The organism is Burkholderia sp. D-99, from assembly GCF_011605345.1.
Lineage (GTDB): Bacteria > Pseudomonadota > Gammaproteobacteria > Burkholderiales > Burkholderiaceae > Burkholderia.
Window position 1 is genome coordinate 114940 of record NZ_JAAOXM010000018.1, and the last position, 40787, is coordinate 155726.

Genomic DNA, 40787 nt, shown 5'->3' on the forward strand with positions numbered 1-40787 from the left:
CGATCAGCTTTTTAAGCTCCAGATCGCTCTCGGTCGACAGCACGTCGAGCGTGAACGCGTACGCGCGCCCGATACGCGAGCGGCCGACTGCCCGCTGGACAGTCAGGACGTTGGCCCCCAATGGCGTATCGAGCTTCAGCAACCGGTCCTGCTGAAGCAATCCGCCGCGCAATGCGGCAATTGTGTTCTGCATGTTCATGAACGGCCTTTTCTTCTTTTGGCGCGCCCTCGGATGGCGCGAGCGATCAACTTCGCCCGCGGGATTTTACAGACAAAATTTCGCGCGCTCCTGAACCTGACCTGATTTAAAAGAGCGTGATCCGATTGGTCCGCGAGCCGTGCATGGAAACGCCAATCACGCCGGCCGGCCGCCTCCCGCCCCGATGAAATCGATTGCAATCAGGGCCAATTCGACTTCCGGCACGGCGCGGTTGCGAGTAGTGTCTACGAGCCCGTATTGCGGTCCGCCGCGCCCGGCGCTCACCACACACGACACTGAACACTGGAGATCTGCGATGAAACGTTCGAAGTTCCTGCTGTCGGGCCTGCTGCTCGCGTCGGCCCTCGGCTTCACGGCGGTCGCCGCGCACGCGGACGACCTGCTCGACTCGGTCAAGAAGGCCGGCGTGTTGCGCGTCGGCCTCGAAGGTACCTACCCGCCGTTCAACTCGCGCGGCACGTCCGGCCAGCTCGAGGGTTTCGACGTCGACGTCGCGAACGCGGTCGCCGGCAAGCTCGGCGTGAAGACGCAATTCGTGCCGACCGAATGGAGCGGCATCATCGCCGGCCTGCAGGCCGGCAAGTTCGACGTGATCGTCAACCAGGTCACGGTCACGCCGCAGCGCAAGGAAGCGCTCGACTTCAGCGAGCCGTACACGTACTCGGCCGCGCAGCTGATCCAGCGCAAGGACGACACGCGCAACTTCAAGTCGCTCGACGATTTCAAGGGCAAGAAGCTCGGCGTGACGCTCGGCACCAACTACGACCAGATGGCGCGCACCGTGCCCGGCATCGAGGTGCAGACGTATCCCGGCGCGCCGGAGAAACTGCGCGACCTCGCCGCGGGCCGGATCGAAGCGACGCTCGACGATCGCCTGATGCTGCCGTACATGATCAAGACGTCGAACCTGCCGCTGCGCGCGGGCGCGATCGTGAACGGCGGCAAGCAGGAAATGGCGATCCCGTTCCGCAAGGGCAACCCGAAATTCGAGAAGGCGATCAACGACGCGCTCGATTCGCTGCACAAGGACGGCACGCTGAAGAAGATCTCGATGCACTGGTTCGGCAGCGACGTAACGGTGCCGGTCGCGCAATAAGCGGCACGGTGTTCAACGCGTCACGCGCTTCGTGTCGACGAACGCGTGACGCTTTCTCTCAAGCCGCTTCGTCGAAGCGCGCCAGCAGCAGCTGGCCGATCGGTGTCAGCGCCGGGCGCGCGGCCACGGCGTTGATGCGCATCTGCGTATCGTCGACCAGCCGCTTCTCCACCAGCACGGCGAAGGCCGGATTCGACGGATCGACGCTGTCCGGCGCACGTGCAACGCGCAACAGCATCGAGAATTCATGCGGACTCAGCATGGTCCCTGTCTCCTGATCGTCCGCGATCCGGTTCGAACCGGCGTCGATCGTATTTTCGAATGAAATGGCGCGATGGATGACCGCCGCGCCGCCGGGAGCGAGATCCCGGCAGGCCTGCCTGCGACGCGGGCACGTCGTCGCGAGCGGGTTGCGCACGTCCCGGATCCGGCGATGCCGCCGCGACGGGAACGTGCAACGTTATGGGCGCACCATGACGTGACCGTGACAGGAAAACGGGGCGCAAAACCGTGCTCGTTACATGGCGTTTCGATTCGATGCCGATCCAGTTGACGACGACGGACCGCGTCACATGCGTGGCCGTCGGTTACCTGCTCGCCGGCTGTCTCGCGCCCTTCATCGCGGATCGACAGAATACGGGAACCCGCCGCGCGCCGATCCGTTCGCATGGCGCATGCAGCGCACGACCACGTTCACCGCGCGCCCGAGCGTCATCCCGATGAGCACGCCCCATACCGCGAACGACAGCATCACGAAGCCGCTCGTCGCCGCCCACGGCGCGTGCACGGCGACCGCGTAATGGATGCCGGTTTCGGCGACGAACGTCAGCATCAGCGTGACGAGCAGGCTCGCGTCGCCGGGCAGGCGCACACGCAGGCCCGACGCGGCCAGACGGTACTCGAGCCGCCACCGGCTCGCGTGCAGCCAGCCCAGCGCCACACCACCCAGGACAGCCGCCAGCGCAATCGCGTTCGAGTCGATGCCGGCACGCGGAAAGAGGCCGTTCAGGCTGACGATGCCGAGCATCCCGAACGCGATAGGCGAGATCAGCGGTCGTGCCGCCGGCACCTCGCGTGGGAAACAGCGCTTGACGCCGATATAGAGCAGCACGCAGAACATTACGTACACGTAAGGCTTCAGGTGAAGGAGCGTGGACATGGTCGGAGTCGCCTGATCGGAGTGGACACGGCAACACCGTACTGCTCGATCCTGTCAGGCGGCGCGGCTTGCGACGGGAGGCGGGAATTCGCGGACGAGTTGCGCGTCGCGGCGATGATCGTCTGGCGAATCGGGACGACTGACGCGCCATCGAATCCGGCGGCCGGCGACATCAGAACCAGTCCGTGCTTCGTGCTCGACGCGCAACCGGCAACGCCCCGTGTCCTTCCGCAGCGCCTTCCACTACACTCGTGACGGAAACCGGCCAACCGTCGGCAGCCGAAGCGCTTCGTCGAAGCCGCGCGCCGTTCGTCGCAACTCGCGCTCAATCGGCCCCTCCGGCAGTAAGGTCTAGCCATCAGCGCAACGCGCGCCCACCTTCACCCGACACCATGCGAGCCACATCCGACCCGTCGCCGATTCCGCAGCCACCCGCCGACGCCCCGCCGCGGCCGCTGCGCGATCCGGCCGCGCTGCTCGCGTTCGCGTGCTTCAACTCGGTCGTCGGCCTCGGTTTCTGGGCCCTTCATTTCAACGAACCGCTGCTGCCCTACCTCGTCGTCGCCAACGTGATCGGGTTCTGCGCGCTCCTGTTCAGCCATGCCGCCGACCGGCTGCTGCCGCGCAAGCCGGGGCTCGCGCTGAAGACCGTCGTGATCGCGCCGGCCAGCGTGCTCATCGGTTTCGAGATCTCGGCGACGATCGTCCGCGGAAACGTGCCGCACGTGTTCGGGCGCGCCCGCCTCGGAACGTGGGACAACTACGGGCCGTCGTTTCTCATTTCGGCGATCCTGTTCGTGTGCGTTTCGCTGTTCCTGCAATCCATGCGCATGCGTGCGACGCTCGAGACCGAACGACGCGAAGCCGCCGAAGCGCGCCAGGCCGAGACGGCCGCGCGCCTCGCGCTGTTGCAGGCGCAGATCGAGCCGCACTTCCTGTTCAATACGCTCGCGAACGTGCAGAGCCTGATCGAGCGCGATCCGGCTCGCGCATCGACGATGCTCGACAGCCTGAACCGCTACCTGCGCGCGAGCCTGCGGCGCACGCGCGATGCGACGTCGACGCTCGGCGAGGAGCTCGAGCTCGTCGAGGCGTTGCTGAAGATCGCGTCGATCCGGCTCGCCGAGCGGCTTTCCTATACGATCGACGTGCCGGCGGATCTGCACGCGCTGCCATTCTCGCCGCTGCTGCTGCAACCGCTCGTCGAGAATGCGCTGCTGCACGGGATCGAGCCGTCGATCGACGGCGGCGTGATCGTGATTCGCGGCAGGATGCGTGGCGATGCGCTGGTGTTGAACGTGATCGACACGGGCGTCGGCCTCGGCAAGGGCGGCTCGAGCCTGCACGGCGGCGTCGGGCTCGCCAACGTCGCCGCGCGCATCCGGACGCTGCACGGCGAGCGCGGGCGCGTCTCCGTCGAGACGAACACCGCCGCCGCGCATGGCGTTACCGCTACGCTGCTGATTCCGATCGACTGACATGCCGACCGCCCTCATCGCTGACGACGAACCGAACCTGTCCGCCTCGCTTGCGCAGCGGCTGGGGCAGCTCTGGCCCGAACTGGAAATCGTTTCGATGCCGCGCAACGGTATCGAAACGCTGGCTGCGCTGAACGCGTCGCCGCGCCCGGACATCGCGTTTCTCGACATCCGGATGCCCGGCATCGACGGGTTGAAGCTCGCCGCGCTGGCTCCGGACGTGCATGTCGTGTTCGTCACGGCCTACGACGAATATGCGGTCGACGCGTTCGATCGCGCGGCAGTCGACTACCTGCTGAAACCGGTGACGGACGAGCGGCTGCTGCGCTGTATCGCGAAGCTTCAGCGCGGCGGGCTGGCTGTCGCGCATGCCGAAGCGTTTGCTCAGGCGGCGCAATCGCGGGATGCCGCACCGATCCGCTGGCTGACCGTGGGCGTGAAGGATGCGACGCGACTCGTATCGGTCGACGACGTGCTGTATTTCCAGGCGTCGGAGAAATACACGGAAGTCGTCACGGCCGGCGAACGGCTCGTGATTCGCACGCCGCTGAAGGAACTGATGCAACGGCTCGATCCGGAGCGGTTCGCGCAGGTGCATCGCGGCGTGATCGTTGCGTACGCAGCGATCGATCGTGTCGAGCGCGATCTGCTGGGGGGATTGCGGATTCGCGTGCACGGGCAGCGGGAAATGCTGCCGGTCAGTCGGGCGTATGCGGGGTTGTTCAGGCAGATGTGATAGGTGTCTGCTTGCGGCACGTGTAACAAGGTTACGTTCCGACAAAGCGTGAACGACACGTTGGCAAACAGCGCCCCATCCAACACAATCGCGCGATCACGTTGCGCTCGACTGTATCGCCTCGAGTCGACACGACGTCCTCCCCACCGGCCTGCCCTGAAAACAATGAAAACACTCCGTGGATTGACGACATGCGTGGTTGCAGCGCTCGTAAGCGGCTGCGTCGCCACACCCAACCTTATCGGCGAGAACACCGCGGGCATCGCGCCGACAGAAGCGACCGCGATCCTGGTCGTCGTGGACGGCAAGGCATTCGACGGGCCCGAGTTCGGCAGCGAAGGGCGCGCGTATCTCTCAGGACTGGGTGAAGGCATCCAGACTGCACTGGCCGGTGTGCCGACGAAAGTCGTCGAGCTGGACGAGATGAAGTTCGTGAATCCGGTACCTGCGGCACTGCGGGCCATGAAGCCGAGTCATACGATCCGCCTGTTCACGGAGTCCGGGACGGCGCGTTACGGCACGCCCATCAGCGCGACGTGGCAAATGGAGGTATCGAATGTGACGACGACCTTCGTCCCGGCGACCGGTGACAAGCCGGGCGGTACCCGCTACACGATCAAGCCGGTCTACAAGGCGCGCGCCGATGGGGAGACGTGTCTCGATTCGGACAGTCTCGCGAAGAAGTGCGGTGCGGCGATGGGAAAGATGTTTGGCGATACGCTGCGCGCCGCGCATGTGGTGCAGATGAGTGCAGGGACGCCCGCTCAGCCGGCCAACTGAAGCGTGGCGTGGAAATGACGAAGGGCTGCGCCATGCATCGCGCAGCCCTTCGCCGGACAGCGTGGCGGGTAACTGGGCCGAACCCTCTGTCACCTCGATGCGGCTGTCCGGGCGGTTCTAATCACGAGCGTCCCGAAGTCGGCAACGATGAAATCAGAACGGCGCCACATGAGGTCTTGTGACCTTCGAACACCGCCTGTGCCCCCTCGATATCGAACTGCCCGTCGCCCTCGACGACGACGCACGGCCCATGTAACGGGCACGTGCAGCGGTCACCGACACGTATCGATGCCGAAGCGATTGGCCAGGCTACATGTCGCTGAACGGAACAAACGACAACCCGCGGGCCGGGAAAGTGGACGCTGAAACGAAGAAGGGCCGGGAGAATCAATCTCCCGGCCCTTCGTTCAATTTGGTGCCGGCTGCAGGACTCGAACCCGCCACCTGATGATTACAAAGCACTTGAAATCATCAAGCATAACAATAGCTTATGGAATTTTCGCGTTTCCAATACCGCGAATTACAGGAGCTTCACCGCCTTGTCCGGTGGGGCCTTCCGTTGTATTGGAAACGCGGCCAAGGACCGCCAACGCTTGCGCCACGAGTTCGTCCGATGGATGATTATGCACCACTATATGGGGAACCAGTGCATGCGGGCGACCGAAGTTTTCACCCCCGGGCAGACGCCCACCGTTACCTTTGTTCGTGATCACCTCGAGCGCCGAGAGCAGACTCTCAAGGATGCGCGCGAGCAGCGTCTGCTCATCACGATCTCCGGGCCGTCGAAGTCTGGCAAGACAGTTTTCGTCCGCAACGTCGTCGGTGCCGACAACCTAGTGTCCATAACGGGTGCGAGCGTGCAATCGCCAGATCAACTCTGGCTGAAAGTGTTCCACCAGATCGGTACGACCGTCCCAACCACATCGTCGGCCGAATCGAACAGTTCGACGTCAGGGAGCGGTGGCGGCAAAGGTCAACTTAAGCTTTTTGGCACCGGCGTCGAGCTGAGCGGTAACGTCACGCACGCATCAGGATCAAAGGCCGTAGAAACTGTCACGGCGGTTGGCTTTGATCACCTACAGTTGCTGATTAAGGAACTCGCCGGGACGGGTCTCGTAGTTTTCATCGACGACTTTCACTACATCCCACGGGACGTGCAGAAGCAAGTCGCAGAACATATCAAAGAGGCGATCGACAAAGGCGTCGAGATAGTCTGCGCGTCGGTTCCGTACCATTCCGAGGACATACTGCGCGCGAATCCCGACCTGCAGGGACGGTTTGTAGCCATCGACTTCGACTATTGGGATACACCGACGTTGACGCAGATCGCCGAACGTGGATTTGCCGAGCTCGGCCTAACGGTCGAACCCGAACTTATGAAGGCTTTTGCCGGCGAGGCTGCCGGGTCGCCACAGCTTATGCAATCGATATGTCTGAATGCTTGCTTCCAACTTGACACGCGAGAAACGAGGCAGGCAGCGCTCGACGTGCCTCACGACAAACAATTCATCAAAGACGTGTGTAGCCGCACGTCCAGCACTGACTTTTCCAGCACCATCGAAAAACTGCGCGAAGGCCCGAAAACACGCGGAACAGAACGGTTGAACTACAGACTAGCCGACGGAGATAACGGCGATGTATACACGATCGTGTTGCGCGCGCTTGCGGCAGATCCGCCGCAGCTCCGGTTCACGTACTCGCAACTGCTGGCGCGAATCGGGAACGTGTGCGAGTCCATGACGCCGTCAGGCTCAAGCACCTCCGGAGCCTGTTTCCACATTTCGCAACTCGCGAATGACGGTCAGTCGAAGGTGCTGATCGAATGGGATAGCGACAACGAGATTCTGAACATTCGCGAGCCATACATGCTGTTTTACATGCGCTGGTCAGACACCATTATCAGATTGAGCTGATCGGGCGTCGGCAGCATAGAACGAAGATGCCGCGGACCGGTAGACCTACTCGCCGACTTGTTGCGCGGGCTGCGCTGCGGCCTGTTGGATCGGTCTGCGCTGTTGTTGCGGGCAGGTCGAGCGTAGCCCGTCGATATGTTCGTTGAGATTCGGCGGAATGCGCTGCCACATCGGATCGAGGATGAAATCGATGCCCTCGCGGCGCGCCTGTTTTGCAGCGGGGACGAAATCGGCGTCGCCTGCGATCAAAACAATCTGATCCACCTGCTTCTTGAAGGCCAAGGACGACACGTCCACGCCGATCCGCATGTCTACGCCCTTCTGACGCACGTCGACTGTCACATCCTCAGGCGTGATGTCCTTCATTTCGATCCGCCCGGCGAGGAGATCGGCCACTTTGTTGGGCTTGATGGCCCACTGAGCAAACGCCGATAGATGCCCCAAACGCAGTGCAACCTTCCGCATGCCGCGAAGGTGCTCGTGCAGTTCGAGACGGAAAGCCGCTTCGGGCGATTTGCCGAAATCCACCGCCTTCTTGCTGATGGGGTTGTGCATCTTCATCTCGAGCGGTGGGCAATCGTAGAAGAAGATGCGATACAACTCTCGTCGTTGCTGGCGATTACGCTGACGATCTAAAGCGGGAGGGTCGCCAGCGTTACGTCGCCCTGGCCTGGGTGTTGGGGGTGTCAGGTGAGCACACGCCCATCGGTGCGCGCATTCCGCGGCTCGCCGCGCATTGTGGGCGTTCTGCGGTTCGATTGCGCGAAAGCGCTTGATGAAAAATGCCCCGTCAATAAGGATCGCTGTTGGCATCGTTGTCCCCGCCTGTTCTCTTTTTTCTGACCCCAGAACGCAAAAAAGCCCAGGGGTTCGGCGCGGCGCTGGATGTGGTGCGTCGGCGTACTGCCAAGGGCTTGATGCAGCGAACTCTAGCAAACGTTAATAACACATGCAACTATTTTCACGTCCTCGTCGTGGGTATCTGTCGAAACGGTAACGCTTTTTTCGGCACTGCATAACCAAGGCGCATAAAAAGGTGCATAGAAGAATCCGCCACCGATCGCCGCGCGGCCTGCGCATGCGTGCATAAAAACCGCTCGTTTTTGCGGGCAGGTGGGGCGGGGTCACAACTGCGCGCGCCGGGTCTGAATCGTCATCCCAGGGGCAGGGTCCGGCCCTTGGAACTGCGCATCCGGCGCGTCAGGCGGCCCGCCACGGCCCCGCGGCGGGCTCGCCCGCCCCTTGTGTGGGTGTGTCTAGGCGGCGGCCGCTCTGAGGCGCCCTAATCCGCCGAGGCCGCGCACAGGCGACGGACGTAAAAAAACCGCCGGCACCGAAGTGCCTGGCGGCTTTTTACTGCCGGCCGACCGCTCGTCAGACGTCGAGCTGCGCGTCCGTGATGCCGAGCGCGGCGGCGATCTTCCCGCGCGTCGACTTGCGCAGCTTCTCGCTGCTCTCCTGTTGAGCGTAGGCCGACTGGCTGATGTCGAGCCGCGTCGCAACTTCGGCCTGCGTCAGCCCGAGATATTCGCGCCACGCGCGCAGGGGCGTTGCCCCATCCACCGTTGCGCTTACGACTGCATGTGGAATCAGGTCGCGCTCTTCGTCACGCTGCGCCATGTATTCCGCATCGGGGATCACCACAAAGGCCGGCGCTTCGTTCGGCCCGTTGATGATTTGGATGTTAGTACGTGCGTTCATCGCGTTTCTTTACCTCCTCGATTTCGACCACCTTGATCTCGCCGTCCCAGTTGAACAGAATTCGGTAGTTGCCAACGCAACAGATGATCGACGAAGGATTAGAGACAAAGCGACGCTTGGCGAGACACGGCGGACTGGCATAACGGCACGCTACGCGTGCTGCTGGTAAGCCATCTCACTGACGTTGATTGAAAACACAGAGGGAGCATTGGAAACGCGAAGGGGCTACGCAAACATCGCGTAACCCCTTGCTGGATATGGTGCCGGCTGCAGGACTCGAACCCGCCACCTGATGATTACAAATCAACTGCTCTACCAGATGAGCTAAGCCGGCGTAGCGCGAGATTCTACCTCATTTCACGATCTTGAGGCGAGGCCTGTTGCCACCTTTCGAACCATCGCCATCGCCGTCGGTTTTCGGCGGTTCGTCGGCGCCTTCGGAGGGTTCCTCGTTCGCGCCGCTGTCGGCAACCGGCGTCAACGCAGCAGGCGCTTCGTTGCGCGGCACATCATCCGCCTGCGCGGCTTCTTCGTCGAACGCGCCCGAATCCTCGCCTTCACCCGCGACCGCATCGACCTGGAACGCCATCCCCTGCCCGTTCTCGCGCGCGTAGATCGCGAGCACGTTGGCAACCGGAATCTCGATCTTGTGCGCCTTCCCGGAGAACCGGGCCGTGAACTCGATCCACTCGTTACCCATCTGCAACTGGCTCGTCGCCTCGAAGCTGATGTTGAGCACGATCTCGCCGTCACGCACGAACTGACGCGGCACGCGCGTCGAGTTGTCGACCCTCACCGCGATATGCGGCGTGTAACCGTTATCGGTGCACCACTCGTACAGCGCGCGCAGCAAATAAGGCTTCGTTGAAATCTCTTGCATCACAATCCTCGAACCCGGAGCGGGCGCGCGGCACGCCGCGCCGCCCTCCCCGTCTTGCCTTCATTGCATCATCAACGACGCATGACCTTTTCGGACGGCGTCAGTGCTTCGATGTAGGCCGGGCGGCTGAAGATCCGCTCGGCGTACTTCATCAGCGGCGCGGCGTTCTTCGACAGTTCGATGCCGTAGTGATCCAGACGCCACAGCAGCGGCGCGATCGCGACGTCGAGCATCGAGAATTCCTCGCCGAGCATGTACTTGTTCTTCACGAAGATCGGCGCGAGCTGCGTCAGGCGATCGCGGATCGCGAGGCGTGCCTTCTCGTGATTCTTCTCCGCTGCCTTGCCCTTCTCGTTCTCGAGCGTGCTGACGTGGACGAACAGTTCCTTCTCGAAGTTGAGCAGGAACAGGCGTGCACGTGCGCGCTGCACGGGGTCGGCCGGCATCAGTTGCGGATGCGGGAAGCGCTCGTCGATGTACTCGTTGATGATGTTCGATTCGTACAGGATCAGGTCGCGCTCGACCAGGATCGGCACCTGACCGTACGGGTTCATCACCGAAATGTCTTCCGGCTTGTTGAACAGGTCGACGTCACGGATTTCGAAGTCCATGCCCTTCTCGAACAGCACCAGCCGGCAACGCTGGGAGAACGGGCAAGTTGTGCCGGAATACAGAACCATCATGTTTGCGTTTCCTCAAAAAAGCCGAGGGCCGGCACGCGGCGAACCCCCTCCAGGATTCCACCTTGCGCCGGCCCCACGCCGGTCAGGCGTGATTACTTGATATCTTTCCAGTACGCGGCATTGAGCCGCCAGGCCAGGAAAGTCAGGACACCGAGAAAGATCAGCACCCATACGCCGAGGCGTTTGCGGGTCTGCTGAGCCGGCTCGGACATCCAGGTCATGTACGCCACCAGGTCGGCAACCGCAGCATCATAATCCACCGCGGACAGTGTCCCCGGCGTGACCTGCTGGAAGCCGACGAGCGTATGGGCCTTCTCGCCCGTCTCCTCGTCCGTCTTGTCTTCGAATTTGGCGGTGCGCTGCCCCTGCAGTTGCCACAATACATGGGGCATGCCGACGTTCTCGAACACCGCGTTGTTCCATCCGGTCGGCCGCGTATCGTCGCGGTAGAAGCTGCGCAGATACGTATACAGCCAGTCGCGGCTGCGCGCGCGCTCCTCGACCGACAGGTCGGGCGGCGAGGTGCCGAGCCAGTTCTTCGCGTCTTCAGGCCGCATCGCGACGGACATCGTGTTGCCGACCTTGTCGGTCGTGAACAGGAGATTCGCTTCGATCTCCTTCTGGGATATGCCCAGATCCGTCAGACGGTTGTAGCGCATCAGGTTCGCGCTGTGGCAGTTCAGGCAATAGTTTACAAACAATTGCGCGCCGTGCTGAAGCGAAACGAGATTTTCCGTGTTATCGGGCGCCCGGTCGAGCGGAAAATTACCTTCCGCCCGAACCGCCGGCGCCACCAGCAGCGCACACGCAGTCGCCCCGATCAGCGCGAGTGTCGAAAGCAGTTTCTTCATGTCGTTCTCTCCTCGCTCACGTTAATGGGGCTTGAAGCGCACCCGCTCCGGCGGCTGCTTGAACGTGCCAAGCGGCGTCCAGACGGGCATGCCGAGGAAGAACGCGAAGTAGATCAGCGCGCAACACTGCGCGATCAGCGTGGCCGCCGGCGATGGTGGCCGCGTGCCGAGGAACGCGAGGGTCAGGAACGCCACCACGAAGATCCCGAGGAACACCTTGTGGAACAGCGGCCGGTAGCGGATCGACTTCACCGGGCTGCGGTCGAGCCACGGCAGGAAGAACAGCGTGATCACCGCCGAACCCATCACGACGACGCCCCAGAACTTCGACTCCGTCAGGTACATGAACACGACGATCGCCGCGGCCAGCACCGGCAAGCCGGCCTTCCACTTGCCGCGCGCGCGGATCAGCGCAAGCACGCCGAGCAGCGCGATCACGATCATCAGGACGATCTTGAACGGGTCGGTGGTCGCGCGCAGCATCGCGTAGAACGCGGTGAAGTACCAGACCGGCGCGATCTCGGGCGGCGTCTGCAGCGGGTTCGCCGGGACGAAGTTGTTCGCCTCGAGGAAGTAGCTGCCCATCTCCGGCGAGAAGAACACGATCAGCGCGAAGATCATCAGGAACACGCACACGCCGAGGAAATCGTGCACCGAGTAGTACGGGTGGAACGGGATGCCGTCGAGCGGAATGCCGTTCTCGTCCTTCTTCGCCTTGATCTCGATGCCGTCCGGGTTGTTCGACCCCACTTCATGAAGCGCGACGAGGTGCGCGATCACGAGGCCGACCAGCACGAGCGGAATCGCGATCACGTGGAATGCGAAGAAGCGGTTCAGCGTGACGTCCGACACGACGTAGTCGCCGCGAATCCACAGCGACAGGTCAGGGCCGACGAACGGGATCGCCGAGAACAGGTTCACGATCACCTGCGCGCCCCAGAACGACATCTGGCCCCACGGCAGCAGGTAACCGAAGAACGCCTCGGCCATCAGGCACAGGAAGATCGCGCAACCGAAGATCCATACGAGTTCGCGCGGCTTGCGGTACGACCCGTAGAGCAGCCCGCGGAACATGTGCAGGTAGACGACCACGAAGAACATCGACGCGCCCGTGGAATGCATGTAGCGGATCAGCCAGCCCCACGGCACCTCGCGCATGATGTACTCGACCGACGCGAATGCGAGCGTCGAGTCGGGCTTGTAGTTCATCGTCAGGAAGATGCCCGTGACGATCTGGTTGACGAGCACCAGCAGCGCGAGGGAGCCGAAGAAGTACCAGAAGTTGAAGTTCTTCGGCGCGTAGTACTCGGAAACGTGCTTCTTCCAGGTGGACGTGAGCGGGAAGCGCTGATCGATCCAGCCGGTGAGACCTGTCGTGGAGACTTCCTTGTTGTCGGCCATCACGCTTCTCCTTTCTCGTCCTTGCCGATCACGAGGGTCGTTGCCGACGTGAACATGTAGGGCGGGATGTCGAGATTCTGAGGCGCCGGCTTGTTCTTGAACACACGGCCAGCGAGGTCGTAGGTCGAACCATGGCACGGGCAGAGGAAGCCGCCCGGCCAGTCGTCCGGCAGGTTCGGCTGCGGACCCGGCGTGAAGCGTTGGCTTGGCGTGCAGCCGAGGTGCGTACACACGGCCATCACGACGAGAATGTTCTTGCGATCGGCCCGCGAGCGATATTCGTTCGCGCAATACGCGGGCAGCGGCATCGTATAGGGCTTTTCGGTGGTCGGATCGGCCACTTCCTTGTCGGCCTTGACCACGTCGGCCAGCATCGAATCGGTGCGGTTCAGGATCCACACCGGCTTGCCGCGCCATGGCACGGTGACCATTTCGCCGGGCTTCAGCCCGCTGATGTCGACCTCGACCGGTGCACCGGCCGCTTTCGCTTTCGCGGACGGCGCAAGCGACGCCGCGAAAGGTATGACGGTGGCTACGCCTCCTACGCCACCTGCTACGGATGTCGCAATCAGCCAGGTACGGCGGCCGCTGTCGACGCGTTTCTCTTCCTTGTCTCGCATCACACGCCCCACTTCTGAGTTGGATTTTCCGTCACGACTTTCCATTCCGCCGCTAGTTTGCTCGAATGGAGTCGCCATTTACAAGGCCCGGAGATGAAATTCCCTTCGAAGTGATTGATAGTTAAGGGTTTTCCCCCACTATCGGAGCGATTAAATCATTTCGCTTTTAAGCATCCGCTACATTGAGAAATTTCGATGCGCTGCCGCAAATCCGGCATTCAGACCGGGTTATGGATATCGATAAAAAGGTGTTCGATATCGAATTCTTCGGACAAGTGGGCACCAAGTGCCTGGATTCCGTAACGTTCGGTCGCATGGTGCCCTGCCGCAACGAACGCGACGCCGCTCTCGGCGGCCGTGTGCGTCACGTATTCGGACACCTCGCCGGTCAGGAACACGTCCGCGCCGGCATCGATCGCCGCGTCGAAATAGCTTTGCGCGGCGCCCGTGCACCACGCAATGCGGCGCAGCTGCATGTCCAGATCGCCGAGCACGAGCGGCGTGCGGCCGAGCGTGCGCTCGACCTTCGCGACAAAGTGCTCGAGCGTGACGGGCATCGGCAGCGTTGCCATCCAGCCGAGGTCGCCTTCACCGAAACGCTGCTCGCCGATCAGCCCGAGCCGCTCGCCGAGCTGCGCGTTGTTGCCGAATTCGGGGTGTGCGTCGAGCGGCAGATGGAATGCGAACAGGTTCAGGTCGTTCGCGAGCAGCAGCTTCAGGCGCTGGTACTTGCGGCCCGTGATCTGCTGCGGCTCGTTGCGCCAGAAATAGCCGTGATGGACGAGCACGGCATCTGCCCCCCATTCGAGCGCGGCTTCGAGAAACGCGACCGACGCCGTCACGCCGGTGGCGATCTTCTCGATCTTGCGGCGCCCCTCGACCTGCAGGCCATTCGGGCAATAGTCCTTGAAGCGCGCGGTTTCAAGGGTATTGTTCAAGTACAATTCAAGTTCGATCCGATCCATATAAACCTCTAATCCATTCAGATGCTTAGACGCTTCTGGCTGTTCTTCGCGCAGGCGGTTACCGTGCTGCTCGCGCTGATGTTCATCGTCGTGACGCTCAAGCCGCAATGGCTGCAACGGCAAGGACAGCTCGGCAAGCAGCTCGCCACGCCGATCGTTGCGCTGCGGGAAGTCGCGCCGGGCATCGGCGGCGCACCGGCGACCACGTCGTACGCCGAAGCCGCGCAGAAGGCGATGCCGGCCGTCGTCAACGTGTTCTCCAGCAAGGACGGCTCGCTGCCGCCCGACCCGCGCGCGAAAGATCCGCTGTTCCGCTACTTCTTCGGCGACCGCAACGCCCGCAAGCAGCAGGACGAACCGGCCGCCAACCTTGGCTCGGGCGTTATCGTGAGCCCTGAAGGTTACATTCTAACGAACCAGCACGTCGTGGACGGCGCCGACCAGATCGAAGTCGCGCTCGCCGACGGCCGCACGGCCACCGCCAAGGTGATCGGCAGCGATCCCGAAACCGATCTCGCCGTGCTGAAGATCAACATGACGAACCTGCCGACGATCACGCTCGGCCGCTCCGACCAGTCTCGGGTCGGCGACGTCGTGCTCGCGATCGGCAACCCGTTCGGCGTCGGCCAGACGGTCACGATGGGGATCATCAGCGCACTGGGCCGCAACCACCTCGGCATCAACACGTTCGAGAACTTCATCCAGACCGACGCGCCGATCAACCCCGGCAACTCGGGCGGCGCGCTGGTCGACGTGAACGGCAACCTGCTCGGCATCAACACCGCGATCTACTCGCGCTCGGGCGGCTCGCTCGGCATCGGTTTCGCGATTCCGGTGTCGACCGCGCGCACGGTGCTCGAAAGCATCATCACGTCAGGCTCGGTCACGCGCGGCTGGATCGGCGTCGAACCGCAGGACGTCACGCCTGAAATCGCCGAGTCGTTCGGGCTCTCGCAGAAATCGGGCGCGATCGTCGCCGGCGTGCTGCAGGGCGGCCCGGCCGACAAGGCCGGCATCAAGCCGGGCGATATCCTGGTCACGGTCAACGGCGAGGAAATCACCGATACGACCAAGCTGCTGAACACGGTCGCGCAGATCAAGCCGGGCACGCCGACCAAGGTGCACGTCGTGCGCAAGGGCAAGGAATTCGACGTGAGCGTCGTGATCGGCAAGCGCCCGCCGCCGCCGAAGCAGACGCTCGACGAGCAGGACAGCGATACCGAATGACGTCAGGCGAGCGGCGCGCAGCCGCGTGCCGAACCCCGCCGGGAACGAAAAAGGGCAGCCGCTTGGCTGCCCTTTTGCTTTGTATCGAAAGACCCTCGTTGCCGGAACGGTGCCCTCTTCTCCACACGCTTTCCGACCGACCACGCTGCCGGGCGCTCAGGTCTGGCCGGAAGCCCGGCTGCCGCGCGCCGCCCGGCGCCCCATCATCAACTGGCGGCTTCGCCGTTCTCCGCCTCGCCTTCCTCGGCCGGCTTCTTCGGCACGAAGAACCGCGCAGCCAGCAGCCCGATCTCGAACAGTACGACCAGCGGCAACGCGAGCATCAGTTGCGAGAACACGTCCGGCGGCGTGACGACCGCCGCGACAACGAACGCGCCGACGATCACGTACGGCCGCATCTCCTTCAGCTTCTTCAGCGACAGCACGCCCATCCGGACGAGCAGCACGACGACGATCGGCACCTCGAACGTGACCCCGAACGCGATGAACATCCCGAGCACGAAGCTCAGGTAGTTGTCGATGTCGGTGGTCATTTCCGCCCCGAGCGGCGCGTTGTAGTGCGCCATCACGCGGAAGATCGTCGGGAACACGAGGAAGTACGCGAACGCCATCCCGCACAGGAACAGGACGTAGCTGCTGCCGACGAGCGGCACGACGAGCTTTTTCTCGTGCTGGTACAGCCCCGGCGCGACGAACGCCCAGATCTGGTACAGCACGATCGGCAGCGCGATCACGAGTGCGACGAGCATCGTGACCTTCATCGGCACGAAGAACGAGCCGGTGACGTCGGTGACGATCATCTTGCCGTCCTTCGGCAGGTTCTGCATCAGCGGCCGCGCGAGCAGCCGGAAGATGTCGGGTGCCCAGTAGACGAGCCCGAGGAACACGACGATCACGGCCGCGCCCGCGCGAATGATGCGGTCGCGAAGCTCGACGAGATGGGAAATGAAGGTTTCTTCCGGGGCGTCGCCCGGGTTCTGCTGGGGGTCGCTCACGCCGGCCCTCGGTAGGATTGACGAGCGAGCATGCGCTCGGCTCAGAAGAAGCGCGTCGGCCGGCGCAAGCTGGCCGGCTGGTGGCGCGCGACACGCGCGGCGCCCGACTGCACGTGCGTGCGGCGAGTGGTCGCGCGCTTGTACCAGGCAGGCGCAGCCGCCTGCTTGACGCGCCAGTTGCGGCGCTTCGGCGCGAGCGCGGCCGTGCTGCCGCGCCACGACGGCGCCGCGGGTGTGCCGGAACCGTAAGAACCGGCGTCGCCCGCCGCCTCGTTAAGACCACCGACCGCGGAATGCCACGTGTCGTTCAGGTCCTTTTCGTGCTCGCGCAGGTTGTCGTGAATCGTCGTCTCGACATTGCGCGCGGCCGCCTCGAAATCGGTCTTCATCGTCCGCAGCGCGTCGAGTTCGATTTCGCGCGAGACCTCGGCCTTCACGTCGTTGATGTACCGCTGCGCACGGCCGAACAGCGCGCCTGCCGTACGCGCGACGCGCGGCAGGCGCTCGGGGCCGAGCACCACGAGCGCGACGACGCCGATCAGCGCCATCTTCGAAAGACCAAGATCCAGCATCGCGAATGCCTGTCAGCGTACCGGCGTTACGCCTTGTTCGAGTCGGAACGCGTCGTTTCCTTCGCGTTGACGTCGACCGAGCCCGAGCGCGGCAGTTGCTGCGCGTCAGCCGGTGCTTCGCCTTCCTTCATGCCGTCCTTGAAACCCTTGACGGCGCTGCCGAGGTCGTTGCCGATGTTGCGCAGCTTCTTCGTACCGAAAACCAGCGCGACGATCAGCAGCACGATCAGCCAGTGCCAAATGCTCAATCCACCCATGATGAAACCTCTCCTCAACCACGCCGCTACGCGGCGCAAACCGCCGGCAACGCGCCGGCTTCGACTATCGATGCGGGGAAACGCCCCGCGCCGTCAACCCATCCGCTGCCAGGGGCGCGGGCCGGCCAGGATATGCGCGTGCAGGTGGTAGACCTCCTGCCCGCCGCCCGGGCCCGTGTTGATCACCGTACGGAAACCGGTTTCGCCACCCGTGTACGCGACGCCGAGCTGGCCGGCGAGACGCGAGACGAGCAGCATCAGCCGGCCGAGCATCGGCGCATCGGCCTCGCTCGCCGCCGACAGCGTCGGCAGATGCTGGCGCGGAATCACGAGCACGTGCGTCTCGGCCGCCGGGCGGATATCGCGGAACGCGACGAATTCGTCGTCCTCGTGCACCTTCGTGCTCGGGATCTCGCCTGCCGCGATCTTGCAGAACAGGCAATTCGGATCGTGACTCATGTTGCTCCTGCAGACGCCCGCGCGCGGCCGGTCAGAACCAGGCCTGCGGATCGAGCGGCTTGTTGTCGTTCAGGTACAGCCAACCCTTGATGATACGGTACAGCGTCCAGATCCATGTGACAAACATCACTGCGAATCCGATCACCACGAACATCAGCGCGAACCCGATCACGTACGCGATCAGCGCGCGCCAGAACGTGCGGATCTGCCACTCGAAGTGGGCGGCATACGGCGTGCCGGCCACGTCGTCGCGCTTCACGTAGTTGATGATGATCGCGATGATGCCCGTGACGCCGCCCGTGAGCCAATGAAACGCGTAGAGGCCGTAGAGCACGTGAGTCAACGTGCGCAGCCCGTTCAGGCGTTCGGCGTCCGCGGCCCCCGGCACCGACGGCGGCGGAAACTGGCTTGGCGTATCGGTCATGATGCTACCCCCGTTAGATGACAATTCTTACAGCTTACCGCACTGTGGCCATCCCGCGACAAGGGTCCGTCAACCGCCGTTTTCCTCGCGCTCGCGGCGCTTGCGCAGGGCCTTCTCCTCGATACCCGACAGCCCTTCGCGGCGTTCGAGCTCGGCGATCACGTCGGCCGGGCTCAGGTCGAAATGCGACAGCATCACGAGGCAGTGGAACCACAGGTCGGCCACTTCGCCGACGAGCGCGGTCGGCGCGCCGCCCTGGCGCACGTCCTTCGCGGCCAGCACGACTTCCGTCGCCTCTTCGCCGATCTTCTTCAGCACCGCGTCGTCGCCCTTGTGGAACAGGCGCGATACGTACGATTGATCGGGGTCGCCGCCCTTGCGGCTATCGATCACGGCCGCGAGGCGCAGCAGCGTGTCTTCGGTCGATTGCGTCATTTGTAAATGTGTTCGGGATCTTTCAGCACCGGCTCGACCGCGACCCAATCGCCGCTGTCGACGGTGCCTTCGAATTTCTGGAAGAAGCACGAATGCCGGCCGGTGTGGCATGCGATGCCCGACACCTGCTCGACCTTCAGCAGCACGACGTCCTCGTCGCAATCGAGCCGCACCTCGTGCACGTGCTGCACGTGGCCCGACTCCTCGCCCTTGAACCACAGGCGCTTGCGCGAGCGCGAATAATAGACCGCGCGCTGCGTCTCGATCGTCTTCGCCAGCGCCTCGCGGTTCATCCACGCGAACATCAGCACGTCGTTCGTCGACGCTTCCTGCGCGATCACCGGCACGAGGCCGTTGTCGTCCCAGCGGACCTTGTCGAGCCACGCGGGCAATGCATTCGTTTCCGTATTCATCACAGCCTCACCGGGATGCCCTGGTCGGCCATGAAGCGCTTCGCCTCGCCGACCGTGTGCTCGCCATAGTGGAAGATGCTCGCGGCCAGCACCGCATCGGCGCGGCCGTCCTTGATGCCGTCAGCCAGATGCTGCAGCGAGCCGACACCGCCCGACGCGATCACCGGCACAGGCACCGCGTCCGACACGCCGCGCGTGAGCGCGAGGTCGAAGCCCGACTTCGTGCCGTCGCGGTCCATGCTCGTGAGCAGGATCTCGCCCGCGCCGAGCTCGGCCATCTTGCGCGCCCATTCGATCGCGTCGAGGCCCGTGTTCTTGCGGCCGCCGTGCGTGAAGACTTCCCAGCGCGGCGTCTCGCCGTCGGCCGACACGCGCTTCGCGTCGATCGCGACGACGATGCACTGCGAGCCGTACTTGTCGGCCGCGTCGCGCACGAGCTGCGGGTTCGCGACCGCCGACGAATTCATGCTGACCTTGTCCGCGCCCGCGTTCAGCAGGCGCCGCACGTCCTCGACGGCGCGCACGCCGCCGCCGACGGTCAGCGGAATGAAGACCTGCGACGCGACCGCTTCGATGATCGGCAGGATCAGGTCGCGCTGGTCGGACGTCGCGGTGATGTCGAGGAACGTCAGTTCGTCGGCACCCTGGTCGTCGTAGCGGCGGGCGATTTCGACGGGGTCGCCCGCGTCGCGCAACTCGACGAAGTTGACGCCCTTGACGACACGCCCGGCGGTCACGTCCAGGCAGGGGATGATGCGTTTAGCTAGAGCCATGATGGTGCGCCAGAGGCCGCGATGGGACGGCCGGTTGCGGAAGCCTCGCGCGAGGCTTCCGGTCGGGGCCGCCCGCAGGCAGCCCCGGCGAAGGGGACAACCGCGATCAGGCGTTGTCGAGTTCGCCGTTCAGTTCGTCCGCGCGCTTTTGCGCGGCCGCGAAGTCGAGATCGCCGGAGTAGATCGCACGGCCGCAGATCACGCCTTCGACGCCTTGCTCTTCCACTTCGCACAAGCTCTCGATGTCCGTGAGGTTCGACAGGCCGCCGCTGGCAATCACCGGGATGCCGACCGCCTGCGCAAGCTTCACGGTCGCCTCGATGTTGATGCCCTGCAGCATCCCGTCGCGCCCGATGTCCGTGTAAACGATCGATTCGACGCCGTAGTCCTCGAACTTCTTCGCGAGATCGATCACTTCGTGGCCCGTCAGCTTGCTCCAGCCGTCGGTCGCGACCTTGCCGTCCTTCGCGTCCAGCCCGACGATGATGCTGCCGGCGAACGCGGTGCACGCGTCCTGCAGGAAGCCCGGATCCTTCACGGCCGCGGTGCCGATGATCACGTAGGACAGGCCCGCATCGAGATACTTCTCGATCGTCTCGAGGCTGCGGATGCCGCCGCCGAGCTGCACGGGGATTTCATCGCCGACTTCGTCGAGGATCGCCTCGATCGCCTCGAGATTCCTCGGCTTGCCGGCGAAGGCGCCGTTCAGGTCGACCAGATGGAGCCGCCGGGCGCCGAGATCGACCCACTTGCGGGCCATCGCCGCCGGGTCCTCGGAGAAAATCGTAGCCTGGTCCATATCGCCCTGTTTGAGGCGTACACACTGACCGTCTTTTAGATCGATGGCCGGAATCAGCAACATAGCAATCGGGTGTCGTCGTGGAAAAAGAAAAGAATCCGGCGCGCACCGGCCAAACCGGTGCCGCGCCGTCTCGCTAGTTTAGTACAACTCTTTCGGCGTCTTGGCGGGCAAGCCCCGTGCGACAGGCCTTTCCGGCCCGCCGACTGTGGCACGCACGCGACGTTCACGGTTTCCAGTGTACGAAGTTGCGATACAGACGCAACCCGACCTCCGCGCTTTTCTCGGGGTGGAATTGGGTCGCGAAGAGGTTGTCCCGCGCGACCGCGGACGTAAACGGCGCACCGTAGGCCGTTTCGCCAACCGTATGCGCCGGGTTGTCCGGGCTCACGTAATAGCTGTGCACGAAGTAGAAATACGCGTCGTCGGGCACGCCATCCCACAGCGGGTGCGGCTGCGACTGGCGCACGCGGTTCCAGCCCATCTGCGGCACCTTGAAGCGCGAGCCGTCGTCCTGCAGGCGGCCGTCGAGCTCGAAACGCACGACCTTGCCGGGCAACAGGCCGAGGCCCTTCGTGTCGCCTTCCGCGCTCCAGTCGAACAGCATCTGCTCGCCGACGCACACGCCGAGCAGCGGCTTCGTGCGCGACGCCTCGATCACGGCCTCCTGCAGGCCCGATTCGCCCAGGCAGCGCATGCAGTCGGGCATCGCGCCCTGGCCGGGCAGCACGACACGGTCGGCCGCACGGATCGCGGCCGGCGTGTCGACGATCGCCACGTCGGCGGCCGGTTCGGCCTTCTTGAGCGCCTGCGCGACCGAGCGCAGGTTGCCCATCCCATAATCCACAATCGCAATCGAAGTTTTCATCTCAGTGCAGGCAGTAGCGCCCTCAGTCCATTGACGATGAATTCCACCGCCAGCGCCGACAGCATCAGACCCATCAGCCGCGTGGCGATGTTGATGCCCGTGCGGCCGATCCAGTTCGCGATCGGCTCGGCGAGCCGCATCGCGACGAAACACAGAAAAGCCAGGACCGCGCCGATCGCGACCAGCCCGGCCCGCTCATACCAGTGATGCGAGTTCGCCGCATAGATGATCACCGTGCTGATCGAGCCGGGGCCCGTGAGCAGCGGAATCGCCAGCGGCACGACCGCGATGTTGTCCTTCAGCTCGGCCTCGTGGCGCTCCTCCGGCGTCGATCGCGTGTTGCCGATCTGCGCGTTCAGCATGTTGATCGCCATCAGCAGCATGATGATCCCGCCGCCCACCTCGAGCGACCCGACCGAAATGCCGAAGAAGTCGATGATCTGCTGCCCGAGCAGCGCCGTCACCGTCATCACGCAGAACACCGACACCGACGCGATCCGGATCGTACGCCGCCGCTCGATGTCCGTCTGCTGCGCCGTCAGGCTCAGGAAGAACGGCACCGCGCCGATCGGGTTGATCAGCGCCAGCAGCGAAATGAACGATTTGAGCAGATCCATCGCAAGCCGGCGCTGCGCGCCGAAGCCGTGAGGTTGTCCTTGACGCTCCGTCCGGTCAGTTCAGGTTAGAGGCTGCCCTTCGTCGACGGGATCTGCCCCGCCGCACGCTCGTCCAGCTCCACCGCCGCGCGCAGCGCACGGCCGAAGGCCTTGAACACGGTCTCGAGCTGATGGTGCGCGTTGATCCCGCGCAGGTTGTCGATGTGCAGCGTGACGCCCGCGTGGTTCACGAAACCGCGGAAGAACTCGATCGACAGGTCGACGTCGAACGTGCCGATACGCGCACGCGTGAACGGCACGTGGAATTCGAGGCCCGGCCGGCCCGAGAAGTCGATCACGACGCGCGACAGCGCCTCGTCGAGCGGCACGTACGAATGGCCATAGCGGCGGATGCCCTTGCGGTCGCCGATCGCCTTCGCGACGGCCTGCCCGAGCGTGATGCCGACATCCTCGACCGTGTGGTGGTCGTCGATATGCGTATCGCCATGCGCTTCAACCTCGAGATCGACCAGACCGTGTCGAGCGATCTGGTCGAGCATATGGTCGAGGAACGGCACGCCGGTAGCCAGCTTCTGCTGGCCCGTGCCGTCGAGATTGAGCTTCACACGGATCTGCGTTTCGCTGGTATTGCGAACGACTTCCGCCACACGCATGGCAATTCCTTGACTGAGTCGATGTAAATGGGGATTGATCGTTTCGCGCTGCGGCGCCCGCAGGCTCACCCTGGCAGCGCGAGTTTCAAAGCGGCCAGCAGGCGTGCGTTTTCGTCGGGAGAGCCGACGGTCAGCCGCACGCATTCAGCCAGCAACGGATGCATTTTACTCACGTTTTTGACCAAAACCCGCTCGGTGAGCAGCGCGTCGAACACGGCGGCCGCGTCCGGCACGCGCACCAGCAGGAAATTGCCGGCACTCGGGAACACCGTCGCGCCCGGCAGCGCGGCCACGGCCTGCGCGAGGCGCGTGCGTTCCGCACGCAGATCGGCCGCCTGCGCGTCGAGCACGCCGAGGTGGTCGAGCAGGAAATCGGCGGTCGCCTGGGTCAGCACGTTGATGTTGTACGGCGGGCGCACCTTGTCGAATTCGGTCAGCCACGCGGGCGAACCAACGAGATAACCGAGGCGGATGCCCGCGAGGCCGAGCTTCGACACCGTGCGCATCACGACAACGTTGTCGAATTCGGCGGCGCGCGGCAGCCACGAGCGCCCGGCGAACGGCTGGTACGCCTCGTCGATCACGATCAGGCTGTGCCGCGCGGCCGCGACGATCCGTTCGATGTCGGCATCGTCGTACAGCGTGCCGGTCGGGTTGTTCGGGTAAGCGAGATAGACGAGCGCCGGACGATGCTCGGCAATTGCCGCGAGCATCGCGTCGACGTCGAGCGTCAGGTCGGCCTTCAGCGGCACGCCGACGAATTCGAGCTGCGCGAGCTTCGCGGACAGTTCGTACATCACGAAGCCCGGCACCGGCGCGAGCACTTTCGCGCCCGGCTTCGCGCAGGCGACCGACATCATGCTGATGATTTCGTCCGAGCCGTTGCCGAGCAGCACGTCGCAGGCGGCCGGCACGCCCATCGCGTGGCGCAGCTTGTCGATCAGCGCGGCGGGGCGCGGCGCCGGGTAGCGGTTCAGCGCGACCTGCGCGAGACGCTCGCCGAGCGCCGCGGCGAGCGGTTCGGGCAGCGGGTACGGGTTCTCCATCGCGTCGAGCTTCACGAATCCGCTCGCGTCCGGCACCGGGTAGCTCGTCATCGCGAGCACGTCGCGGCGGATGATGTCTTGTGGCGTCGTCATGGTCTCAAGCCGGCGTGCGTCGCGCCGGCGTCAAATGATCGGCAAGGCGGCGGCCGCCGCCCTGCACAGGTGTCTCCGGCCCCGGCCTTCGGGGTGCAGGCCGGGCGGCCCATCAGCGCGTGCCCCGGCCCCGTGCTGCGTGCGCTCAGCTCTTCATCCGGAACTCGGCGCTCTTCGCGTGCGCCTGCAGCCCCTCGCCGTACGCGAGTTCGGATGCGATTTCGCCGAGTGTCTGCGCGCCTTCGGCGCTGACCTCGATCAGGCTCGAGCGCTTGATGAAGTCGTACACGCCGAGCGGCGACGAGAAACGCGCGGTGCGCGACGTCGGCAGCACGTGGTTCGGGCCCGCGCAGTAGTCGCCGAGGCTCTCGCTCGTGTAGCGACCAAGGAAGATCGCGCCCGCGTGGCGGATCTGCTTGCCCCATTGCTGCGGCTCCAGCGCCGAGATTTCGAGGTGCTCGGGCGCGATGTCGTTCGCGATCCGGCATGCCTCGGCCATGTCGCGCACCTTGATCAGCGCGCCGCGGCCCTCGAGCGACGCACGGATCACATCCTGGCGCGGCATAGACGGCAGCAGCTCGTTGATCGCCTTCTCGACGCGCTCGAGGAACGCACCGTCCGGGCACAGCAGGATCGACTGCGCGAGCTCGTCGTGCTCGGCCTGCGAGAAGAGATCCATCGCAACCCAGTTCGGATCGGTCGTGCCGTCGCACAGCACGAGGATTTCCGACGGCCCGGCGATCATGTCGATGCCGACCGTGCCGAACACGCGGCGCTTCGCCGACGCGACATACGCATTGCCGGGGCCGCAGATCTTGTCGACGGCCGGCACCGTCGCCGTGCCGTACGCGAGCGCGCCGACTGCCTGCGCGCCGCCGATCGTGAACACGCGATCGACGCCGCCGAGCAGCGCCGCGGCGAGCACCAGGTCGTTCTTCACGCCGTCCGGCGTCGGCACGACCATCACGATCTCGCCGACGCCCGCGACGCGCGCGGGAATCGCGTTCATCAGCACCGACGACGGGTACGCGGCCTTGCCGCCCGGCACGTACAGGCCGACGCGATCGAGCGGCGTGACCTTCTGGCCGAGCACCGTGCCGTCGCTTTCCGTGTATTGCCAGCTATGCGTCCCGCACTCGATCTTCTGCTTCTCGTGGTACGCGCGCACCCGCGCAGCCGCCGCTTCCAGCGCCGCGCGCGCCTTCGGCGCGAGGCTGTCGAGCGCCGTCTGCAGCGCGTCCTGCGGCAGCTCCAGCGCGGCGACGCTGTTCGCGCTCAGCCGGTCGAAGCGGTTCGTGTACTCGAGCACCGCGGCGTCGCCGCGCGACTTCACGTCGGCGAGGATCTGCGTGACCGATTGCTCGATCGCCGCGTCTTCGCTCGCCTCGAATGCGAGCAGCGTGCGCAGCGCGGCGCCGAAGCCTTCGCTCGTCGAATCGAGCTTGCGGATGGTGATGGCCATGGGAGTTCCGTTACGGTGATGCGCTCAACCGCCATTCTGCGACGCGCGTTCGAACGCGTCGAGGATCGGCTTGAGTGCCGTGCGCTTCAACTTCAGCGCAGCCTGGTTCACGACGAGGCGCGACGAGATCGCCATGATCTCCTCGACCTCGACCAGATTGTTCGCCTTCAGCGTGCCGCCCGAGCTGACGAGGTCGACGATCGCGTCGGCCAGCCCGACCAGCGGCGCGAGTTCCATCGAGCCGTACAGCTTGATCAGGTCGACGTGCACGCCTTTCGCGGCAAAGTGTTCGCGCGCCGTTTCGACGTACTTCGTCGCGACGCGCAACCGCGCGCCCTGGCGCACGGCGCTCGCGTAGTCGAAGCCGGCCGACACGGCCACCGACATCCGGCAGCGTGCAATGTTCAGATCGATCGGCTGGTACAGGCCCGAGCCGCCGTGCTCGACCAGCACGTCCTTGCCGGCCACGCCGAAGTCGGCCGCGCCGTATTCGACATAGGTCGGCACGTCGCTCGCGCGCACGATGATCACGCGCAGGTCCGGGTTCGTCGTCGGCAGGATCAGCTTGCGCGACGTTTCCGGATCCTCGGTCACCTGCACGCCGGCCGCGGCCAGCAGCGGCAGGGTTTCCTCGAAAATCCGGCCCTTCGACAGGGCGAGGGTCAGCGGCGCGGTCATGCTTGGCTCCCGGAAAGGCGGCGCACGTTCGCGCCGACGGCGGTCAGTTTGGCTTCCATGCGGTCGTAGCCGCGGTCCAGGTGATAGATGCGGTCGACGAGCGTTTCGCCATCGGCACGCAACCCGGCGATCACGAGGCTCGCCGACGCACGCAGGTCGGTCGCCATCACGTTCGCGCCAGACAGCTTCTCGACGCCCGTCACGAGCGCGGTGTTGCCGTCGATCGTGATGTTCGCGCCGAGCCGGTTCAGCTCCTGCACGTGCATGAAACGGTTCTCGAAAATGGTTTCGACGACTTGCGCGGTGCCCGTCGCGACCGTATTGAGGGCCATGAACTGCGCCTGCATGTCGGTCGGGAACGCCGGGTATTCCGACGTGCGGATCGTGACCGCCGACGGCCGGCGATCCATCTTCACGCGCAGCCAGCTGTCGCCTTCCTCGATCGACACGCCGGCTTCGCGCAGCTTGTCGATCACCGCGTCGAGGATGGACGGGCGCACGCCCGTCAGCCTCACGTCGCCGCCCGCCGCCGCGACCGCGCACAGGAACGTGCCGGCCTCGATACGGTCGGGGATCACCGAATGACGCGCGCCGTGCAGCCGCTCGACGCCCTGGATCACGAGGCGATCGGTGCCGATGCCGTCGATTTTCGCGCCCATCGCGACCAGCAAGTGTGCGAGATCGCTCACTTCCGGCTCGCGCGCGGCGTTTTCGATCACCGTCTCGCCGTCGGCGAGCGTCGCGGCCATCAGCAGGTTCTCCGTGCCCGTCACCGTGATCATGTCGGTCACGATGCGTGCGCCCTTCAGGCGCTTCGCGCGGGCTTCGATGAAGCCGTGCTCGATGCTGATCTCGGCCCCCATCGCCTGCAGGCCCTTGATGTGCTGGTCGACCGGACGCGCGCCGATCGCGCAGCCGCCCGGCAGCGACACCTTCGCCTCGCCGAAACGCGCGAGCAGCGGCCCGAGCACGAGGATCGATGCGCGCATCGTCTTCACGAGTTCGTACGGCGCCACGAGGTTGTCGACGCGCGACGCGTCGAGCTGCACGCGGCAGCCGTCGGTCTCGCTCTTCACGCCCATCTGGTTCAGCACCTTCAGCGTGGTGCGCACGTCCTTGAGATTCGGCACGTTGTCGAGATCGACCGGATCGGCGGTGAGCAGCCCCGCGCACAGGATCGGCAGCGCGGCATTCTTCGCACCCGACACGACGATCTCGCCCGACAGGCGATGGCCGCCTTCGATCACGAGCTTGTCCATCCCATGGCCATGCGATTCCCCGTTGGCGGCCGGGTGTGCCGTGGCGACGCTCTGGACGGCGTCGCGCTCGTTGACGGTGACTTGCACTCAGTGAGTTCCGGTTATGCGTTCTGCCATTCGGCGGGCGTCAGCGTCTTCATGCTGAGCGCGTGAATTTCCTGCTTCATGCGATCGCCGAGCGCCGCGTAGACGAGCTGGTGCCGCTGGATCGGGCGCTTGCCTTCGAAGGCCGCCGACACGATCGTCGCGAAGAAATGCTGGCCGTCGCCTTCGACTTCCAGATGCGTGCAGGCGAGACCGCCGGCGATGTATTGCTTGACCTGTTCGGGAGTCGGCAACATGGTGTAAGGCTCCTGTCGGCGCGCGCCGCCCGGATGGCGGCCGCTGCCTGTCGATATCAATGACGCAGTTTGTAGCCGGTCGCGAGCAGCCGCATCGCGATCAGCGCGAGCAGCACGAAGAAACCGGTGACGATCGCGAGGCTCGCGAACGGGTTGATGTCGGACGCGCCGAAGAACCCGAAACGGAAGCCGTCGATCATGTAGAAAAACGGATTGAGACGCGAGATCTCGCGCCACACGGGCGGCAGCGAGTGCGTCGAATAGAACACGCCGGACAGGAACGTCAGCGGCATGATCAGGAAGTTCTGGAACGCCGCGAGCTGGTCGAACTTCTCGGCCCAGATCCCGGCGATCAGGCCGAGCGTGCCGAGGATCGCCGAGCCGAGCAGCGCGAACGCAATGATGAACAGCGGCGCCGCGAAATGCATCGGGATAAACCAGATCGTCACGACGAACACGCCCGTGCCGACCGCGAGGCCGCGCACCACGGACGCGAGCACGTATGCGCCGAAGATGTCGCGGTACGACAGCGGCGGCAGCAGCATGAACACGAGGTTGCCGGTGATCTTCGACTGGATCAGCGACGACGAGCTGTTCGCGAACGCGTTCTGCAACACGCTCATCATCACGAGGCCCGGTACGAGAAAGCTCACGTACTCGACGCCCGGATAGACCTCGACGCGGCCCGACAGCGCGTGGCCGAAGATCGTCAGGTACAGCAGCGCCGTGACGATCGGTGCGCACACCGTCTGGAACGACACCTTCCAGAAACGCAGCAGTTCCTTGTAGAACAGTGTTTGAAAACCGCTTCCCGGCACTCGCCGGGCCGCCCCAAGAGTGCCGGGCGCCCCCTCGGGGGGCAGCGAACGAAGTTCGCGTGGGGGTTGTTGATTCATGCCAATCCCTCGATGACGTCTGCCCCGTTCATCACCTGGACGAACACATCTTCGAGGTCGGCCTTGCGGACCTCGATCTCGTCGAACGTGCAACCCGCCGCGCGGCATTGCGCGAGGATCCGCTCGACATCGTCGTAGCTCGTCAGGCGCAGCAGGTGCTCGCCCGGCGCGCGGGCGGCCGGATCGGACTCCAGCCCGCGCAGCTCGGACGGCAGCGCGCCGGTCGCGAGCCGCAGGTACAGCTGCAGCCCCGCGAAGCGGCGCAACAGCGCGTCGGTGCGGTCGAGCGCGACCACTTCGCCACGGCGCAGCATCGCGATGCGGTCGCACAGCGACTCGGCTTCCTCGAGGTAGTGGGTGGTCAGCACGATCGTGTGGCCTTCGCGGTTCAGGCGCGAGATGAATTTCCACAGCGTCTGGCGCAATTCGACGTCGACGCCGGCGGTCGGTTCGTCGAGCACGATCACGGGCGGCCGGTGCACGAGCGCCTGCGCGACCAGCACGCGGCGCTTCATCCCGCCCGACAGCGCACGCATGTTCGCGTCGGCCTTCTCGGTGAGGTCGAGATTGGCCATCACTTCGTCGATCCAGTCGTCGTTGCGGCGCAGCCCGAAATAGCCGGACTGGATCCGCAGCGTCTCGCGGACGGTGAAGAACGGATCGAACACGAGTTCCTGCGGCACGACGCCGAGCGCGCGGCGCGCACCACGGAAGTCCTTGACGACATCGTGGCCGCGCACCGAGATACTGCCTTCGTCGGCCCGGGCGAGCCCGGCGAGGATACTGATGAGCGTGGTCTTGCCTGCGCCGTTGGGGCCGAGCAGACCGAAAAACTCGCCTTCCTCGACCGACAGGCTGACGCCCTTGAGCGCCTGAAGCGATTTGTAGCGCTTCTTGACGTGACGGATTTCTATGGCTGACATGACTGTGCGCGACGCAAGGGCCGCGACGCCTATTCTGTGCTTGCTGCGAATGAAAATGGGGGCCGGACGCCGATTGGCTGCCCCGCAAAACGCTTGATTATAGGGCAAACCGGCTGGTGGAGCCGGTGCCGGAGGCACGCGGCCTGAAGCGTGCGCGCGCCGGCTGGCGCGGCAGGCTCCGGTCGGACAGGGTCAATGTCGCCCGGTGCCTTCGATGAGCGCGTCGACGCCGTAGGCGCGCGCGAGGCTGGCGAGCTTCGGGGGGAGATTGAGGATGTCGAGGGTCGCGCCGCGCGTTTTGGCGGCACGTTGCCATGCGAGCAGCACGGCGAGCGCGGACGAGTCGAACTGCGTCAGCGCCGCGCAATCGACGGCGGTCGCGCCCGCGCCGATGCGCGCAAGACCGTCCGCGAGCGCGGACTTTGCGCTCGCGACGGTCAGCGAGGAGCCGGCTTCGAAGCCGCTCACGACGCTTGCTTGCCGGCGGCAAGTTGCTGGTTGCGCTGCGTGAGGAACTGGATCAGGCCGTCCACGCCGCTTTGCTGGATCTTCTCGTTGAACTGCTGCTGGTACGTCTGGATCAGCCATGCGCCGAGCACGTTCAGGTCATACACCTTCCAGCCGCTTGCCGACTTGTACAGGCGGTAATCGATCTGGACCGGCTGGCCGTTGTTCATCGCGACCGTCTTGACCACGACATCGGTATCGGCCGGATCGGCACGGAACGGCGGGTACTGGATCTGCTGGTCCGGCTTCAGCTGCGCCAGCGCGCCCGAATACGTGCGGATCAGCAGCAGCTTGAACTGCTCCTGAACCTGCTGCTGCTGCTCGGCCGTTGCCGCGCGCCAGTTGCGGCCCATCGCGAGCTGCGTGGTGCGGCGGAAATCGGTGTACGGCAGGATGTCCTTGTTGACGATCGTGATGATGCGGTTGGTATCACCCTGCTTGATCGTCTGTGCCTTGACTTCGTCGAGCACCTGCTGCGTCGCCGTCTTGATCAGCGCCTGCGGGTTCGACTGGTCGACTTGCGCGTGGGCTGCGCTGCCGAACGAGAACAGCGCCGCGAAAACGGGGATCAGGAACAGTTTTTTCATCATAGTGACCTGCATGAATGAGTCGATGCGGAGGTTGGAGCAGGTAGCTTACGCGCAAGTTCGCGCACGCTACCCACTGAATCGTTTCCGGCTGTAACGAATGTAAATCCGTCAGTGCAGACGAATGCTCGGGAAGCGGAACCCGCCCGGCGACGGCGGTGCCACCTGCATCGGCGGCACGGTCGTTTCGCTGGCCGGGTTCGGCGATCCGGCCGTGCCCGAAGCCGGTGCGGCCACCGCCGCGCCCGATGCGCCTGCCGGCGCCGTCGCACCGCCCACCGCTGCCGCGCCCGCCGTACCGGCTGCCGCCGGTGCCGCGCCGTCATCCGGCAGGTCGTACTTCGGCAGCGCGTCGTTGCTCGACGTCGCGGCCGCCTCGCCGCGCGCATTGCTGATCAGCATCTGGCGACGCTGCAGGTACGCGTTACGCACGAACGAATACTTGTCGAGTGCGGCGGCATCCAGCACGTCGCCCGCGCCGAGCAGGTTCGAACGCGTGTTGACGAGGTTGACGCCGAACAGGCCCCAGCTCACGCCATCCGGCTTCACGTAGGTGAGCGGGTTGCCGACGTAGTCGACGCCCAGGCCGGCCGTGTCGCGCAGCGTGCTCGGGCCGAGCAGCGGCAGCACGAGATACGGGCCCGACGGCATGCCGTAGCGGCCCATCGTGATCCCGAAGTCGGCCGTGTGCTTCGGCAGCTTCGCGATCGTCGCGACGTCGAACAGGCCGCCGACGCCGAACACCGTGTTGATCACGACGCGCATGATGTCGCCGACGCCGTCCGCGATCCGCAGCTGCACGATGTTGTTCGCCGCGATGTAGACGTCGCCGATGTTCGAGAAGAAGTTCGTCACGCTGTCGCGCACCGGCTGCGGCACCACGTACTGGTAGCCCTTCGCGACCGGCTTCAGCGCGTACGTGTCGACCGTGTCGTTGAACTTGTACATCGTCCGGTTGAAGCCTTCGAGCGGATCGCCCTTCGTCGGCGTCTGCACGGTCGCGCAGCCGCTCAACGCGGCGACTGCCGCTACCGCCAGCGCGGCGTGCCTGATGCGGATCGTCTGCATGGTCATTACCCTCTTCTTTTCTCTCGTCTGGTTATTGGGCCGCCGAACCGGATGCGGCGGACACCGCCGATGCCGGAACCGCCACCGGTGCCGGCGCGGCCGGTGCACCGGCTGCCGGCTTCGCACCGCCCGCATCGGCGGCCTTGCTGTACAGGAACTGGCCGATCAGGTTCTCGAGCACGATCGCCGATTGCGTCATCGTGATCGTATCGCCCGTCTTCAGCATTTCGGTGTCACCGCCCGGATCGACGCCGATATATTGCTCGCCGAGCAGGCCCGACGTCAGGATCTTCGCCGACGAATCCTTCGGGAACTGATACTGGCCGTCGATATCGATCGTGACAAGTGCCTGGTACGTGTTCGTGTCGAAACCGATCGTCTTTACGCGGCCAACCACGACGCCCGCACTCTTCACGGCCGCGCGCGGCTTCAGCCCGCCGATATTGTCGAATTTCATCTTCACCGAATAGGTCGGCTGAAACGACAGCGAGCTCATGTTGCCGACCTTCAGCGCCAGGAACAGCACCGCAAGGAAGCCCACCACCACGAACAGGCCGACCCAGAAGTCGAGAGCAGTCTTTTTCATCGTCATTCCAAAATTTGGCTTGGCTGAGGCTTAGCTGAACATCAGCGCGGTCAGCAGGAAATCGAGGCCGAGTACGGCGAGCGACGCGAACACGACCGTCTTGGTGGTCGCGCGCGACACGCCTTCGGGCGTGGGCTTCGCTTCATACCCCTGATACAGCGCAATGAAGGTCACGGCGAACCCGAACACGATGCTCTTGATCACGCCGTTGCCGACGTCGGCCCAGACCTGGACCCCGCCCTGCATCTGCGACCAGAACGCACCCGGGTCGACGCCGATCAGCACGACGCCGACGAAGTAACCGCCGAGCACGCCGACCGCGTTGAAGATTGCTGCCAGGAGCGGCATCGCGATGATGCCCGCCCACATGCGCGGCGCGATCACGTTCTTGATCGGGTCCACCGCCATCATTTCGAGCGCGGTGAGCTGCTCGCCGGCTTTCATCAGACCGATCTCGGCCGTGAGCGACGTGCCCGCGCGGCCCGCGAACAGCAGCGCGGTGACGACCGGCCCCAGCTCGCGCACGAGCGACAGCGCGACCAGCAGGCCGAGCGCCTGCTCGGAACCGTAGCGGTTCAGCGTGTAATACCCCTGCAGGCCGAGCACGAAGCCGACGAACAGCCCCGACACGGCGATGATCACGAACGAATAGTTGCCGAGGAAGTGGATCTGCTTCGTGACCAGCCGCGGCCGGCGCAGCAGCGGGAAGAATTCCAGCACGAGGCGCACGAACAGCCGCGTGCCGTAGCCCGCGCGCTCGAGGCCGCCGATGACGTAACGTCCGATCGCGCTGATCATGCGCGCCCTCCGCCGAGCCCGAAATCCGCTGCGAGCGGCGGGCTCGTGTAATGAAATTTGAACGGGCCGTCCGGTGCGCCGTCGATGAACTGCCGCACGCTCGGATCGGTCGACGCACGCAGCTCGTCGGGCGTACCCTGCGCGAGCACGCCGCCGTTGGCCAGGAAATACACGTAGTCGGCGATCGCGAACGATTCGGGCACGTCGTGCGTGACGAGGATAGACGTCGCGCCCAGCGCCTGGTTCAGCGTGCGGATCAGGTTCGCGGTGATGCCGAGCGAGATCGGGTCGAGGCCCGCGAACGGCTCGTCGTACATGATGAGCTGCGGATCGAGCGCGATCGCACGCGCCAGCGCGATGCGGCGCGCCATCCCGCCCGACACCTCGGACGGCATCAGGTCGCGTGCGCCGCGCAGCCCGACCGCGTTGAGCTTCATCAGCACGAGGTCGCGGATCAGGTCTTCGGGCAGGTCGGTATGCTCGCGCAGCGCGAACGCGACGTTCTCGAACACCGACATGTCGGTGAACAACGCACCGAACTGGAACAGCATGCCCATCTTGCGGCGCAGCGCGTACAGGCCGTCGCGCGTTTGCGCGCCGACATCGGCGCCGTCGAACAGCACCTGGCCGCGGCGCGCGCGCACGAGGCCGCCGATCAGGCGCAGCACGGTCGTCTTGCCGCAACCCGACCCGCCCATGACCGCAACAACCTGCCCACGCCCGAAGCGCAAGTTCAGGTTGGACAGGACGAGGCGGTCGCCGTAGCCAAAGTCGACGTCGCGAAGTTCCAGCAGTGTCTCGGTAGGAGTGGGGCTCACGGAGCTGACAGTCCTTATACGCAGAACGCCGAATTATAGGGCCTGCATTGGAATGATGTCGTGACGCCGTTCCGGGCCCTGCGGTCAATGATTGTCAAATTGTCCGCGAAAACATTGCTGCAATGCAACAACGGCGGCCCGGTAGTCAGGTGCACCCGTCACCGCACTGACCACCGCGACACTGCCGACGCCCGTCGCCAGCACGGCCGGCAGCGCGTCGAGCCCCACCCCGCCGATCGCGACGAGCGGCGCCCGCGCGCCCGCGAAGCGCGCATAACGGGCAATCCGCGCAAGGCCCTGCGGCGGCGCGGCAACGGCCTTGGTCGCGGTCGCGTACACGGGGCCGAGCGCGAGGTAGCTCGGGCGCTCGTGCAGCGCCCGCAACATTTCGTAATAACCATGGCTCGAAAGTCCGAGCCGCAGGCCCGCGCGTGCGATCGCGGCCAGATCGGCCGTTTCGAGGTCTTCCTGGCCCAGATGCACGCCGTACGCCCCCTCTTCTGCAGCGATCTGCCAGTGATCGTTGATGAACACGCGCGCATCGGGATGCCGGCGCCCGGCCGCAACCGCGCGCGCGATTTCCCGCCGCAACGTGTCCGGCGTCGCGCCTTTCACGCGCAGCTGCACGGTCCGCACACCGCAATCGAGCACGCGCTCGACCCATTCGGCGTCCGGCACGACCGGATAGAGGCCGAGTTGCGCGGGGCACGGCGCGAACGCAGGTTCGGGCGCGGCCGGCAGCCCGGCGACACGCGGGAACCGCGCGGCGTCGACCGGCCACGCATCGGCTGCGCGCGTTTCGTCGCCGTCCCGCCAGGCCAGCGCCAGCACCAGCGCGTCGACCGGTGCAAAGCCGCAATCGAGGAACGCGGCGAGCGCGACAATCCAGTCGTCCGCGAGCGGATGCGCGGCGTCGAGCGCGTAGCGCGCGCCTGCCGCGTGCAGCACCGCGCCCTGCTCGTCGAATTCGATCGCGACCGCGCCCGGCGCCGCCGGCCGCGACGCGGCCGACGCGCGCGCCTGCGCGGCGCGGTCGCCGGCCGATACGATCAGCACGTCGCCGTCAGCCGGCGCGTCGGGTACCGCGACACAAAGCCGCCACGGCGCCGCGCCGCCCGGCCAGTCGCCCAGGCGAGCGCGAATCCGTTCGGCCGCTTCGGCCAGCTCGTCGGCCGGCGGCCAGAATGCATCGGCGAAACGCGCGCTCATGCGCCGCCCCCGTCCTGGTGCCAGAACGGCATCCCGACGACCGGCGTGCTCGCGTGCGCGGTCTCGCGCGCGTCCATCGGCCCGGCGAGATACGCGGCGCGGCCGGCCTCGACGCCCTGCGCAAACGCGCGCGCCATGATCTCGGGGTGCGTGGCCTGCGACACGGCGGTGTTCAGCAATACGCCGTCGAAGCCCCACTCCATCACCTGGCACGCGTGCGACGGCACGCCGAGCCCCGCGTCGACGATCAGCGGCACGTCGGGCAGCCGCTCGCGCAGCACGCGCAGGCCGTACGGGTTCACGACCCCCTTGCCCGTACCGATCGGCGCGCCCCACGGCATCAGCGCCTCGCAGCCGACGTCGAGCAGGCGCCGGCCGATCACCAGATCCTCGGTGCAGTACGGCAGCACCTTGAAACCGTCCTTGACCAGTTGCGCGGCCGCTTCGATCAGGCCGACCGGGTCGGGCTGCAGCGTGTAGTCGTCGCCGATCAGTTCGAGCTTGATCCAGTCGGTGCCGAACACCTCTCGCGCCATGTGCGCGGTCGTCACGGCTTCGGCAACGGTCTGGCAGCCGGCCGTGTTCGGCAGCAGCGGCACCGCGTGGCGCTTGAGCAGGTCGAAGAAGCCGGCTTCGGCCGTGCCGCCCGTCATCTGGCGGCGCAGCGCGACCGTCACCATCCCCGGGCGCGACGCGGCGATCGAATCGGACAGCGACTGCAGCGACGGATAGCGCGACGTGCCGATCAGCACGCGGCTTGCGAAAGTTTCGCCGTACAGCGTCAACGCGTCGGCGGAGGTGAGGGACGTCATGTCGTTTTCCTGAAAGAGCGGGGACGAACCGGCGGCGCTCAGCCGCCCGCGACGGGGTGCACGACGTCGAGCTTGTCGCCCGCCGCGAGTGCGCGCGCCGCGTGCTGCGTGCGCGCGACGAAGTTGCCGTTCAGCGCGACCGCGTACGGCGGACGTGCGCCGTACGCGGCGAGCGCGTCGGCCACCGTTGCGCCGTCAGGCAACGTCAGGTTCTGTTGGTTGATCTGGATATCCATGAGGCTTCGTCGAATTCGGTCGGCGGTGCGCGTCAGGCCGGCTGGCGCACGTCGTTGCGGTGATGAAGGAGCGTCGGCCAGCGCGCGGCGTCGCGCCACGCGGCGAACGCGTCGACATCGCCGAACGCGCCGTCGAGCGCGGCTTCGGCGAGCGCGACCGCCGCGTGCGCGACTTCCGGCGCGATCATGAAGCCGTGCCGGTACAGGCCGTTGACGGCGAGCGTCGACGCGCCGTCCCAGATCACCGCCGGGCGATGATCGGGCAGCGTCGGCCGGCACTGCGCATTGAGCTCGAGGATGCGCGCCTCGCCGAACGCCGGATGCACGGAAAACGCCGCGCTCAGCAGTTCGAGCGCGGAGCGCACGCTGACGGGCGACATGTCCTCCCCTTCCACCTCGGTCGCGCCGATCACATAGAGATCGTCCTGCTTCGGCGCGATGTACAACGGATAGCGCGGATGCAGCAGCCGCACGGGCCGGGTGAGCCCGATGCCGGGCGCGCGCACGCGCGCGACTTCGCCACGGATGCCGCGCAACGCGGGCAGCGCGGATTTCGCGCCAAGCCCGCGGCAATCGATCGTGAAATGCGCGGCGGGCAGGTTCGCATCGTCGATCGTGACGTGCCAGTGCAGGTCGACGCCGCGCTCGGCGAGGCCGGTCGCGAGCGCGCGCAGCGCCTGGCGATTGTCGAGCTGGCCTTCGTTCGGCAGCAGCAGGCCGCGCGCGAAGCGGCCCGCGAGCACCGGCTCGGCCGCGTCGACCTGCGCGCCGGCGAGCGTCACGAAACCGCTGTCGAACAGGTCGGCCGGCACGTTCGCGCGCACGCGCCGCTCGAACAACGGCGCCTCCGCGCGATCCGCGTGATGCCAGACGACGAGCGTGCCGTGATGCTGGAAGAAGACGGGTTCGGGCAGTTCCGCGAGCCACTGCGGCCAGCGCGCGAGCGACGCGGCACCGAGCTCTGTGATCAGCAGCTCGGCGCTCGCCGCTTCCGCGAGCGGCGCGAGCATCGCGGCCGCGATCCATGCGGCCGACTGCTCGCCGTCCGGGCCGCCGCGCTCGTAAAGCGCGACGCGATGCCCGTCGCCCGCGAGCCGCCATGCGATCAGGCGGCCGACGAGGCCGCCGCCGAGCACTGCGAAATCGGGTCGAGTATCCCGGGCGTTCATCGCGCACCCTCCGTGCGGGCACGCTCGACGAGCGTCGACGCAAACGCGCCGCCGCGTGCGAACGCACGCGACGTCGGGCCGGGAACCATGCAAAAGACTGAAGATTGTGCGGTCATCATTCCTTCCGTAACGCGCAAAAGCGCGTACCCAAAAGGACGAAACCGGCAGCAAAGGCCGGCCGGGCGGGACTCGGGCGCTGACCATGTGGGATGGCAGCCAGCGCGACCCGGCGGGATCAGAAACTTCCCTCGCCGGTATTACCCGGATCGGGTGCGAAGGGTCTTTCTCAGCCTCATCGCGCTGCCCGGAACATCTGCCGGCCGCGCCACGAAGCACCCCTGTTTCGTCGTCGGCCATTAGACCATAAAAGCGGAAAGCGCCGCAAACTGTCCCCCTTGCGGCAAATTCGCCGTCGTGCCGCGCCGCTCTGGCACAATGCCCGCAGGCCGGCCGCGCGAGCGGCCGGTTGCCGCGTCACCGCCGGCCTTAAGTGCCGTTTAAGACGCGCGGGCGACCATCCGGACGCCCGCCGTCAGTCGGCGCCGCGTCCCGGCATGCCGTATCGCGGCGCGCGCCCGGCTTCGCCCGGCCCGCGCGCCGGCTACTCATCAGGAAGCACATGACCCAATCGATCGATCCCGTCCGCTCCGCCTCCGACGCGCCGCAGGACGAGCGCCCGGTATCCGCATGGAGCCTCATCAAGCCCTACTGGGTATCGTCCGAATGGAAATTCGCGTGGGGTCTGCTGGTCGCGATCATCGCGATCAACCTCTGTGTGGTCTGGATCAACGTCCGGCTGAACAAGTGGAACGCCGAGTTCTACAACGCGCTGCAGTCGAAGGACGTCCACGACTTCCCGAACCTGCTGATGCAGTTCTCCGCGCTCGCGTTCGCATTCATCATCCTCGCCGTGTACGGCCGCTACTTGCGGCAGATGCTCGGTTTCCGCTGGCGCCAGTGGCTCACCGACCGCTTTCTCGGCCAGTGGCTCGGCGATCGCGCGTTCTACCGGATCGAGCGTGACCGTCTCGCCGACAACCCCGACCAGCGGATCACCGACGATCTTCAGTCGTTCGCGACCACGACGCTCGCGCTGTCGCTCGACCTGCTGTCGACGGTCGTCACGCTCGTGTCGTTCATCACGATCCTGTGGTCGCTCGCCGGCGCGCTGACGTTCACGCTCGGCGCGACGCCGGTCTCGATTCCCGGCTACATGGTGTGGGCGGCCGCGCTGTACGCGGTGGTCGGCTCGCTGATCATCCAGAAGGTCGGCCATCCGCTCGTGTCGATCAACTACCAGCAGCAGCGCGTCGAGGCCGACTTCCGCTTCGGACTGATCCGGGTGCGCGAGAACGCCGAGCAGATCGCGTTCTACGAAGGCGAGAAGACCGAGACCGGCAACGCGCAAACCCTCTTCATGCGCATCCGCGACAACTGGTGGCGCGTGATGAAGTACACGAAGCGGCTCACGTTCGTGCTGAGCTTCTACGGGCAGATCGCGATCATCTTCCCGCTCGTCGTCGCCGCGCCGCGCTATTTCGCGGGCGCGTTCTCGTTCGGCGTGCTGATGCAGATCTCGTCCGCGTTCGGCACCGTCAGCGATTCGTTCTCGTGGTTCATCAACAGTTACTCGACCCTCGTCGAATGGCGCGCCACCGTCAACCGTCTGCGCGAATTCAAGCGCGTGATGGGCACGTCGCACCTGAAGGAAAGCCTGTCGCCCGCGACCGAGCATGGCGGCATCAACCTGCACTATGTCGATGCGGCGAAGCTGTCGACGTCGTCGCTCAAGCTCGCGCTGCCGAACGGCAACGCGCTCGCGAACATCGGCAGCATCACGATCGAGCCCGGCTCGCGCTGGCTCGTGATCGGCAAGTCGGGTTCCGGCAAGAGCACGTTCATGCGTGCGCTTGCGGGCCTGTGGCCGTTCGGGGACGGCGCGATCGACGCGCCCGTCGGCGCGCGGATGATGTTCGTGCCGCAAACGAGCTATCTGCCGATCGGCACGCTGAAGGCCGCGCTCACCTATCCGGCGACACCCGACGCGTTCAGCGACGATGCGTGTCGCGACGCGTTGCGCGCGTGCCGCCTCGAGGATTACGTCGAGCGCCTCGACGAGAACGCGCACTGGACCCGCGTGCTGTCGCCGGGCGAACAGCAGCGCCTGGCCGGCGCGCGCGTGCTGCTGCACAAGCCCGACTTCCTGTTCCTCGACGAAGCGACGAGCGCGCTCGACGCCGACAACGAGGCACGCCTGTACCACCTGTTCGCCGAACGGTTGCCGAAGGCCGCGATCGTCAGCATCGCGCACCGCGAATCGCTGGCCGCGTTCCACGTCGGCACGATCAACGTCGAGCGCGTGAACGCCGGCGACAAGGTCGCGGCGTGAACAAACGCGCCGCGCACATCGCGCGGGTCGCGCTGATCACCGGCGCCGGTTCGGGGATCGGTGCGGCACTCGCGCGGCGGCTCGCGGCGCCCGGCATCGCATTGGCGCTACACGCGCGCGGCGCGGACGAAGCGGCACGCGCCCGGCTCGCCGAAGTTGCCCATGCGTGCACGGCGGCCGGCGCGGAGTGCGTCACGCTCACCGGCGATCTCGGCGAGCCCGGCGTCGCCGCCTCGCTCGTCGATGCGGCCGCCACGCGCTTCGGCGGGCTCGATCATCTCGTCGCCAACGCCGGCTTCGCCGCACGGCAATCCTTTTCCGGTCTTTCCGCGGACGCGCTCGCGTCCGCCTTCGCGGCGATGCCCGGCGCATTCTCGGCGCTCGCGGGCCGCGCGCGGCCGCTGCTCGAGGCGTCGGCCGCGCCGCGGATCGTCGCGGTCAGTTCGTTCGTCGCGCACCGCTACCGCGCCGACGCGCCGTTCGCGGCCACCGCTGCGGCGAAGGCCGCGCTCGAATCGCTCGTGCGCACCGCCGCCGCCGAATTCGCCGCGCGCGGCATCACCGTCAACGCGGTCGCGCCGGGCTTCACGCGCAAGGACCATGGGCCGAGCGCGGGCAACGCCGCCGCGTGGGCGCAGGCCGAACAGGCGACACCGCTCGGCCGGATCGCCGAACCCGACGACGTCGCCGCGCTGATCGCGTTCCTGCTGTCGGACGCCGCGCGACAGATTACCGGCCAGGTCGTTCATGTCGACGGCGGCCTGACGCTCTGAATCGAGCGCCTACGCGCCGTGCAGGCGCGCGTGACGTCGTTGCCGCCGAAGTTTGCGTGGCACTCGAGCGCGATCGACGATCACGTGTTCCCGGAACACCCGTCGTTCCACGCCCCCTCATCACCCCCATCACCCTCGTCACCCCCATCACCCTCGTCACCC

At 65.6% G+C, this 40787-nt stretch carries 49 protein-coding genes, 1 tRNA gene and 1 riboswitch (1 of these 51 running past the window's edge); of the genes, 8 read left to right on the forward strand and 42 right to left on the reverse strand.

From position 1 onward, the window contains the following. Positions 1–199 carry the 5' portion of a type VI secretion system Vgr family protein gene (locus HAV18_RS36965; RefSeq protein ID WP_166965647.1) on the reverse strand. The gene continues 2981 nt to the left of window position 1, outside the view, so only the first 199 of its 3180 coding nucleotides appear in the window; the start codon lies at positions 197–199; the stop codon falls past the left edge of the window. 316 nt (positions 200–515) lie between these two features. Between HAV18_RS36965 and HAV18_RS36970 the strand changes: the two genes are divergently transcribed. Then, positions 516–1316, forward strand: coding sequence for a transporter substrate-binding domain-containing protein (locus tag HAV18_RS36970; protein ID WP_166965648.1), 801 nt, complete (start codon positions 516–518; stop codon positions 1314–1316). Positions 1317–1374: 58 nt separating this feature from the next. Here HAV18_RS36970 and HAV18_RS36975 read toward each other — a convergent pair whose 3' ends face one another. Both HAV18_RS36975 and HAV18_RS36980 read right to left on the reverse strand, forming a co-directional pair. Next, positions 1375–1578, reverse strand: a complete 204-nt coding sequence (locus tag HAV18_RS36975; RefSeq protein WP_166965650.1) for a hypothetical protein — start codon at positions 1576–1578, stop codon at positions 1375–1377. Positions 1579–1932: 354 nt separating this feature from the next. Beyond that, entirely contained in the window at positions 1933–2475 is a 543-nt protein-coding gene (locus HAV18_RS36980; protein ID WP_166965652.1) for a DUF6622 family protein, read from the reverse strand. 392 nt (positions 2476–2867) lie between these two features. On the opposite strand from HAV18_RS36980, the gene HAV18_RS36985 reads away from it, so the two are divergent. The 3 genes from HAV18_RS36985 to HAV18_RS36995 all read left to right on the forward strand — a co-directional run bounded on the left by HAV18_RS36985 (position 2868) and on the right by HAV18_RS36995 (position 5469). Beyond that, the gene (locus tag HAV18_RS36985) at positions 2868–3953 is read left to right on the forward strand and encodes a sensor histidine kinase (RefSeq protein WP_166965654.1); all 1086 of its coding nucleotides are present in this window, start codon (positions 2868–2870) and stop codon (positions 3951–3953) included. 1 nt (position 3954) lies between these two features. Then, entirely contained in the window at positions 3955–4689 is a 735-nt protein-coding gene (locus HAV18_RS36990) for a LytTR family DNA-binding domain-containing protein (RefSeq protein ID WP_166965656.1), read from the forward strand. A 165-nt stretch (positions 4690–4854) separates the two neighbouring features. After that, positions 4855–5469: a hypothetical protein gene (locus tag HAV18_RS36995; RefSeq protein ID WP_166965658.1), complete on the forward strand. Its 615-nt coding sequence runs from the start codon at positions 4855–4857 to the stop codon at positions 5467–5469. Positions 5470–5590: 121 nt separating this feature from the next. Here the strand turns inward: HAV18_RS36995 and HAV18_RS40430 are convergent, their stop codons facing one another. Then, positions 5591–5857 (reverse strand): PAAR domain-containing protein, encoded by a 267-nt coding sequence (locus tag HAV18_RS40430; RefSeq protein WP_407062454.1) that lies wholly within the window; start codon positions 5855–5857, stop codon positions 5591–5593. Positions 5858–6119: 262 nt separating this feature from the next. Between HAV18_RS40430 and HAV18_RS37005 the strand changes: the two genes are divergently transcribed. Further along, positions 6120–7382 carry a hypothetical protein gene (locus HAV18_RS37005; protein WP_166965660.1) on the forward strand — a complete coding sequence of 421 codons (1263 nt, stop codon included), beginning with the start codon at positions 6120–6122 and terminating at the stop codon, positions 7380–7382. A gap of 45 nt (positions 7383–7427) precedes the next feature. On the opposite strand, the gene HAV18_RS37010 is transcribed toward HAV18_RS37005, so the two are convergent. From HAV18_RS37010 to HAV18_RS37055, 9 genes are all read right to left on the reverse strand, one after another. Beyond that, complete coding sequence (locus HAV18_RS37010; RefSeq protein ID WP_243771841.1) at positions 7428–7937, reverse strand: NYN domain-containing protein; 510 nt, start codon at positions 7935–7937, stop codon at positions 7428–7430. Positions 7938–8756: 819 nt separating this feature from the next. Further along, positions 8757–9083, reverse strand: coding sequence for a helix-turn-helix domain-containing protein (locus HAV18_RS37015; RefSeq protein WP_166965665.1), 327 nt, complete (start codon positions 9081–9083; stop codon positions 8757–8759). A gap of 258 nt (positions 9084–9341) precedes the next feature. Then, positions 9342–9417: transfer RNA gene (locus HAV18_RS37025), tRNA-Thr, on the reverse strand. An 18-nt stretch (positions 9418–9435) separates the two neighbouring features. Then, positions 9436–9963 carry a ClpXP protease specificity-enhancing factor gene (locus tag HAV18_RS37030; RefSeq protein WP_166965667.1) on the reverse strand — a complete coding sequence of 176 codons (528 nt, stop codon included), beginning with the start codon at positions 9961–9963 and terminating at the stop codon, positions 9436–9438. Positions 9964–10034: 71 nt separating this feature from the next. Beyond that, on the reverse strand, positions 10035–10646 hold the full coding sequence (locus HAV18_RS37035) for a glutathione S-transferase N-terminal domain-containing protein (protein WP_006400565.1): 612 nt from the start codon (positions 10644–10646) through the stop codon (positions 10035–10037). A 92-nt stretch (positions 10647–10738) separates the two neighbouring features. After that, on the reverse strand, positions 10739–11497 hold the full coding sequence (locus HAV18_RS37040) for a cytochrome c1 (RefSeq protein WP_166965669.1): 759 nt from the start codon (positions 11495–11497) through the stop codon (positions 10739–10741). Positions 11498–11518: 21 nt separating this feature from the next. Next, on the reverse strand, positions 11519–12901 hold the full coding sequence (locus HAV18_RS37045; RefSeq protein ID WP_347814799.1) for a cytochrome bc complex cytochrome b subunit: 1383 nt from the start codon (positions 12899–12901) through the stop codon (positions 11519–11521). Then, positions 12898–13518 carry a ubiquinol-cytochrome c reductase iron-sulfur subunit gene (gene petA / locus HAV18_RS37050; RefSeq protein WP_021161845.1) on the reverse strand — a complete coding sequence of 207 codons (621 nt, stop codon included), beginning with the start codon at positions 13516–13518 and terminating at the stop codon, positions 12898–12900. The genes HAV18_RS37045 and petA overlap by 4 nt, the downstream gene beginning before the upstream one ends. A 218-nt stretch (positions 13519–13736) precedes the next feature. Further along, complete coding sequence (locus HAV18_RS37055; protein ID WP_166965673.1) at positions 13737–14483, reverse strand: Nif3-like dinuclear metal center hexameric protein; 747 nt, start codon at positions 14481–14483, stop codon at positions 13737–13739. 21 nt (positions 14484–14504) lie between these two features. Here HAV18_RS37055 and HAV18_RS37060 point away from each other — a divergent pair, with 21 nt between their 5' ends. Then, entirely contained in the window at positions 14505–15710 is a 1206-nt protein-coding gene (locus HAV18_RS37060) for a Do family serine endopeptidase (RefSeq protein ID WP_166965675.1), read from the forward strand. 206 nt (positions 15711–15916) lie between these two features. Here the strand turns inward: HAV18_RS37060 and tatC are convergent, their stop codons facing one another. The 29 genes from tatC to HAV18_RS37205 all read right to left on the reverse strand — a co-directional run bounded on the left by tatC (position 15917) and on the right by HAV18_RS37205 (position 37463). Then, a complete protein-coding gene (gene tatC, locus HAV18_RS37065) occupies positions 15917–16705 on the reverse strand; it encodes a twin-arginine translocase subunit TatC (protein WP_166965677.1) in 789 nt (262 codons plus the stop codon). A 41-nt stretch (positions 16706–16746) separates the two neighbouring features. Beyond that, positions 16747–17277, reverse strand: coding sequence for a Sec-independent protein translocase protein TatB (gene tatB / locus HAV18_RS37070; RefSeq protein ID WP_166965680.1), 531 nt, complete (start codon positions 17275–17277; stop codon positions 16747–16749). Between the two features lie 26 nt (positions 17278–17303). Beyond that, a complete protein-coding gene (gene tatA / locus HAV18_RS37075) occupies positions 17304–17534 on the reverse strand; it encodes a Sec-independent protein translocase subunit TatA (RefSeq protein ID WP_011350736.1) in 231 nt (76 codons plus the stop codon). A 93-nt stretch (positions 17535–17627) separates the two neighbouring features. Then, on the reverse strand, positions 17628–17993 hold the full coding sequence (locus HAV18_RS37080) for a histidine triad nucleotide-binding protein (protein WP_021161851.1): 366 nt from the start codon (positions 17991–17993) through the stop codon (positions 17628–17630). A 31-nt stretch (positions 17994–18024) separates the two neighbouring features. Continuing rightward, on the reverse strand, positions 18025–18417 hold the full coding sequence (locus tag HAV18_RS37085) for a DUF4870 domain-containing protein (RefSeq protein WP_011350734.1): 393 nt from the start codon (positions 18415–18417) through the stop codon (positions 18025–18027). Positions 18418–18486: 69 nt separating this feature from the next. Further along, complete coding sequence (locus HAV18_RS37090; RefSeq protein ID WP_006485344.1) at positions 18487–18852, reverse strand: phosphoribosyl-ATP diphosphatase; 366 nt, start codon at positions 18850–18852, stop codon at positions 18487–18489. After that, on the reverse strand, positions 18849–19265 hold the full coding sequence (gene hisI, locus HAV18_RS37095; protein WP_039366640.1) for a phosphoribosyl-AMP cyclohydrolase: 417 nt from the start codon (positions 19263–19265) through the stop codon (positions 18849–18851). The genes HAV18_RS37090 and hisI overlap by 4 nt, the downstream gene beginning before the upstream one ends. After that, positions 19265–20038, reverse strand: coding sequence for an imidazole glycerol phosphate synthase subunit HisF (gene hisF, locus HAV18_RS37100; protein WP_011350732.1), 774 nt, complete (start codon positions 20036–20038; stop codon positions 19265–19267). Before hisF ends, hisI begins: the two co-directional genes overlap by 1 nt. Positions 20039–20144: 106 nt before the next feature. Next, entirely contained in the window at positions 20145–20900 is a 756-nt protein-coding gene (gene hisA, locus HAV18_RS37105; RefSeq protein WP_166965683.1) for a 1-(5-phosphoribosyl)-5-[(5-phosphoribosylamino)methylideneamino]imidazole-4-carboxamide isomerase, read from the reverse strand. A 163-nt stretch (positions 20901–21063) separates the two neighbouring features. Beyond that, positions 21064–21705, reverse strand: coding sequence for an imidazole glycerol phosphate synthase subunit HisH (hisH, locus tag HAV18_RS37110; RefSeq protein WP_044845955.1), 642 nt, complete (start codon positions 21703–21705; stop codon positions 21064–21066). Next, the gene (locus tag HAV18_RS37115; RefSeq protein ID WP_059522287.1) at positions 21702–22322 is read right to left on the reverse strand and encodes a YchE family NAAT transporter; all 621 of its coding nucleotides are present in this window, start codon (positions 22320–22322) and stop codon (positions 21702–21704) included. Before HAV18_RS37115 ends, hisH begins: the two co-directional genes overlap by 4 nt. 65 nt (positions 22323–22387) lie before the next feature. After that, entirely contained in the window at positions 22388–22975 is a 588-nt protein-coding gene (hisB, locus tag HAV18_RS37120) for an imidazoleglycerol-phosphate dehydratase HisB (RefSeq protein WP_011350728.1), read from the reverse strand. A gap of 65 nt (positions 22976–23040) precedes the next feature. Continuing rightward, a complete protein-coding gene (hisC, locus tag HAV18_RS37125) occupies positions 23041–24114 on the reverse strand; it encodes a histidinol-phosphate transaminase (RefSeq protein WP_166965685.1) in 1074 nt (357 codons plus the stop codon). A gap of 145 nt (positions 24115–24259) precedes the next feature. Then, positions 24260–25576, reverse strand: coding sequence for a histidinol dehydrogenase (gene hisD, locus HAV18_RS37130; protein WP_166965687.1), 1317 nt, complete (start codon positions 25574–25576; stop codon positions 24260–24262). 24 nt (positions 25577–25600) lie between these two features. Then, positions 25601–26254: an ATP phosphoribosyltransferase gene (gene hisG / locus HAV18_RS37135; RefSeq protein WP_011350725.1), complete on the reverse strand. Its 654-nt coding sequence runs from the start codon at positions 26252–26254 to the stop codon at positions 25601–25603. Further along, the gene (gene murA, locus HAV18_RS37140; RefSeq protein ID WP_166965689.1) at positions 26251–27600 is read right to left on the reverse strand and encodes a UDP-N-acetylglucosamine 1-carboxyvinyltransferase; all 1350 of its coding nucleotides are present in this window, start codon (positions 27598–27600) and stop codon (positions 26251–26253) included. Before murA ends, hisG begins: the two co-directional genes overlap by 4 nt. Before the next feature lie 14 nt (positions 27601–27614). After that, positions 27615–27854, reverse strand: coding sequence for a BolA family protein (locus HAV18_RS37145; protein WP_006477131.1), 240 nt, complete (start codon positions 27852–27854; stop codon positions 27615–27617). A 56-nt stretch (positions 27855–27910) separates the two neighbouring features. After that, entirely contained in the window at positions 27911–28750 is an 840-nt protein-coding gene (locus tag HAV18_RS37150; protein WP_243771842.1) for an ABC transporter permease, read from the reverse strand. After that, positions 28747–29673: an ABC transporter ATP-binding protein gene (locus tag HAV18_RS37155; RefSeq protein WP_011350722.1), complete on the reverse strand. Its 927-nt coding sequence runs from the start codon at positions 29671–29673 to the stop codon at positions 28747–28749. Before HAV18_RS37155 ends, HAV18_RS37150 begins: the two co-directional genes overlap by 4 nt. Before the next feature lie 192 nt (positions 29674–29865). Then, entirely contained in the window at positions 29866–30141 is a 276-nt protein-coding gene (locus tag HAV18_RS37160; RefSeq protein ID WP_085042787.1) for a lipid asymmetry maintenance protein MlaB, read from the reverse strand. Beyond that, on the reverse strand, positions 30138–30767 hold the full coding sequence (locus HAV18_RS37165) for a phospholipid-binding protein MlaC (protein WP_166965691.1): 630 nt from the start codon (positions 30765–30767) through the stop codon (positions 30138–30140). Before HAV18_RS37165 ends, HAV18_RS37160 begins: the two co-directional genes overlap by 4 nt. A gap of 111 nt (positions 30768–30878) precedes the next feature. Further along, the gene (locus tag HAV18_RS37170) at positions 30879–31835 is read right to left on the reverse strand and encodes a VacJ family lipoprotein (protein WP_166965711.1); all 957 of its coding nucleotides are present in this window, start codon (positions 31833–31835) and stop codon (positions 30879–30881) included. Positions 31836–31866: 31 nt separating this feature from the next. Beyond that, positions 31867–32427: an outer membrane lipid asymmetry maintenance protein MlaD gene (gene mlaD / locus HAV18_RS37175; RefSeq protein ID WP_166965693.1), complete on the reverse strand. Its 561-nt coding sequence runs from the start codon at positions 32425–32427 to the stop codon at positions 31867–31869. 24 nt (positions 32428–32451) lie between these two features. Continuing rightward, entirely contained in the window at positions 32452–33219 is a 768-nt protein-coding gene (gene mlaE / locus HAV18_RS37180; RefSeq protein ID WP_006486220.1) for a lipid asymmetry maintenance ABC transporter permease subunit MlaE, read from the reverse strand. Then, complete coding sequence (locus tag HAV18_RS37185; RefSeq protein WP_006477138.1) at positions 33216–34037, reverse strand: ABC transporter ATP-binding protein; 822 nt, start codon at positions 34035–34037, stop codon at positions 33216–33218. The genes mlaE and HAV18_RS37185 overlap by 4 nt, the downstream gene beginning before the upstream one ends. A gap of 84 nt (positions 34038–34121) precedes the next feature. After that, positions 34122–35246, reverse strand: coding sequence for a thiamine phosphate synthase (thiE, locus tag HAV18_RS37190; protein WP_166965695.1), 1125 nt, complete (start codon positions 35244–35246; stop codon positions 34122–34124). Then, positions 35243–36058: a thiazole synthase gene (locus HAV18_RS37195; protein WP_011350714.1), complete on the reverse strand. Its 816-nt coding sequence runs from the start codon at positions 36056–36058 to the stop codon at positions 35243–35245. The genes thiE and HAV18_RS37195 overlap by 4 nt, the downstream gene beginning before the upstream one ends. A 38-nt stretch (positions 36059–36096) precedes the next feature. Then, positions 36097–36294: a sulfur carrier protein ThiS gene (thiS, locus tag HAV18_RS37200; protein ID WP_011350713.1), complete on the reverse strand. Its 198-nt coding sequence runs from the start codon at positions 36292–36294 to the stop codon at positions 36097–36099. 32 nt (positions 36295–36326) lie between these two features. After that, a complete protein-coding gene (locus HAV18_RS37205; protein ID WP_166965697.1) occupies positions 36327–37463 on the reverse strand; it encodes an FAD-dependent oxidoreductase in 1137 nt (378 codons plus the stop codon). 226 nt (positions 37464–37689) lie between these two features. After that, positions 37690–37813: riboswitch (TPP riboswitch) on the reverse strand. A 269-nt stretch (positions 37814–38082) separates the two neighbouring features. Here HAV18_RS37205 and HAV18_RS37210 point away from each other — a divergent pair. Both HAV18_RS37210 and HAV18_RS37215 read left to right on the forward strand, forming a co-directional pair. Then, positions 38083–39852, forward strand: coding sequence for an ABC transporter ATP-binding protein/permease (locus HAV18_RS37210; RefSeq protein WP_166965699.1), 1770 nt, complete (start codon positions 38083–38085; stop codon positions 39850–39852). Beyond that, complete coding sequence (locus HAV18_RS37215) at positions 39849–40625, forward strand: SDR family oxidoreductase (RefSeq protein WP_166965701.1); 777 nt, start codon at positions 39849–39851, stop codon at positions 40623–40625. Before HAV18_RS37210 ends, HAV18_RS37215 begins: the two co-directional genes overlap by 4 nt. The last annotated feature ends 162 nt before the right edge of the window (positions 40626–40787 follow it).

Bases quoted from the DNA above. Each gene is read 5' to 3' on its own strand.
- HAV18_RS36970 (WP_166965648.1), top strand. From the start codon at position 516: ATGAAACGTTCGAAGTTCCTGCTGTCGGGCCTGCTGCTCGCGTCGGCC.
- HAV18_RS36975 (WP_166965650.1), bottom strand. From the start codon at position 1,578: ATGCTGAGTCCGCATGAATTCTCGATGCTGTTGCGCGTTGCACGTGCG.
- HAV18_RS36980 (WP_166965652.1), bottom strand. From the start codon at position 2,475: ATGTCCACGCTCCTTCACCTGAAGCCTTACGTGTACGTAATGTTCTGC.
- HAV18_RS36985 (WP_166965654.1), top strand. From the start codon at position 2,868: ATGCGAGCCACATCCGACCCGTCGCCGATTCCGCAGCCACCCGCCGAC.
- HAV18_RS36990 (WP_166965656.1), top strand. From the start codon at position 3,955: ATGCCGACCGCCCTCATCGCTGACGACGAACCGAACCTGTCCGCCTCG.
- HAV18_RS36995 (WP_166965658.1), top strand. From the start codon at position 4,855: ATGAAAACACTCCGTGGATTGACGACATGCGTGGTTGCAGCGCTCGTA.
- HAV18_RS37005 (WP_166965660.1), top strand. From the start codon at position 6,120: ATGCGGGCGACCGAAGTTTTCACCCCCGGGCAGACGCCCACCGTTACC.
- HAV18_RS37010 (WP_243771841.1), bottom strand. From the start codon at position 7,937: ATGCACAACCCCATCAGCAAGAAGGCGGTGGATTTCGGCAAATCGCCC.
- HAV18_RS37015 (WP_166965665.1), bottom strand. From the start codon at position 9,083: ATGAACGCACGTACTAACATCCAAATCATCAACGGGCCGAACGAAGCG.
- HAV18_RS37030 (WP_166965667.1), bottom strand. From the start codon at position 9,963: ATGCAAGAGATTTCAACGAAGCCTTATTTGCTGCGCGCGCTGTACGAG.
- HAV18_RS37035 (WP_006400565.1), bottom strand. From the start codon at position 10,646: ATGATGGTTCTGTATTCCGGCACAACTTGCCCGTTCTCCCAGCGTTGC.
- HAV18_RS37040 (WP_166965669.1), bottom strand. From the start codon at position 11,497: ATGAAGAAACTGCTTTCGACACTCGCGCTGATCGGGGCGACTGCGTGT.
- petA (WP_021161845.1), bottom strand. From the start codon at position 13,518: ATGCGAGACAAGGAAGAGAAACGCGTCGACAGCGGCCGCCGTACCTGG.
- HAV18_RS37055 (WP_166965673.1), bottom strand. From the start codon at position 14,483: ATGGATCGGATCGAACTTGAATTGTACTTGAACAATACCCTTGAAACC.
- HAV18_RS37060 (WP_166965675.1), top strand. From the start codon at position 14,505: ATGCTTAGACGCTTCTGGCTGTTCTTCGCGCAGGCGGTTACCGTGCTG.
- tatB (WP_166965680.1), bottom strand. From the start codon at position 17,277: ATGCTGGATCTTGGTCTTTCGAAGATGGCGCTGATCGGCGTCGTCGCG.
- tatA (WP_011350736.1), bottom strand. From the start codon at position 17,534: ATGGGTGGATTGAGCATTTGGCACTGGCTGATCGTGCTGCTGATCGTC.
- HAV18_RS37080 (WP_021161851.1), bottom strand. From the start codon at position 17,993: ATGAGTCACGATCCGAATTGCCTGTTCTGCAAGATCGCGGCAGGCGAG.
- HAV18_RS37085 (WP_011350734.1), bottom strand. From the start codon at position 18,417: ATGACCGATACGCCAAGCCAGTTTCCGCCGCCGTCGGTGCCGGGGGCC.
- HAV18_RS37090 (WP_006485344.1), bottom strand. From the start codon at position 18,852: ATGACGCAATCGACCGAAGACACGCTGCTGCGCCTCGCGGCCGTGATC.
- hisI (WP_039366640.1), bottom strand. From the start codon at position 19,265: ATGAATACGGAAACGAATGCATTGCCCGCGTGGCTCGACAAGGTCCGC.
- hisF (WP_011350732.1), bottom strand. From the start codon at position 20,038: ATGGCTCTAGCTAAACGCATCATCCCCTGCCTGGACGTGACCGCCGGG.
- hisA (WP_166965683.1), bottom strand. From the start codon at position 20,900: ATGTTGCTGATTCCGGCCATCGATCTAAAAGACGGTCAGTGTGTACGC.
- hisH (WP_044845955.1), bottom strand. From the start codon at position 21,705: ATGAAAACTTCGATTGCGATTGTGGATTATGGGATGGGCAACCTGCGC.
- HAV18_RS37115 (WP_059522287.1), bottom strand. From the start codon at position 22,322: ATGGATCTGCTCAAATCGTTCATTTCGCTGCTGGCGCTGATCAACCCG.
- hisB (WP_011350728.1), bottom strand. From the start codon at position 22,975: ATGCGTGTGGCGGAAGTCGTTCGCAATACCAGCGAAACGCAGATCCGT.
- hisC (WP_166965685.1), bottom strand. From the start codon at position 24,114: ATGACGACGCCACAAGACATCATCCGCCGCGACGTGCTCGCGATGACG.
- hisD (WP_166965687.1), bottom strand. From the start codon at position 25,576: ATGGCCATCACCATCCGCAAGCTCGATTCGACGAGCGAAGGCTTCGGC.
- hisG (WP_011350725.1), bottom strand. From the start codon at position 26,254: ATGACCGCGCCGCTGACCCTCGCCCTGTCGAAGGGCCGGATTTTCGAG.
- HAV18_RS37145 (WP_006477131.1), bottom strand. From the start codon at position 27,854: ATGTTGCCGACTCCCGAACAGGTCAAGCAATACATCGCCGGCGGTCTC.
- HAV18_RS37150 (WP_243771842.1), bottom strand. From the start codon at position 28,750: ATGAATCAACAACCCCCACGCGAACTTCGTTCGCTGCCCCCCGAGGGG.
- HAV18_RS37155 (WP_011350722.1), bottom strand. From the start codon at position 29,673: ATGTCAGCCATAGAAATCCGTCACGTCAAGAAGCGCTACAAATCGCTT.
- HAV18_RS37165 (WP_166965691.1), bottom strand. From the start codon at position 30,767: ATGAAAAAACTGTTCCTGATCCCCGTTTTCGCGGCGCTGTTCTCGTTC.
- HAV18_RS37170 (WP_166965711.1), bottom strand. From the start codon at position 31,835: ATGCAGACGATCCGCATCAGGCACGCCGCGCTGGCGGTAGCGGCAGTC.
- mlaD (WP_166965693.1), bottom strand. From the start codon at position 32,427: ATGACGATGAAAAAGACTGCTCTCGACTTCTGGGTCGGCCTGTTCGTG.
- mlaE (WP_006486220.1), bottom strand. From the start codon at position 33,219: ATGATCAGCGCGATCGGACGTTACGTCATCGGCGGCCTCGAGCGCGCG.
- thiE (WP_166965695.1), bottom strand. From the start codon at position 35,246: ATGAGCGCGCGTTTCGCCGATGCATTCTGGCCGCCGGCCGACGAGCTG.
- HAV18_RS37195 (WP_011350714.1), bottom strand. From the start codon at position 36,058: ATGACGTCCCTCACCTCCGCCGACGCGTTGACGCTGTACGGCGAAACT.
- thiS (WP_011350713.1), bottom strand. From the start codon at position 36,294: ATGGATATCCAGATCAACCAACAGAACCTGACGTTGCCTGACGGCGCA.
- HAV18_RS37205 (WP_166965697.1), bottom strand. From the start codon at position 37,463: ATGAACGCCCGGGATACTCGACCCGATTTCGCAGTGCTCGGCGGCGGC.
- HAV18_RS37210 (WP_166965699.1), top strand. From the start codon at position 38,083: ATGACCCAATCGATCGATCCCGTCCGCTCCGCCTCCGACGCGCCGCAG.